Here is a 47,037-nt window from a genome sequence, read left to right as displayed (position 1 = left end):
AGGCATCAATCACTTTTTGGCGTAGGTCAAGCGAGTAGGCTTTCATGATCGGCGATTGTCTGGCAGGCTGGGCTACTCCCTTACTGTATGCCATCCAACTGAGAACCGCTATAGTGTCGTTAAAGAGGCAAAGCTAAACCTGGCTTGCTTTTTCCGCTCAATCTAAATTGGCAATGCTGATGGTCAAATGTAGAGCGTTGAGTAATCTTTCTCTGTAATTCTACAATCGTGAAAGTTTTGCTCAGTGCCACGAAATTGTCTCGAAGTCATTTAATTCGGCACTGTACAATTACCTCTAAAATCTAACAATTACCTCTAATGAAGCTTTATTTGTATTTTTCTTCGACCCTAGCACTCATTGTCCTTGCCTCTTGCAGTTTACCGGGGATTCCACAGAAGCCACAATCTAATATAGGTCAGGTGACTCAACCCCAACTCAGGGTGGTAACGTTGGATGACAATAGTAAGATAGCGATGGGGCAAACTATCTATGTCCCTATCTATTCTCATATTTATTACGAAAACCAGAAGGAAGTTTTATATTTATCAGCCACTCTTAGTATTCGCAATACGGATTTGAGCAATCCCATCATTGTCACTTCAGTGCGCTACTATGATACAGAGGGAAAATTAATCAAGCACTATTTAGATCGCCCTGTGGAACTTGGTTCTCTAGCTTCTACAGATTTTGTTGTAGCGAGAACTGACACCACTGGGGGGTTAGGAGCTAACTTTATTGTTGAGTGGATAGCTAAAAAGAAAGTTTCTGAGCCTGTCGTTGAAGCCGTTATGATTAGTGCTGCATCCAACCAAGGAATTTCTTTTGTCAGTCCTGGTAGAGTTATTAAAAGTCATAACAATAAGTAATTTGTATTATTAGCTTTTTTTGACACAAAAAGATAACACCAAAGTTTTTTAACGATTATTAGTTTACTATCAAATTTCTAGCCACAATATCGATAAAAAGGAAAACACGTTAGCTTTCAGTGAGGATAATATCGAAGTTATCCTTTCCCAAAGCGCTAAGCTGTTCAGCTAAATTCCTCAAAGAGAACAGAAAGTAACATAGTTGTTGAAGGCGATCGCATCTCCAAAAAAAGTCTTAATACATTGCGAGTCTTGCGCTTAATTTAGCTGGGTTCATCGTCATGAAGATGGAATCGACCTAATCACGTCAATCATTAATAAATTTCGGTTTAATAGCTCCTTGCCGCCTGAGTTGAAACCATTCTGGAAACTCAGGACATTTTTGCTCATCAATCACCTTTTCAACGTTGATGTACAGTGCCAAATTAAATGGCGTCGAGACAATTTCGTGGCACTGAGCAAAACTTTCCCGATTGTAGAATTACAGAGAAAGATTACTCAACGCTCTACATTTGACCATCAGCATTGCCAATTTAGATTGAGCGGAAAAAGCAAGCCAGGTTTAGCTTTGCCTCTTTAACGACACTAATCTGCTCTGTCTCCACGTCAAATAAAAAGTCACTATACAGCCTGTAAAAAGGGGGAAGAGAATTCGCATCTATACAGACTAAACCCGACCGAAGCGGGTTTCAAAAGTCTCGCGTTGCACGTACAAAAGGACGTTTGTGTAGCGTTTGTCGCCTTTCTGTAGTATTTTGAAGTATATTGTATTCACCCAAAGGTGATGAGATGTACTGGTATAACGGCAACCTGATTGAGTCGGGAACCCTGGAGTTAGCGATTGACGATCCGGGGTTGCTTTATGGAGCGAAGGTGTTTACAACGCTGCGGGTTTATGAGCAGTCGTTGGAGAGTCCGCTGACTAACTGGAAGGGACATTGCGATCGCCTCTGTTGCAGCGTGCAAACGTTTGACTGGCAGCAGCCAGACTGGGAAAAATTACGACAACAAGCAGAAGCGTTAATCCCCCACTTCCCCGTTCTCAGAATTACCCTATTTCCCGATGGGCGAGAGTGGATTAGCGGGCGGTTTTTCCCGGATGATTTGATAGACAGACAAAAATATGGCGTTAAAAGTTGGTTAGCGGCAGAGCCGTTATTTTGCCGCTCAATTCCCGAACATAAAACGGGGAACTACCTGCCTGCTTGGCTGGCATTGGGAAAAGCTCAGCAGATGGGAGCGACAGAAGCAATTTTGGTCGATGATAAGCGAAATTGGTTAGAAACCAGTACGGGCAATCTTTGGGGATGGCGGGATGGTAAGTGGTGGACGCCGCCTCTAGATGCTGGAATTTTGCCGGGAATCGCGCGATCGCAACTGATCAACTGGCTGGCAAGTCAGAATCTAACCTCTGGGCAAGTACCTTGGGATGCTGACTTTGTGAAAGGATTGTCAGTTCTTGCTTATAGTAATTGCGTGGTGCAAGTCGTTCCGATCCATACCGTTCTTTGCCAAGAAGGTACTTTGACTTTTGACCCGTTACACAGCAGTCTAGAGCAATTGCAGAGCTTATTTCAGCGCTACCAAACCCATCAAGCTTCCCCCTGAGCGTAAAAAGCTCGACGACTGAAGTCGCGACTCCACAAACGAACCCTGTCTTTACAGGCTAGGAGACAAAGCCTGCGTAGGCAGGCTTTGTCTGTGTAGTCCCACCCTTCTAGGGTGGGGGACTATGTTGTGTAGCCCCATTTCTAGGGTGTGGGAGTAGATTGTTCCGGCTAGGATGGTTGTTTTTGTGGCGACGGTTACGATGAAGATAGATGACGTTGTTGAAGGTTTCTATGAACCAACCGTGTCAAGGAATTCTGAGACGGGTTAACATAAGTTAATACAAATAAAAATTCAAAGCGTCCCCATATCCTAGAGCTTAGGAGGAAACTCGGTGAACAAACGGTGGAGAAATGCAGGGCTGTATGCGCTGCTAGCAATAGTTGTAATCGCCTTAGGAACAGCATTTTTAGACAAACAACCCCAAAGTCGGGAAACCTGGAAATACAGCAAGCTGATTCAGGAAGTTCAAGACGGTCGGATTGAAAGAGTTGGTCTTAGTGCCGACCGCACTAAGGCGCTTGTTACAGCACAAGACGGCAGCAAGATTGTCGTTAACCTGCCTAATGACCCAGACCTGATTAGCATTCTGTCCACCAAGGGTGTAGACATTTCAGTTTTGCCCCAGAGCGATGACAGCTTCTGGTTCCGCGCCTTGAGCAGTCTCTTCTTCCCCGTTCTGCTTCTGGTTGGATTATTCTTTTTGCTACGCCGCGCTCAGAGTGGCCCAGGCTCTCAAGCGATGAACTTTGGCAAATCCAAAGCCAGAGTCCAAATGGAGCCACAAACCCAAGTAACTTTTGGGGATGTCGCTGGCATTGACCAAGCCAAGCTAGAGCTGAATGAAGTCGTTGACTTCCTCAAGAACGCCGACCGCTTCACCGCCATTGGAGCAAAAATTCCCAAAGGCGTGCTGCTAGTTGGACCTCCGGGAACGGGTAAAACGCTGCTCGCTCGTGCAGTTGCTGGGGAAGCAGGTGTGCCTTTCTTCTCTATCTCTGGTTCTGAGTTTGTAGAAATGTTCGTCGGTGTCGGTGCATCTCGCGTGCGCGACCTGTTTGAACAAGCCAAGGCAAATGCTCCCTGTATCGTATTTATCGATGAAATTGATGCCGTGGGGCGTCAGCGGGGTGCAGGTTTAGGCGGCGGTAACGATGAGCGGGAACAAACCCTCAACCAGTTGCTGACCGAGATGGACGGTTTCGAGGGCAACACGGGAATTATTATCATCGCTGCTACGAACCGCCCAGATGTACTTGATGCAGCACTGCTGCGTCCGGGTCGCTTTGACCGTCAGGTGGTCGTGGATCGTCCCGATTATGCCGGTCGCTTGGAGATTCTCAACGTTCACGCCCGTGGCAAAACGCTGGCGAAGGATGTGGATCTCGAGAAGATCGCTCGTCGTACTCCTGGTTTCACGGGTGCTGACCTCTCCAATTTGCTGAACGAAGCAGCCATTCTGGCGGCTCGTCGCAACCTGACCGAAATCTCGATGGATGAAATCAATGATGCCATCGACCGGGTGCTAGCTGGCCCAGAGAAGAAAGACCGGGTGATGAGCGAGAAGCGCAAAACCTTGGTGGCTTATCACGAAGCGGGTCACGCTCTCGTCGGTGCCTTGATGCCAGATTATGACCCGGTGCAAAAGATCAGCATCATCCCTCGCGGTCGTGCGGGTGGTTTGACTTGGTTTACACCGAGTGAAGACCGGATGGATTCTGGTCTGTATAGCCGCTCTTATCTGCAAAATCAGATGGCAGTTGCCTTGGGCGGTCGGCTTGCTGAAGAAATCATCTTCGGTGAAGAAGAAGTGACAACGGGTGCCTCAAATGACTTGCAGCAAGTGGCTCGTGTGGCGCGTCAAATGGTGATGCGGTTTGGCATGAGCGATCGCTTGGGACAAGTTGCTTTAGGTCGTCAGCAAGGCAATATGTTCTTGGGACGCGACATTGCCGCCGAGCGGGATTTCTCGGAAGCAACTGCGGCGACGATTGATGATGAAGTCCACAATTTGGTGGATCAAGCTTACCATCGTGCCAAAGCAGTGTTGGTGAATAACCGCCACATTCTGGATCAATTGGCTCAGATGCTCATTGAAAAGGAAACGGTAGACGCTGAGGAACTGCAAGAGGTTCTGGCGAATAACGACGTAAAGATGGCAGCGATCGCATAATTCGCTAATTGCTCATTGAGCGTCAAAAAATTGGGGCAGTTCTAGGATATTTTCTAGAACTGCCCCGATTTTTTTGTTTGCAAAGACGCTTTGGTTGCAAACAAAGATCGGCACCGCTTCACAGTTCCAGCAGCAGCGCGGCATAGATACCTGCACCCAGAGCGAAAGCCCAAAAGCGGCTATCGCGATCTTCCGGGAGTTCTTCCTTCAGCACGTTCAGGACGACTCCTCCGGCGAGGAAGGCAAACAAGACTGCGATCGCTGCCTCGTGAATTTCGGTTCCGCTGCCAATGACCCATCCCACGATAATCGCTGCCGCCAGTATCCAGCGCCCCTTCTTGTGATAGGCATCCTTATGGTGTTCGCGCAAGCCGTTGTCGTTGACCATGAAATGCAAAGCCATTGCGAAGAAAAACAGAAAAAGACTTTGAAAACCCGGTTCCTCCGGGTGGATTAACAGGTAGCCGATCAAAGCATTGTAAACGGCGAATGAAGCGATGTGCGGCCAGAAGACCCCAGCTTCTGTAACATCTCCATTTCCCGCCTTTTGGTTGCGCTGGCGCGACAGTGTAGCAGCTCGCTCCAGTCCATAAAACACGCTGACGCCTATGAGTGCCACCAGGTAAACGTGGTGTTCCAGAAAGGCAAACCCCCCGTCCAACGTCTCCTTAACCGTCTCCTGTGCTTGACTCAGTTCCGGGAGGATATGGACGAAAATGTAGGCGACAGATACGCCACTCCCGATAGAAAGCCAGATACTGCGAGGGGTGGCATCCAGAAAGCGCAGCTTACCGGAGTAGAGATGCACCAGAGCCAGACCGACTGCAAGGATTGCAGACAGCAAGCGTACATCAGGATTGAATACCGAAGACTCTGCAACTGCCAACAGCATCTTAGTTGAGAAGAGGGAATATTTTTTAGAATGAATATCTTGACTAAAAAGACACGCCACTCGTCAATAGCGGCTCTGAAATCAGTGCCCTTGCTCTTTAGCTTGATAGGATTTGGGCACTAAGGCGTCCTCCCCTTAGCCGATTTTTCTGATTCTTCAAGTTTTAAACAGGTTGATTGACTGATAAATTTTCATCTTTAGGCAAGGGATCGGTTCTCTCTCTAGGTGGGCGTATAACCAGAGCCAGTAGAGGTAGTGTTCTGGTGTGGGGTATCAGCTCCTTTTTGCAACATGAGACAGATATGCAAACTCACTCAGACACCCACTCACCTTCCCCAACTAAACAAAAAATCTCCAATATTTTTCGTCTTGTAGGCTGGATTGCCTTCTGGGTCGAATTAGGATTGGCGGTTGCTTCTGGCATCGCTTTATTATTTGCTATCTCTGGTCGTAACTTTGCCAATGAAGCAAATCCTGCCCTAGGAGTCGGTATATTTTGGGCAATTTGTGGACTTTTCGCACTGTTATTCGGTGTCTTCTTAGCTTTCCGCTACACTCGCATCGCTAAAGGTTTAGCAAATCCTAATTCGGCTGTGCATCCCTCCAAAGCCGATACCGTTCAAGTCCTGCGACTAGCGTTAATTACAGGTTTGGTGGGGATTTTGTTATGTCTGTTGGGTGGTGGAGCGAGTATGGGAGTGTTACTAGCAAAATCTGTATCCCAACCTCCAGGTGTGGCAATCACCGACCCCTACAAAATCATTCGAGCGCTTGATGTTTTTGTGGTGTTAGCGAATTTTAATGGGATTGCCGGTCACTTTGTAAATGTTGTCACTGCTCTAGGGCTGCTCAAGTGGGTGCATAATCAGTAAGAATTTCCCCCACCTCTGGGTCTTTGGTTTATTGCTGATGACTAATGACTCATGGCTTACAACTCATTAAAAATTTTTAACGGCGGCGCTTTGGCGATACTGATTGATCTTCGACAGTTGATTTTGGATGGACTCGCTCTTGTAGCGCCCACACGCTTACCAGTGCTGCGGTTAAAGCTCCAATGGTGTCCATAATCAGATCCACGATGGTGTCATCCAGGTCATTGATCACTTGCACCACCCATTCAAATATCTCCCAAAGAGCGCCGATGGCGATTCCGAAGCTAGAGATCGTTAAGATATACAGCAGTCGGTGGTAGCGGAACGGAGTCAGCATTGACTCATACACGAGAAAACTCAGTGCCAGCGTTACGGAAAAGGTTGTAAAGGCATGAGCAATTTCATCGTAGGGTCCCGGTGGGTAAAATAAGCCCCAAACCCAGCCCCCTGCATTGATCAACGCTGCGATTACAAACAGAAAATCGAACAACGTTGGCAGTTGATTTTCGAGGGTCACAAACAGAAACGAAGCAGCCAGGAAGCAGGCGAGTGTAAATGAACCCACCCAGTTCCGGTGATACAATTCAACGGCGATCGCGATCGCGAGTAAAAACTGTCCAACCCAAGCGGCGATTCTATACCCTCGCCAATTGCTACTCAGCATTGCTTTTTCCTCATAAATGGGTCATGGGTAAAGAGAGTTTGCAGTATTGAGTTTTGAGTTAGAAGAAAGTTTTTTAATTCAAGACTTAAAACTTTTCCCCAATTAGTCATTACTAACAAACTATAAACGAAGCAATTAATTCAATTTCATATCATGCTTCTGGTTTCTGGCGGGAAAGCGCCTGAATCTCAGCCCGCAATGCAACGATTTCTTCATGCAACGCGGCGATAGATTTAGCACCTGCTACTTCTGCTTGTTCGTCTTCCGCATCGCGTCCGACAAAGAAGGTGGCGAGGGTTGCCGTTACATAGCCAAACACTGCAAAAGCATATAACGATAGGATCAAGCAGAGTACCCGACCTTCTGGAGTCTGAGGCCAGTATTCCGACCCCATCGTTGTCATAATCATTGCTGTCCACCACAGTGCAGCACCGTAGTCATTCAGTCCGCGCCCATCAGGGGTATTGCTTTCAAAAGCATACATCCCTGCGGCTCCCACCAGCGTCACCACCAGCGTCAGCGCGATGATGTAGCCAAAACCACGACGACTCATGCTGGCTCGGAGCGATCGCATCCCCCGATTTAGAGAACTGATGACACGTACCAGTCGCAGTCCCCGGCTGGCTCTCAGTAAGCGAAACACGCGGGTAATTCGGAAGACGCGCAACGCTGGCAACAGCAAGGAGAGGGCTGTAAGCCAGTTTTGCTTGAGATAGATAAATTTGTAAGGAGCCAGAACCAATCGTAAGGCGAAGTCTAGGATAAAAACGATCCAGATGACGTTGCTGATGATTTCCAGCAGGGGATTTAAGCCCCAAATTAGTTCGACGACCAATAATGCCAGCCACCCGAAGCCGAGCAATAGCATGGGTGTTTCTAGCCAGTCTTCCAACTGTTGCAGAACCTCGCCTTGTTCTTTTTTGAGTTCCCGTTTTTCAGTTGGACTCAGATTGCTCATAAGATTTTTAATGACTCCTACAGCAGTTTTGAAAGCGCTTGCCGTAAAGCTGAGCCAAGGGTACAGCGGTCAGACTGTGGGCAAATATCCAGGTGCATAGAAAACCCCAGCAGAGATTAGTAGAAAAGTAGTGAAATATTCCTCTAGCTAGAGAGCGAACTTCCATACTGTGCGAGATGGTACAAGGGACGCAGACTTAATATAGCCAGCCGCAATGCGCCAACTACTTGTACAGGTTCCCCGTGGGTATGGGAAAACAGTTCTGGATATCGCCCAAACTTGTGACGGAGCGAATCTTTCCCTGTTTGAAGCGACTGGAGCTGATGAATCGTTAGACGTGGTAATCGTCCACGTGCCGAATGGAAAGGTTGAGGAACTCCTCGAACAGTTGCAATCGGTGCCAAAATTGAACGTCACGCTGCTTCCGCGTGGAGTCATCGCCTTGCAGCCACCGCCTTTTAAAGCAGCGCAGCAGGTAACAGATGTGCAGGCACGCAGTCCCATCGAAATTTTCCTCTCAGGGCTGCAAAGCGTTGGCTCGTGGAAAGGGTTTCTGGGATATGCCGCGGCGGCGGGTGTGGTGGTCTGGATCGGCTTGTTCACCAATACTAGCTATCTTCTCGTCGCTGCCATGCTGATTGCACCGTTTGCAGGGCCAGCGATGAATACAGCGATCGCTACGGCACGCGGCGATGGAGAACTTCTCGGACGGAGCCTTTTACGATACTTTTCAGCCCTGGCGGTAACAATCCTAGTCACTGGGGCACTCACCTTGATTCTGCGACAGGAAGTGGTGACATCCTCCATGAACACAACCAGTACGGTTTCGGCAGTAGCCGTGCTGCTGCCACTGGTCGCAGGTGCGGCAGGCGCTCTGAATCTTGTCCAATCGGAAAGAAGTAGCCTCGTCTCTGGGGCGGCGGTCGGAATGCTGGTTGCGGCTTCGCTGGCACCGCCTGCCGGAATGGTGGGGATGGCAAGCGCAATGGGTCGCTGGGATATGGCAGTAAACGGCGTCTTTGTGCTGTTGCTGCAACTGGTTGGGATTAATCTCTCCGCCTCCCTGATGTTCCGCGCCTATGGTCTATCTGCTCAAGGTGCCCGCTATAACCGTGGCAAGCGCTGGATATTTCCATCTGCTTTTACAGCGACTGCTGTAGCGCTCTTGGGCTTGCTGACTTGGCAGTTTTCCAGCTCCCCGGAACTTCAGCGCAGCAGCCGAGAACAGCGTGCCGTTGCCCAAATCCAGAAGGTGGTGAATGATAGCGGTTTGGCGAAACTGGTGGAAGCCAATGTTCGGTTCACCTCCTCGAATATCAAAGGTCAGAACACGTTGTTGGGTACGGTTTATGTTCAGCGTCAGGCGGGTGTTACTGAGTCTTCCGAAGAGATTCGCTCTCGCATGACGCAGACGATTCAAAGGCAATTACTTGACAAAGGGTTTAACGTTACCCCTTTAATTGATGTCAGCGTTCTGGAAGCGCCGCAATCGGAAAGTTAAGTTATTTTCAAGCTAAATTTCAAGCTAAATATGAGCAGCGTCATTTAAAACTCCTTTAGCGCTTTCACCGCTGCCAAATATCGCTCCTCAATATCCTTTCGGTCTAATTCCTCCGATACTTCCTCACAGCTACTGCGCTCGATCATTTGGGCATGACGTAGCAGCGCCGCCCGGTCTTTCTGGTTGCGGGTGTGGGTGGCGATGAGAGCGATCGCTTCCAGCAATCGAATTCTCACTGCTATATCCGGTTTGCTGTACTGTCGAATCTGGTTAAAGGCAGCGTCAACTAATTCTGCAAACGTCACCGGATTAGCGATCGCTCGCAGGTTGTTGTCGTTGTCGTAGCGGTAGGGCGAGGGAAAATCTCTCTCCGCCAGACGGCAAAGTGCAGCGGTCATCTGGTTAATACACTGGATCGCCGTGAACGGATCGTTGATGCCAGGAGAAATAGCACGAGCGGCAATTTCAACTAACTGATTAATGGGGAATTCTATATCCTGTTGTTCGGTGCGTTGCTCGCCAAAAATAAATGCTTGGTTCAGGTGGTGGATGAGTTTTTTATTCACCCGTTCTCCAGGCCAAATCATCACCAGTTCGCTTCCTTCCACAATAAACTTGCCAGGACGATATTTCAGGCGCAGGAGGAGGTCTTTTGAGGTGGCGATCTTCATTAACAGCTCGTCATCAATTGCTTGAAGATAACCGCTTTCTTTCGCCAACATAGGAGCAGCTTCCTTCTCAAACCCGGCGGGGATTTCCGCCACCGACCGTTGCTTTGGTACTGATTTACCCTGCCCGATCTTCTGTGGAAACAAGCGATCGATGGCATTGTCCAACTCCCTGCCAACGTCTCTGATGATATGGGATGCCTGCATCGAGGTTGAGACATGATGGATAAAGTAGATCAGGACGCCAATACTGGCGAGCGCTAGCACCATGCCGATCGTGACGGAGATTTGCGGCACAAATACGTTGTAGTCATCTCCCCGCACGGTTCGCAGTACCAGCAAGCAGTAGATGAACGTACCGATAAACGTGCCCAGGACGACTTGATTGCCCGTATCCTGCATGAAGTTCCGCATCAGTCGCGGCCCGAATTGTGAGGAAGCGAGAGTGAGGGCAACAATTGTAATCGAGAAGGCAGTACCAGCAACGGTAATCATCGAACCAGCAACAGATGAAAGCAGCGTTCTCGCCCCATCTGGCCCGCCGGTGTAGATCCAGCCCAACGACTCTATCGGGCCAGATTTGGCTGCTCGATCAAGGCTTAACATTCCGAATGCCAAGGCGATCGCGCTGAGCGCCATCAGGGTTGGCACAAACCAGTAGCTAGAGTGGAGCGAGTCCCACAGTTTGCCCAGCTTGATGTTTTTCATCAATTATTTTTCATCAATTATCGTCGGCAGTATGAGGGCGATCTGGGTTCTCGTTTCTATGGCTACCATTCCCGTCTCTTTGGGCACGCATTTCAGCCAGCTTCCTGAGCGAACCGCCGATGCTGCGGGGTTTTGGCACTTCTTGATTCCCAGCAGGCCATCCTTCACGCTGACGAGCGCGATCGCCATCTGTCTCTTCAGTTTGGTCGTGGAACAGGATTTGCTGAGTCGGGAAGGGCATATCAATGCCGTTAGCCGTGAGCTTATTCTTAATGGCAGCGAGAACTTGATCCTGCTTATCGAGAATATCTGCACGTCGCGGCGGCTGTACCCACCAACGGGCGCGGATATTCACCGTACTGTCAGCTAGATCCACTACAAGGGCGTCGGGAGCTGGATCTTCCAAAACACCATCGACGCTAGCGATCGCTTCTAGAATCAGTTGTTTCGCCTGGTCAATGTCGTCGCCGTAACCAATACCCACGTCGTACTGAAGGCGGCGATTCTCGAAAGCAGTGTTCACCGTTACCGAGTTTGTGAACAGCTCAGAATTCGGAATCACGATGCGACGACCATCATAGGTTCTAATGGTCGTGGCTCGCGTCTGGATGTTTTCAACCGTTCCCTCGAAGTCTTTAAATACGATTTGGTCATCGATCTGGAACGGCTCGGTCAACAGAATTAAAATACCAGCCAGAAAATTCTGGAGAATATCGCGGAAGGCGAAACCAATTGCGACCCCACTGATACCCAGCAGTTGCACCAAATCTCCTGCCTTGAATGTCGGGATGACGATGGATAATGATACAAATAAACCAACTAAAATAACAATTCCCTGCGACAAACGACCTAGCACCAGCCCCAGATTCCGAGCTTGTCGATGCCTTCTGGTAAGCCGTCTGACCGTCGCCTTAATCGTTCTTGCTGCGAAAAAAAATAGCGCAAAGACGATTAGTGCTAACACAATATTAGGCAGCATGACAATCAGGCCATCGATCATTGCCTGAATTTTCCCCCATGCTGTTGATACCGATGTTTGAAAATTCATTCCTATTTTCCGCTTACAAAATGTTGTTGATTTTAATTAAAAATTCCTAAGTCTGACTCTATCTATGGTCAGTATCTAGATAACACAGCTTCTATTATAAAAATAAATATATTCATAATTTATTTCTAAGGTTATAGCAATTCTCTATTGGATGTAGTACGGTTTAACCTCACCCCTGCCGCACCCCGTTCACAGGGAGGGGTTCAATATTCCTCAATATTCCCCCCTCTCCGTTCACGGAGAGGGGCTGGGGGTGAGGTTCCGAGTCTATACTGCACTCAAGTGAGAACTGCTATAGTTGATTTAGCGCTAAACCATGAATAATGATTTAACTTTTGAATAATTATCTAAATAGAGACAGATAAACTATAAAAAATTCATTTATATCTAGGAAAATATCGATAAAATACTGTTAACAAGTTCCTATAGTGCTAGATTGTAGCGCGATCGCACAAAGGAAGCCAATAAACATCTAATAGCCGCCCCCGCCAACACCCCCGTGAGTTATCGGGCATCTGCGACCGGCACCTGCCAAATTTTGATAGTACTGTCACCACTGCCAGTAGCAATCGTCTGCCCATCCGGGCTAATCACAATACATTTAACCCAGCTAGAATGCCCGGTAAGCGTGCGAATTTCTTCACCCGTTGAAAGATTCCAAATTTTAATTGTTTTGTCCGCACTGCCACTGACTAAAGTTTGTCCATCTGAGCTAATCGCAACCGAATTCACATAGTTAGAATGCCGGGTGAGGGTGTGAATTTGTTTCCCAGTGTTTAAATCCCAAATTTTAATCGTTTTGTCAGCACTAGCACTGGCTAAAATCTGCCCATCCGGGCTAATCGCAACGGAATTAACAGGTTGAGAATGACCCTGAAGTGTGCGGATTGCTTTGCCAGTAGAAATATCCCAGATTTTAATTGTTTTATCGGCACTAGCACTGGCTAAAGTCTCCCCATCTGGGCTAATTGCAACGGAATTAACAGGTTGGGAATGACCCTGAAGCGTGCGGATTGCTTTACCCGTAGAAATATCCCAGATTTTAATTGTTTTATCGGCGCTGCCACTGGCTAGAGTCTGCCAATCAAAGCTAATCGCAACAGAATTAATAGGGTTAGAATGTCCCTTTAATCTACGGATTTCTTGACCAGTAGAAATATTCAAAATTTTGATTGTTTTATCGGCGCTGCCACTTATTAATGTATTTCCATCTGGGCTAATCACTAGAGAATTCACGTAGCTGTCATGCCCTTTTATGACGCGAATTTCTTTGGATGTAGACTTGTCCCAAATTCTAATTTTTTTATCGGCACTGCTACTAGCTAAAATTTGCCCGTCTGGGCTAATCGCCAGAGAATTTACCTGACTTTCATGTCCATGAAGCGTTTTAACTCCCGAAAGATTTTCATAAGCGATAACTTTGGGTGCGTCTTGGTAAGAGAGTTGCCAAATTCCATATCCTCCTAATCCGACCAAGCAAGCAACGGCTCCCCCCACCAACCATTTATTTTTATTTTTCTTACTAACAATGATCGTTGGGGCTAATGAAGGCTTCCAAGGTGGAAGTATCCCAACAATTGCCCCGATACCAATCAGACTAAAATTAGGAGAAGGTTTATGTCTAGATAAAGACTGTGAAATTTTAGCGAGTTCATCTAAAATTTCTTGAGTATTTTTGTGCCGCGCTCCTGCGGTAGGAGCCATCAGTTTATCAATAAAATCTGCCAGTAAGGGTGAAATACCCGGTGCATGATTGCGCCAATTAAATTTATCCGTTAAAGGTTCATAAATTGCGCGATCTGTTGCTAGTTTGCCAGTCAGCAGATAAACAAAAGTTCTGCCCAAGGCATAGAAATCTGACTGGGGTACAGCATGACCTTTTTCTTGCTCTGGAGGTGTATAGCCAGCAGAACTAATCCTCGTGACACTGCCTGCGCCGCCAACTTCCGCAAGGTAAGTATAGGTCATCTCTCTGGCGGTGCCAAAGTCAATTAATACCAGATGCCCTGTGGAGCGCATCATGATATTTGCGGGTTTAATATCACGATGGAAATAATTTTTTTGGTGGACAAGATGTAAAATCTCAGCGAGCTGTTTTAACCAGTCAAGAGCTAGCTGCTGATCGAGAGGGCGATCGCCCTGTTGTTGCATCCACTCTTTTAAGTTGGGACCATCAATTTTCTCCATGATGATGCCATACACTGGCTCTCGGCTGTTTCTGGGATAAAACTGAAAGTATCCATCAGGCTCAACTTTGGGGATGCCGGGATGATTCAGCTGGCTTAATACAATGGCTTCTTGCTGAAATAGCTCGACGACTCTGGCATTCGTGTTGTGATCTTTTTTGAGGATCTTCAGGATTTTGGGGGTTGCGCCCTCGTAGGCTTCATAAATATTGCCGAAGCCACTGTTGTCACTCAGTAGGCGCATGACCTGATAGCGCCCTTGTACCAGCAACTCTGAGCCACAATTGCGGCAAATACGGTTGTTGGCGTTGGCTGGATCGTTAGGTTTGGGGCAGCAGGGATTGATGCAGTAGCTCATAGATAGCTACAGAATTGTCATATCCCTAATATATGTTGAGAATTTTCAATCATCCACCCATTGCTGGAGGATGCAAGCCCAATAGTTGTTATCTATTAAGGCTTTTAGCTGACGACAAAAAAAAGAGGGACTGGTTTTTCTATCCTAAAGATTTAGTTTGAATTTATAGCATTTTCCGTTTGATATGCACCTCTTTGAAAAAATATCCTTGGCGAAGAGAACTTAAGAGGGATGCAAAGGAAGTCGGCTCTTGTCGCTCTCAAGGTATTTAAAAGCCTCAAAATATCATATTGAATGTCAAAGAGGAGTAATTAGTGCAATCCTAGTTCATGAATGAATAAGGATTGCTATCAACTAAACAAACTCGTTGATGCATAGCGGCTGAAATTACGTCTCGTTTAAGTTTACCTGGAACGAGGGAAGCGATCGCAAGCAAGACGCTGTAATGACTAGAGAAGAAAGTCAAGCTGACATTTTAAAAAATATTTCATTGAGGCTTAACCCTACTCTATTACCCAGCCAACTTAAAGGGAATTGAAGCGATTGAAAAAGTATTGCCAGGTGTCCCTCAAGTGGTACTTTTTTATCGGGATATCTGCCCTAGATTCAGAGTGCCGTTGTAAAAGGCAACTAACGCGCTCAATTGGCGTTAGATGTCTATATCCATTCGCTTCTCAGGCACATTGGGGCGATGCTGACCTCACTCGGCAGTTTTGGGTTTAAAACTCGACTCGAAAAAAATGAGCGATCGCCGATAGATGAAGACATTGCTAGCGACGAGTCAGCCATGCGCGTCTTAGTTGTGCAGGCACAAGAAGATTGGGCGATCGCTTACTACAAGTGCGGGCTAGAACCTGTCAAAAACAACCCTTGAAATACGCCAGTAGAGAAATTCAACAACTAAGTCAGGCAATTTAAATTGATAAAACTAACTTATCTCTACCTGTAAGAGCAGTAACGCCGCCTATTCCCATTAAAATCAAAGCAACTATAGCGTTCAATTGCTTGGAAGATACAAAGCCTCTGGGTTAAGCGTGGCATTGAGCGAATTGGGATTATCGCCGCACAACACCGTAGGCGTTGGCGATGCCGAAAACGATAGCGCCTTGCTGAACCTGTGCGAGTGTGGCGTCGCCGTCGTCAACGCCCTGCCCATGCTCAAAGAGATTGCCGATTTTGTCACGAAGGGCGATCGCGGTGCTGGGGTAATTGAATTGATTGACCATCTGGTGGCTTCGGATTTATCCGCACTTCAACCCTAGCGGCAATGACACAACATCCTGCTCGATAGCTGAGAAGCGGTCAACGTTTGTCTACCTGTCGTAGTCGATGGAGTCATTCCGCCTACCTTCTAGCTGCGGGGGCAGAAACTCAGAACGCCGTCTGTGAGATAAGGTTGGCGGAGGGGGCTGGATGGGGTGAATCACTTGTACTGTCCGGGGAGGACGCTGCTGTTGCGACAGCAACGCAAAGGCTGCTGCCAGCACAACCCCACTAATGACAGTGAGAACCATGCCTCCTACTGCCCAGAGGATGCCTGTCAGCATGGGATTTAGGGGCTGTTGCTCTTGAACAGGAGGCAAGGCTTGGGTTGGGTTGACCGGCGGAGGATAGACATTTGCTTTTGCCTGCGTAGTCAGAGCCTCAATCACCATTTGCTGATTCCGCAGCTGGGCTTTCACCTGCTCGGTTTCACTTTGTTGCTGTTCCAGCCGATCTTTTAGCCTTTGAGTTTCGCTCTGCTGCTGTAAGCAATAGGGAGTCGTATCCGGCGAGACACCAGCCGCAGTCGGAGGCGGAGGCGGCAGCTGCTGCATCGTGCCGTAGGGCTGTCCTGGCTGCGGTGGCGAGGGCAGGTAAGTCGGCAGGTTGGCTTGACTGGGATTCCCGCCAGTTCTAAGCAAGACGAAAGCTGCAATTCCGGCGAAGGCAGCCCCGGCCAGAAATGCTGTACTCTTTTCACTCATCGCTCTTGCTTTTCAACGGTAACTGAACCACAAATAGTCGCAACTGATGCACTCCGAGAATCATAACTTAACACCCTACTCAAATCGGGTTAACTTAGCAACTAAATTAGCAACTGAAGTAGATGGGATAGGAAGGGCGTTTGTTACGACCTCGTATATGCTCTTACATTCAAAACCACATCATGTCAGTTGTCCAGCTAAAAAAAAATTGTAGAGATTTAAGAAGCGACGAATTGACATCCGTACTTGATAGCGGTTCTCACTCTGGCGTGCAATACACTTGGAACTTCGCCCTCAACCCCTCGCTATTCACCCGGCGGGGATATGGAACCCCTTTCCGCGGACGGGATAGGGTTAAACCGTAGTGCATCAAAACCAAAATCGCTAGATTTGCCACACCGCAGGGATGAGATGCCTTCGTGTTTCCCTTGGGGTTGGGGAAGGCGTTGGGGAAAGTTAACTATAAGCAAAATTAATCGGTAGCTCTATGATAAAGCCGGTTTGACCCGATCCACTCTCAACCCAGATTTCGCCTCCTAAATGCTCTGTCAGTTTCTTCACCAGTGCCAGTCCCAAGCCAGTTCCGCCTTGCTTCCAGGGATCGGCATTGGGAACTCGGTAAAATTTATCAAAAATGCGGGTTAGCTCGCTCTGAGGAATTTCAGCCCCAGAATTTTTGACACTCAATTGAAGAGTTCCCGATTTCGCTTCGGCGGTAAGGACAATTTTTTCTCCTGGGGGAGTGTATTTACAAGCATTGTTGAGCAACTCTGCGAGGATGCGTTCCAGACTAGATGAATCGGAAACTAAACGAGGTAATTGAGAGGGGATGTCAACCTGCAAGATTTGTTGGCGGTTTTGGGCACGCTCTTGAAAAGGTTTTACAATTTGGGGCAACCAGAGATGAAGTTCGATGACGTCTAAATCCAAGGGTCGCGTCCCTGCCTCTAGGCGTTGTAAATCAAGCAAATCGTTGATTAAATCGGTTTCCCGTTTGCATTCCTTCTGCAATATCTGCAAGTAGAGACTGACTTTGCTGACCTCTGTAGGGGGTTTTGCTATTTTGGCATCCAAGACACCCTCGCGCTTGAGGGTGATTTCCAACATCTGAGCCGCCATTTTCATGTTGGATACAGGCGAACGTAATTCGTGAGAAACGGTGCTGAGGAATTCATCTTTGAGCCGATTGAGTTTTTCTAGTTCCTCTACTTGTGCCAGGGATGCTTGATAAAATCGGGCTTGACGGATTGCGATCGCGCATTGATTCGCTACTTGCTGCACTAGCCGGATCTCTAGTTTTTTGAAGGTATAGTCTGGGCGATGGAATAACCACAAATCCCCCAGCACTCCTTGATCGTCCAATATCGGGCAAGCCAACATCGCCACCTTACTCCGGACAAAGTCGGGACTGATTGAACAAGATTGGAAACATTTACCTTGTCGTAGAGGAGCGTAAATTTCCGGGAAGTCTGCCATTTGCATCACCTGTCCCTGCGAGGAAGGCATTGAGGTGGCGTACTCGTAGCAAATTGTGGCAGTTTCTTGCTCCAGGTTGTAGAGCGAAGCATGACAGCTGCCCATATTAAATGAAAGCGCTAACTCTCGAACGGCTACCTGTAAAATCTGGCTTTCGTCGAGACTATCGCGGACTTTGTCGGTGATGCGTTTTAGCACGGCTTCAAAGCCAAGCGCTTTTTGCAGTTGGGTTGTGCGTTGTTGCACTTGGCGTTCTAGATTGGCGTTCAGCTGCTGCACCTGCTTAAACAGGGTGGATTGCCCAATCGCGATCGCCAGTTGAGCCGCGAAGGCACAAACCAGGTCTACCTCTGAGTCTTGCCAGTAGCGAGGACGACCTTCCATCGATAGTGTTAAGATTCCCCAGAGGTTTCCTTGAAAGTGTATCGGTACCAACAACCAAGCACCCGGATAAGCCTCTGCTAGAGGCTTATTCCCCTCATCCTCGATAGTCTGAGTATCGTGAATGGAAACCACTTGTAACTGCTTGAGTTGCCTTCCCAACAAATTGTCTACATCTGGAAATTCCATACCCAGCCTGCTCGACAAACTGGAACCTTGATAGTAAAGTGCCACATTCAGCCAAACCTGCCGCTGCGGAAGATATTGCAGGATGGAAACGTGGTCGATGTGCAAAAGCTGACCAATTTCCGTTGTGGCTGTGGCAAAAATTACTTCTAATTCTAGAGAGCTACGAATTGCAGAAATAGACCGATTCAGTGCTTGCTCGCGCTGAGCTTGCTGTTGCATTTGGTTGTAGAGTTCGGCTTGCTGAATTGCGATCGCTACCTGGGTTGCCAGTGAACAAAGCAAATCAATTTCCAACTGTTGCCACTGTCGGGGTTGCGAACAATTATGGGCAATTAGCAGTCCCCACAATTCCTCTCCTTGGAGAATCGGGACTATCAAGCTGGCTCTAACTTGAAGCCGATGTAGTAAATCGATGTGACACTGACTCAACTCGGCTGTATAAATATCTTCTATAGTTTTAGTGCGACCCTGTTGGTACTGGACATAGACTTGTTCAAAGCAAGGATCGTGGATTGTTGTTCCCAGGATCGGAGTCCAACCGTTGGCGACAGACTCCACTACCACGACTCCACTCCAGTCCGGCTGAAAGCGGAAAACGATCACTCGATCGGAGGCGAGAAATTGCCGGACTTCAGACACCGTCGTGTTGAGAATCTCGTCTAAATTTAAAGACTGACGGATGCGTTCTAGCATCGCCCTCAGCAGTCGTTCCCGCTCGGTTTGCTGTCTTAGTGACTCTTCCGCGGCTTTGCGATCGCTAATATCGCGCACAATGACTAAAACTTCATCTTCCCCACTGACAACTAGCCGCGCCTCGTAATCGTGCAAATAGCCATTTTTGGGAAGCTGATACTCGAAGATTTGGATTTCGTTCGTAGAAAGTGCTTGCTCCACATGGTATTTGGCTTTCTCAGCGACTTCTATAGGCAAAACCTCGTCTATCTTTTTACCTAAGAATTCCTGAGCAGGTAACAACGTATCAAAATCTCTTGCCGTTTTGACGTCCAAATAAGTGCTATCTTTGCTAATTCGGAAGATTAAATCTGGGATGGCACTTATAAGAGCGCGATTTTTTGCTTCGCTTTTGCTTAGTGCCTCTTCTGCCTGTTTGCGCTCGGTAATGTCAGTCTGAATCCCCACAAAACCAATTAGATTCCCTTGTGGACTCCCGATTGGGGAAAGATAGAGTTCGTTCCAGAAAAGGGTGCCATCTTTGCGATAGTTGCGTAAGGTGACATGGCATTCTTTAGCTTCCCTAATCGCCATTCGTAGCTCATCGAGTGCTGGCTGAGCAGTGTCAGCGCCCTGCAAGAAGCGGCAGTTGTGCCCTATGATTTCCTCAGCAGAGTAGCCTGTTAAACGCTCAAAACTTGGATTGATATAAATAATTGGATTATCTGGTTGATTAGAGTCGGTAAGGACAATGCCATTGCAGCAATCACGAAGAACCTGCTCCAGTAAATGTAGGCGTTCCTGTGCCCGTTTGCGCTCAGTTATGTCATCGCAAACCAGGAGGACAACTCTATCCGTATTCGTTCTTTGTACAATGTTAGCGGTAACATTTACCCAGAAAATGCTGCCGTCTTTGCAACAGGCGCGCAATTCCCAACTAGTAACCAAAGCGTTTGACTCGATCCCTGAACTCAACTCAAATGCTTCTTGAATTGGTTGTTGCAAAAACTGAGCAAACTCAGCTTTTAACTTTTCTCGCTCGTCAGGAGCAAAAGTGCTGAAAATTGTTTTTCCAACCAACTCTTGGACGCTATAACCAAGACGAGCCACTCCAAACTGATTAACCCCAACAACGACTCCTTCTGAATCCAAAGTAAAGTGAATACAGGGAGTCTTGTTGTACAGTGTTCGGTATGCTTCTAGTTCAGCTCTCGTGTTCCGCAGTTCTTCCTCAAGTTGGGGACGTTCTACATCTGCACCTGCAATAGTTTGTTGTAACTCTCCAGAAGCACCTTCACCTTGTAAATAGTCATGCCCAATTGGCTGGTGATTTGCGTCCATTTTGTAATCTCTTACCCCTTTTTTTTCATAGAGATAGAGGGACTAAATTTTTTATCTTTGTTTATCAAAAAACTAATTTAATGGACTAAATAGCAAGTTGTTTGATGGGTTTGAATGCCTCAGTTATGGCTATGTAATGTTAAATGCTATACCAACTCAATCGTTCGCTTTCTAAAAAGGCTATGTCTATCATAGATATTTGAGCCAGCAATTATAATAACTCATTGCAGCTCGATAAAAAACATTACCTCCTGAGAAAACCTAAGTAATGGCTCTTTTACGTTAGAATTTCCTAACTGATTTTAAAATTGGTTTTTGTTTATACTAAACAATATTTACTTTTTATCTCATAAAGAAATATATATTTATGTTTAATTTATTATAGTTGTAGAGCGGTCATAAAAGTAGCGAACCACGCTTTTCTCTACACTTTAACCATTATTTGCGAGAGAAGTGCTAGAAAATAGCCATTAACAATAGACTAGGAACTGGAAATCAACCAAACTCTGCTAACCGTGAATGACTAATATGAGCGCACAAACAGAAGAACCAATTCCCTACGAAGGCGGCTGTCACTGTGGCGCAGTCCGCTTTCGGGTAATCGTTGACGAACATAAGGCAGATGACTGCAACTGTTCCATCTGTAGGAAGAAGGGATTTTTACATCTAATTGTGCCATCCGAACGTTTTACCTTGCTAAGCGGTGCAGACTTATTGATAACATACACCTTCAACACGGGTGTTGCTAAGCACACCTTCTGCCGTATTTGTGGGATTCACCCTTTTTATCGTCCCCGTTCCCATCCCGAATCTATTGATGTCAACGTGCGTTGTCTGGATGGGGATGTGGTGTCTCGCTTTCGCATTGTGCCTTTTGATGGGGTTAATTGGGAACAAAACGTACACCTAATTCGCTCTGAAGCATTGGACACGGATTAATAAATCCTCTCACCCAGCTTATCTATGATTGTAGGGTGGTTTGAGGTCATGTAGACGGAGTCTTTAAGAGAGAGTGACCCAACAAAAACTAAGGGAGGTGTTGGGTTCTGCCTTTGTGCGAAACCCAGCCGGAAACTCTTAAGTGAGTGGCATTCAATTTAAGTAGCTACAACTCTGCGAAAAAAAGCATCTTGCCCTATTGACTACCATTTCTCGCAGTCTTCCCCAAACTATTGGGGAGAAAGCCAGCTTTGCGCTGAAATCAAGAGAATTGAGGAGTGTGAATTTTATCCGCCTGCATGAGGACAAAATAGGTAGGATTATTTTTATAAAATACGCTTATACTTCCAAGGAAATTATTTTTAATTGTTAATTTTGTTTCAATATTGGCTGAATTATTAAATTGAAACTGTAAAAAGCTTAGCCGTCAACAAAGCCAGAAGAGAGTATAGATTAACATCTAATAAAAAATCCGAATTCAGGAGCAGACAAAAATTCTCATTATTCCTAGCAATGCGACCGATTTTAGCTTAAAAATCCTTCTTTTAGAGGAAAAATTAGAAGCAATGAGTCTATTTTTCTACTGTCTACTACCAACTTTGCCGTTTCTCCCCTCGCACGCTCAATTGCTAAAGAATCTGCCAACACCGAAACTAGCGATGAATGTACCTCAAGCGAAAGAACACGCAAAATAACCACTTAAGAAAGTTACCACCAAGACTTAAGTATGGTAAAGAAGGACTAGAGTGACAAAAGACTAAAGGAAAATAACCGATCGATCGAAACGGCAGAGCGATACTCACAGTCAGTTACGAACACTAGAATGCAAATAGGGACAGGAGGCATTTATTTCTAAAAGCCATGCAGGCTTGAAGTGGCAAAAGCAGGCTGTTATCGGACAGCAGGGCTAGGGTAACGCAAGCAAATTTGTACGCTGTAAGTATTCCCATACGTCGTAGCGATCGCTTGTTAAGATCGGTAAGTTTTAACGATTCCAACCTTTTAATTAAGCTTTTTACTTTCTAACCTGACAACGTTCCTGTGATAGATCGGCTTTCAAAGGGGAATTTCCATACAGTGCGATCGCACCTAAGACGCACTGCTGCCTTAATCTTGGGACAACCAGCACTTGTGGTCAGTGTGGTGGTCTCCCTCTTAGTGCTGGGAGTCCGGCAACAAGGTCTGCTGGAGACGCTGGAACTAGGTGCTTATGACCAGATGATGCGGTTACGACCAGCCGAAGAGCCAGATCCCCGGATCTTGGTGGTCGCTGTCACCGAAGCAGACATCCAAACCTACAAGCAATATCCCCTGTCTGACGAACGAATGCATCAGATGCTGGCAAAACTGCTGGCAAACGAGCCGCGTACTGTCGGGCTAGATATTTATCGCGATTTGCCAGTAGAACCAGGTCATGCGGCATTCTCCAAGCTGATGAGTAGCGATCGCCGCATCGTTCCGGTGTGTGCCGTCAAAGAGTCGGAAGGTCCTGGCACTCCACCACCACCCAATATTGCTGATGACCAGGCTGGCTTTGCCGATATCGGGAGGACTGATTCTGATGGCGTTATCCGTCGGGGTTTGTTATTTGTCTCTCCCTCCGCTCACAAGCCTTGTCCTAACCCGAACTCCTTTAGCTTCCAACTGGTTCAACGTTACTTGGAAAAAGAAGGAATCGTTGCTTCAGACACCCCACCTCTCCGTTGGAACAACACTGTCTTCAAACCTCTGGAGCCTAATGATGGAGGATATCAAGGTCTGGATGCACGGGGGTACCAAATCCTCATCAATTACCGCTCTGCCAACCGTCCTTTTAACCAGGTAACGATGAGTCAAGTCCTCAACGGTCAGTTTGACCCTAGCTGGGTAAAAGACCGCATCGTTCTCATCGGGGTTACTGCTTCCAGTATTGATGACGCCTTCTATACTCCCTACAGTGGCGCACAGAAGGGAAATCGGAAAATGCCTGGAGTTGTCACTCATGCCCATCTGGTAAGCCAGATGCTCAGTGCTGTTCTGGATGGGCGTCGTTTATTTTGGTTCTGGTCGGATTGGGGAGAAGCTTTGTGGGTATTGGGTTGGTCTGTAACTGGCGGGTTGATGGCTTTGCGGCTGCGGCATCCAGGGCACTTGTTACTGGGACAGGGAGCCGCGCTGGGTGTCCTGTTTGGGTCGTGTTGGGTGCTGTTTACCCAGGCGGGATGGGTGCCAGTGGTTCCCTCTGCGATCGCGTTGGTGGGTACAGCTGCCGGTGTCGTGGCTTATAGCTCTCACCAAGCCGAACAAAATCAGAAAAAAATCGCGCTTCTGGTTCAGGAACAGCAATTCAACCTGGCGCAGATGCAAGCACTTCTCCAACAGAAGAATCAGGAACCACAGACTGAGGAAGAAGCAGAGGTAGCAACTGCGATCGCGCCATCTCCCCTATCAGTTCTGCCTAATCGCGACGATTATGATGATGATGAGACTCAGCCGTGGCAGCCTAGCTTAGATGTAATTACAGAACCTGAGCGACTGGAGCGCCAGCGATTATTAGATTCCTCTCCCGTAAAGTACGGCGACTCCCTGCGACCGTCTCTATTGATGGGACGCTACAAGATTCTTCGACCTCTGGCTTCGGGCGGGTTTGGTCATACGTATTTAGCCGAAGATACCATGCGACCGGGTAAGCCCCAGTGTGCGGTTAAGCATTTAATGCCTGCGCTTCGGGATGAGAAATTCTTGAAATTGGCAAAACGGCTATTTTTTACAGAAGCCGCCATTCTGGAGAGCTTGGGGCACCATTCTCAGATTCCGCAGTTACTTGCCTATTTTGAAGAAAACGAAGAATTCTATTTAATTGAAGAATTTATTAAAGGTCATCCGCTCACCGATGAACTATTGATAGATAAGCGCCTACCGGAAGCGCAAGTGGTGGAAATCCTGTGCGGGGTTCTGGAAATTCTGGTATTTATCCATGAAAACCAAGTCATCCACCGGGATATTAAGCCGAGTAATATTATTCGCCGAGAAAAAGACGGTCGCTTAGTTTTAATTGACTTTGGTGCCGTGAAACAGATTCAGCCCCAAGAAGAAAGCGAACAGGAAAACCGCACCATTGCTATCGGCACCCGTGGTTATACTCCGGCTGAGCAATACGACGGACACCCTAGGTTCAGCAGTGATATCTACGCCTTGGGCATGATTGGGGTGGAGGCAGTGACGGGGATACCGCCTAGTAAGCTGGAAACTGACCGGAACACCGGCAACATTAATTGGCGCGAATTTGCCTCAGTGCGAGACGAATTTGCCGAGATTTTGGATAAGATGGTGCGCTTCCACTTTGTGACTCGTTACCAGTCAGCTACAGAGGTGCTACAGGAGTTGAAACGGCTTCCTAGCGCTGCCGCGTAAACATCATCCGCTCATCAGGCGGTAGTCAGGATGTGGGTGCTACAGGTGCAGGGGGATTGACATCGTTTGGAAAATGTTTTAGATGAAGATTTGCCTAAAAAATGCGATCGCTTCAGAAAAATTGAACCCATGCCGTTTAGCAAAATTCTGAATTCACTCATCTTCAATGGATTCGGAATTTTCGGTTCGGATGAAGCGAAAAGTGGCACAATGAAAGGCGGTGAATAATAAGATGGGTAACAATTCTGTGAGTCCGACAGCCTCAGCGTCCCCTACGGCACGCCGTGTCGTTTTTCCTTTCACTGCTATCGTGGGTCAGGAAGAGATGAAACTGGCCTTGCTGCTGAATGTGATTGACCCCTACATTGGCGGCGTGATGATTATGGGCGATCGCGGAACGGGCAAATCCACCACGATCCGGGCTTTGGCTGACCTGTTGCCAGAAATCGAAGTCGTTGCCGATGACCCGTTTAATAGTCATCCAAGAGACCCCGATTTGATGAGCGACAGCGTGCGCGATCGCTTGGCGAAACAGGAAGAAATTCCCGTCGCCCACAAAAAAGTGACGATGGTTGACCTGCCGCTCGGTGCGACAGAAGACCGCGTCTGCGGCACTATCGACATTGAAAAAGCTTTATCCCAAGGAGTCAGAGCTTTTGAACCCGGACTCCTCGCGAAAGCCAACCGGGGCATTCTCTATGTAGATGAAGTCAACCTACTTGACGACCACCTAGTCGATGTGCTGCTCGACTCAGCGGCAAGCGGCTGGAACACCGTCGAACGGGAAGGAATTTCCATCCGTCACCCGGCGAGATTTGTTCTAGTCGGTTCCGGCAACCCGGAAGAAGGCGAACTGCGACCTCAACTGCTCGACCGCTTTGGAATGCACGCAGAAATTCGCACGGTGAAGGAACCAGCGCTGCGAGTGGAAATTGTAGAGCAACGGGCTGAGTTTGACCAAAATCCCCCGAAGTTTCTGGAAAAATATCTTCCGCAGCAACAAGCATTGCAACAAAAGCTCGTCAGCGCTCAAGAACGCCTGTCCTCGGTGACGATGGACTATGACTTGCGGGTGAAAATCTCCGAAGTTTGTTCGGAGTTGGATGTAGACGGCTTACGGGGCGATATGGTTACGAACCGAGCCGCTCGCGCGATCGCTGCCCTAGAAGGACGCACGGAAGTCACCGTAGACGATATCCACCGCATTATCACCCTGTGTCTGCGTCACCGGCTCCGCAAAGACCCCTTGGAGTCGATTGATTCCGGCTATAAGGTAGAAAAAGTGTTTGGTCGCGTCTTTGGACTGGAAGCGCCCTCAGCAGAAACCAACGCAGCTACAGCGAATGGAGTTCGTCAGGGTGTTCGGTAATCAGGACTGAGAGTGTGTTGAGTGTTGAGTGATTAGAGAGTTTTTCGATTCAACGCCCATAAATTAAAATTAAAATTTTTAATTTATGAGCGTTGAATTTTGAGTTATAAAAGAGTTCTTTAATTCAAAACTCAAAACTCAAAACTTTTTACCAATCCCCAATCTTTCTATGGCAGAGCCACTCATCGAACTGAAGGGAATTTCTAAATCCTTTGGCAACAATGTCATCTTAGATGGGGTCGATCTGACAATTTATCGGGACGATGCGCTGGCAATTATTGGCCCCTCTGGGACTGGTAAATCGACGATTTTGCGGATTATTGCGGGACTTTTGGCTCCTGATTTTGGTGAAGTTTATATCCTGGGAAAGCGACGTCGCGGCTTAATTGAAGATGCCGAAGATCCCCTTGGAATTGGGATGGTGTTCCAACAAGCGGCTTTATTCGATTCGCTGACGGTGGAAGAAAATGTCGGCTTTCTGCTGTTTCAGCGTTCTAAACTGTCGCGTCGGCGGATACGAGAATTGGTGGAGGAAAAGCTAGAGATGGTTGGGTTGCCAGGGGTTAGCGATCGCTACCCCTCGCAATTATCGGGTGGAATGCGAAAGCGGGTGAGCTTCGCCCGTGCGATTATGTCCAATCCAGACCATCCCCAAGACAACCCAGAAGTTTTACTCTATGATGAGCCTACTGCTGGTCTTGACCCCATTGCTTCCACAGTGATTGAAGATTTAGTTCGTCAGTTGCAGCAAATACCAGACAGTTGTAGCAGTTATGTCATGGTGACGCACCAAGAAAGCACCATTCGCCGCACTGCTGACCGAGTGATATTTCTCTATCAGGGACAGGTACAGTGGGAAGGTGCCGTCAGCGAGATTGATACCACCCAAAATCCTATCGTTCAACAATTTTTTAGTGGAAGTGTAACCGGCCCAATTCACGTCATCGGCTAGAATCAATTAAAAATTAAAAATTAAAAAAGGCAGAATTTTTAATGTAAGCATTTTTAATTCTTAATTGTTAATGGTATGAGGAGAACAGATGCGATCGCGAACGGTTCGAGAAGGCTCCGTCGGTTTGTTAATCCTGCTGTCCCTTTTCTTGTTTGGGGGTCTGATTTTGTGGATACGCGGGCTGAACCCCGGTAGCCGTAGCTACACGGTCGTGGCAGAATTTGTCAATGCTGGCGGGATGCAAGCTGGCGCACCCGTCCGCTATCGCGGCGTCAATGTTGGGAAAATTACCGCCATCAACCCAGGCTCGAATGGCGTCGATGTGGTGATGGAAATTGCACCGGCTGACTTACTGATTCCGCGTGATGTCGTCGTTGAAGCCAATCAATCCGGTCTGCTCAGCGAAACTTCGATTGACATTACTCCCCTGAAGCCCTTCCAGCCAGACGCGAAGGTAGCGAATCCGCTCGATCCGCAATGCCAGTCTAGCCTGATTGTTTGTGACGAGGATCGTCTGCAAGGTCAAATTGGGGTCAGTTTTGATGAACTGCTTCGCAGCACTACCCGCATCGCCAATCTCTACAGCGACCCCGCATTCTTTGCCAACCTCAACTCAGTTGCTAAAAATACCAGCGTCGCCGCCGTTGGGGTATCTCAACTTACCCGCGAACTCACGGGTTTGAGTCGCTCAGTGCAACAAGAAATTAAAAACTTCTCAGTCGCAGCCAATTCAGTGACGAGTGCTGCCAATCAAACCAGCAATCAAGTTGCTTTGGCAGCCAATCAGATTTCTAGGACCGCGAATCAATATAGCGGGACTGCCACCCAGGTAAATCGGCTCGTCGATAATATGAATAGTCTGGTCGTAGGCAACCGCTCGACTCTCGTCAGTACCTTGAACAACTTTAGCCAAGCCAGCGAACAGCTGCGCCTGAGTGCAAGTAACCTAACAGGGCAAGTCAACCAGTTTGGAGGTGGACAACTACGGCGTAACTTAGAACTCGTGTCTGCAAATGCGGCGCAGGCGTCCATCAATGCAGCGCAAGCATCTGCTAACTTTCGCGATCTTTCCACCGCTCTTAACAGTCCAACGAATTTGGTTGTATTGCAACAAACTTTAGACTCAGCGCGGATGACGTTTGAAAATGCTCAGAAAATTACATCTGACCTGGATGATTTGACAGGAGATGAAGCTTTCCGTAACAATTTGCGAAATTTGGTGAATGGACTCAGCAATTTGGTGTCTTCGACAGAAGACCTACAGCAGCAAGTTCAAGTGGCTGAGGTTCTAGAACCCGGATTGCCAGCAGTCAATCCGGGAACCGGGATCGGAACGCAGCAGAATAATTCTTTGCTCCCTCTTGCATCGCCTTCTTTGACACCCATCGCCCAAAAGAAGCAGTTAAAGTCTGTACAGCGCGAACCAATCGGAAAGGCGTTACCTTCCGCTTACTGGGAGGAAGAATCTATTCAGCCACTAGCTGACTCTGAAGATAAGAATTAGCAAGCCTCAGTTCCATGCTCTTTGCTAGAAGAAGAGAAGCTTTCAATGATTCCCCCGTCCTTACAAGGCAATGCATCACCTACACCTGTTGGAATTATGTAGGGCTGAAGCATTCGCGCAAAAACATTTGGGTTTTAAAGATACTGTATCCAAACGAGATTTGCTCTAGCACGCTAATTCCAATCTTCTTCATCTTGCCGCTTGCTGCGACTTTTATAGACAATACTTGTGGCATGAATCTGACGAGTTTTTTCAAAGAGTGCATCTTCTGTCAAGTTCCACTGGCGGAGAATCATATCCAGGTCTTGTTGAATCTCCCGTGCCCCTGGAAAGCCACGATAGCGAATGCGTAGACGGGCGAGTTCCGCCAGATTGAAATCATTCATTTCCCCGGTTAAGAGGCTGTTAACGAGTTGGCGATCGCGTCCTTGGAGGGGATGCTGTTGATCTTTGTTTCCTGTCTCTGCCATATAATCTCTAATTTTTAGTTTTTAAGTGTTTGAATTTCTACTTCGTCTCCCACCTGTAAAATATTACCGGCTTCCGATTCAGGGATGCGCGTGTTTACCGAGAGTCGGTAAAAGTGATTGAATCGGGATGAATCTACCCAACTGGGCAAAGTTTCTTTCCGCGCTTGCACAAATAATTTTTGAAAATTAGGGTAAACCTCGCCCATTAGAGAGTCTCGTGTCGGCACCACACAACGCTGACAGGGATTGACCCCATTTATCTGCACATCTCGCACCAGAAACGGCACCACATCCTCTTCCGCCCCAAACAGCCGATCTTCCCAAAATGCCGGGACGCCCCCAATTTCCAGATTTGCCCGCAGGCGTCGCCGCAATTCATCCCCCGTCAGGGGAGGGAACCAGGAGGCAACTGTCTCCAGCGTGGCGGTACTGATGACTGTTGGCCCGGAAGCATTGGTATCATCTGGAAAGCCAGAGACTAAGTTCTGGCAGAGTTTTACGGGAAAGTCGAAATAGTCGCTCAACCAAGCTTCTAGTTCAGTCCGTTCCCGATCGATGTGAAAAATGTGGGTTTGTTCTGTTCCTTGGACTTCTAAGCAAACACGAGTAATCTTCTCAGTATCCGTATCAATGTCAAAAGAAGTCCGCAGTAAGTGAACTTTCGGATTGCGCTTGGCATTCACGAATTGACCTTGAGCGTCACAGATAGCAAACTCTCGGTCATACTGTAATGCACCACTTTTAAGGATGGTTGCTTTAGTAACGGAAACACCATCTAGAGATTTGATTGGATAAACCAGAATGCGGGCAAGGTAAGACACGGTAATCAATTACAAATTAAAAATGCTTGTTTTAAAAATGGACAACTCTTTTTCAATAGAATTTTTGCTTTCATTAGATATTCCGAAAGCTTACCCTATCTTTCGGCGGGGAACGGGAAGCCGCTTCGCTTCTACATCTGAGTTCATGTGTGTTTGAAAATTAAAAGTTCGGTATTTTTGCAAGAAGCTTATTGTTGATTTTTCAGCTTTCTTGAAATTAGGCAATACTCTAATCAAACGCCCGCTACATACAAAAACGGTAGAGAAACTATTGCTTCTCTACCGTATAACACTAAAAATTAAAAATGAATCATGACAAATTCATTTTTAATTTTTAATCTTTAACTTTCAGCCGCTTGGGGAAGTAATTCTCGCTTCTGACCTTGCAGCACTTTCACTTCCTTCGTGGTTTCATCGACATCCACAATTGCCGTGTCTCCATCTGAGACGCGACCGCTGAGGATTTCTTCCGCCAAGCTATCCTCTAACAGGCGCATGATGGCGCGACGCAGCGGACGGGCACCATAGCTGGGGTTGTATCCTTCTTCCACCAGACGATCCTTGAAGCGTTCCGTGACTTCTAAAATAATTCCCTGTTCGCTCAACCGTCCGATCACCTCTTTGAGCATGATGTCGGCGATTTCCTTCACCTCGTCCTTCGTCAATTGGCGGAAGACGATGATCTCGTCGAGACGGTTCAAGAACTCTGGGCGGAAGTATTGCTTCAGTTCTTCGTTCACCAGCGACCGAATGCGGGTGTATTGTGCCTCTGCTTCGTTCTCTTGGGTATCGAAGAAGCCAAGCCCCGTTCCACCTTTTTCAATCACCTTAGAACCGATGTTGGAGGTAAGAATCAACAGCGTGTTCTTGAAGTCTACCGTGCGTCCCTTGGCATCGGTCAGGCGACCGTCTTCCAAGATTTGCAGCAGCATATTGAATACATCCGGGTGGGCTTTTTCGATTTCGTCGAATAGCACCACGGTGTAAGGACGACGACGCACTGCTTCGGTGAGCTGACCGCCTTCGTTGTAACCGACATACCCTGGAGGCGAACCAATCAGTTTGGAAACCGTGTGGCGCTCCATGTATTCAGACATATCTAAGCGAATCATCGCTTCTTCCGAACCGAAGAAGTAAGTAGCCAAAGACTTTGCGAGTTCCGTCTTACCTACGCCAGTCGGCCCAGAGAAGACAAAGCTGGCAATCGGTCGGTTGGGGTTCTTTAAGCCGACCCGTGCCCGACGAATGGCTCTGGAAACTGCTTTGACGGCTTCTTCTTGACCGATCAACCGATTGTGCAGTGTGTCTTCCATGTGCAGCAGCTTCTCGGATTCGGATTCGGTGAGCTTGTTCACCGGCACTCCAGTCCAAGAGGCGACAATGTGGGCAATGTCTTCCTCGGTAACGACGGGGGAAACATCATCGCGTTTGTCGGATTCGGTCTTTTTGCTTTGAGCGATCGCGCGAATTTCGGCTTTGATTTCCATTTCGCGATCGCGCAGTTCTCCTGCCCGGTCGAAGTCTTGACTCCGGACTGCATCATCCTTATCCTTGAGAACCTGACGCAGTTCTTTATCCAATTCTTTCGCTGCGGGGGGCAACTGAGAGTTGAGCAGGCGCACGCGGCTTCCGGCTTCATCAATCAGGTCAATCGCTTTATCCGGCAAGTAGCGGTCGGAAATGTAACGATCTGAAAGCTTGGCAGCAGCTTCTACGGCTGTATCGGAGATTTTCAGTTTGTGGTGTTGCTCGTAGCGTTCGCGCAACCCGTACAAAATCTCAATCGTTTCGGCAACCGTCGGCTCACCGACCATCACCGGCTGGAATCTACGCTCTAGGGCGGCATCCCGTTCGATGTGCTTGCGGTACTCATCTAGCGTGGTTGCGCCGATGCACTGCAATTCTCCTCTCGCCAAGGCGGGTTTCAGGATATTTGCCGCATCGATGGCACCCTCTGCGGCACCTGCACCAATCAGGGTGTGAACTTCGTCGATTACCAGGATGACATTTCCGGCGCTGCGGATTTCATCCATAATTTTCTTCAGGCGCTCTTCAAATTCACCCCGGTATTTGGTACCTGCTACCAGCAAGCCAATATCCAGCGTGACTACGCGCTTTTCTTCCAGGATGTCGGGTACATCGTTGTTCGCGATGCGACTCGCCAACCCTTCCGCGATCGCGGTCTTACCAACTCCGGGTTCCCCAATCAGCACTGGGTTGTTCTTCGTGCGGCGTCCCAGGATTTGAATGACCCGTTCGATTTCTTTCGCCCGACCGACGACTGGATCGAGTTTGCCTTCTGATGCCATCTGGGTCAGGTTAGAGCCAAACTCATCTAATGTCGGGGTCTTGGTGCGCCCGCTACTTTGCCCCGCAGAGACTTCTGCCGTCTCTCCCAGCATTCTAATCACTTGCGTCCGCACTTTCGTGAGGTCAACCCCTAGGTTTTCCAACACTCTGGCAGCAACCCCTTCTCCTTCTCGGATCAGACCCAGTAGCAGGTGTTCCGTCCCGATGTAGTTATGCCCTAGCTGGCGAGCTTCTTCTAGAGATAACTCCAGAACGCGCTTGGCTCTGGGGGTGAACGGAATTTCTACCGCCACAAAGCCAGAACCGCGACCGATAATTTTTTCCACCTCAATCCGAGCATCCTTGAGGTTGACGCCCATAGATTTCAGGACTTTGGCGGCGACGCCGGTTCCTTCTCCAATTAGACCCAGGAGGATCTGCTCCGTACCGACGAAGTTGTGTCCCAGGCGACGAGCTTCTTCCTGGGCCAGCATGATTACCTTAATGGCTTTTTCTGTGAAGCGTTCAAACATGGCGGATTTAGTTTTCCCCTGCTGCGTGCCTGTAATGGTGATTCTAGCATAGGGTTTTTATCCGGCTGTCACATTGAAGATAGATGAAATCTATCCCGCAAGATTTTTCTGACTTTGTTAGTAGACCCTAGTGATCGCTAGTCTCTCGCTACTATCTAAAGTTAGAAAATTGACGGGGCAAAAAAGTGAGTAAATTGACACATTGGCAAAAAACGCCAGTTGAACCACCATGTCCCCTACAACCTTATAACCGAACCTTATAACCGTCAACCTTCTATCCTTTAACTTCATCGGCTTCCAAGAACTGCCGATGAGAGTAACGGAAGCGATCGCCAATTGAGGAATGCCAGTCGCTTAAGGTTTGCGGAAATTCGGGTGCTTGAAGACCGCTACGCCACAAAATCAAAGCATCTTCGCCCGTATCTTTGTAATAGCGCCGACGCCTACCAACTTCCTGAAACCCAAATTTCTCGTAGAGAGACTGGGCAGGTCGATTCGATGCTCTCACCTCCAGTGTTGCCCACTCCAACCGGCGCTTCCAGGCTTTTTTGAGCAAGGCATAAAGCAGTGCCTGCCCCAAGCCCTGACCCCGATAGTTGGGATGCACTCCCAAAATCGTAATGTGTGCCTCCTCTAAAATTGCCCAGAGACATCCGATGCCCACGAGCGATCGCTCTAGAGGCGGATCTCCTTCCGGACTCAATGCAGTCGGGGCGGCGTTTTCCCCCACGTACTGAGTGGATTGACCGATTACCTCTCGTTCCTTGCCGCTAAATTCTTCTATAACTAGCAAGTCACTATTGGGACTTGCTAACTCTCGCTTGTAACCGTCTAGAGTCCAGAGTTGACCAAAACACAGTTGGTCTAGTTCCACTACCGCCAAGAGCTGCTCTGCTGTCAGCGGCTGAAGTTGCAAAAAATTCACAGTTTTCAATTGTAGACTGAAAAACAAGACGCATTCACGCCTGTTAAGCATCCAAGGACAACTATTAGATCATGTTATCGACTCAACCAGTCGGGGTTCAAAATTCTGGACGGCAATATTTACCGCTTACCCCTACAACCCGTACAGACGCAAATCATCACGTCAGTGTAGATCGTTCACCCAATCAGGAACTTTTGCCCTTGACATCTGGGGTTAACAGCCGCGACTGCCTGGAAATTGGTGGTTGTGACGTCACGAAACTCGTGCAGCAATTTGGTTCGCCCCTTTATATTTTGGACGAAGAAACGCTGCGGACAGCTTGTCGTCAATATCGGGATGGTTTAAGCCGCTATTATGGCGGTGAATCTCAGGTACTGTATGCTTCTAAAGCCTGGAGTTGTCTAGCCGTTTGCGCGATCGCTGCGAGTGAAGGCTTGGGGATCGATGTCGTCTCTGGCGGCGAACTCTACACGGCGCTGCAAGCTGGCGTCAGTCCCGACAAAATTTATTTTCACGGCAATAACAAATCCCGTGAAGAACTGACTCTAGCGGTTGAAACCGGCTGCACGGTTGTAGTGGACAACTGGTTAGAGCTACGCACCCTCGCGGCTTTGGAATCGGGACAAGCGCCTAAGGAATCAGAGGTTAACCCCTCTAATCATCCAAAATCTAAAATCCGGATCATGCTGCGGTTCACCCCTGGCATTGAATGTCACACTCACGAATACATCCGCACCGGACACCTCGATAGCAAATTTGGCTTCGATCCTAACCAATTAGAGGAAGTCTTTGCTTTTATCAGCCAGCAGTCAACTTTAGATTGTATCGGGTTGCACGCCCATATCGGTTCCCAAATCTTTGAGCGCCAACCCCATCACGATCTCGCAGGGGTTTTGGTGGAGTGGTTTAAAAAAGCAGCCACCAATGGATTGCCCGTCAAAGAGTTAAATGTCGGGGGTGGCTTAGGAATTCGTTACACCGAATCAGACGATCCTCCCAGTATTGACGAGTGGGTAAAAACTGTCAGCGATGCCATTACCGCAGCCTGCCAATCCCAACAAATCCCCTTACCTAAATTATTGTGCGAACCAGGGCGATCGCTCATTGGGACTGCCTGCGTCACCGCCTACACCGTAGGCTCATCAAAGGTCGTTCCAGACATCCGCACCTACCTATCCGTTGATGGCGGAATGTCTGACAATCCCCGTCCCATCACCTACCAATCCCTGTATCGAGCCGTTGTTGCCAACCGGATGTCGGCACCCTTGACAGAAACTGTCACCCTTGCCGGTAAACACTGCGAATCTGGAGACATTCTGATCAAAGAAGCATCGCTACCGAAAACTGAGCCGGGAGATATTCTCGTCGTCATGGGCACAGGTGCCTACAATTACAGCATGGCTTCTAATTACAATCGCCTGTCTCGTCCAGCAGCGGTTTTAGTAGGTCGAGGAGAAGCTAATCTGATTTTGCAGAGGGAAACCTACCAGGATGTAATTCGGCAGGATCGTCTCCCTGAGCGATTAGTAGTTAGTTAGATTGGGAATTTTTTGCACCAATGCGGTCAACTAAAATCCCTGCCGCTTAGTCTCTTCTTAATCAAAGGAGGGAGGCTTTTCTCCCCTTTCGTCAAGGAGAGGGCAGGGGAATACATATACATAGCCCTCATGTCAAAGAGCATGAGGGCTGTGTAGGGGCGCACAGCTCACGCAAACGCTCTTACCATGTGTGTTGAACGCAATGGAAAACAGCTATATAGTCGATTGATGCAAGATGTCAGTCATCGGAAAATCCTACGACTCACTACCTAATTCGCTAGTACCCAAGGGGGCGCTTCAGCTAAAATCGAGCTTTAAGGGAAAAAGAAAGTAAAAAATAGAAACAGTAATTAGCTATTAACTGTTTAGCTGGGACGTAACCACAGGTACACTAGATTTAGACTCTAAACTGTTAATTCAAGCCAATAGCTAACTGCTCTCCTTGCTTTTTACATTCTTGCCTTCTGCCTTTAAACTCGCCCGTATCCAGCAAACTTCAGCAAATCTGATAAGGTTCAATGAATTTGGGTCCCGGTCAAGACCCTCCCGGAACTTCGACCTTGTTGCTTCAAAGCATTGATATTGTTTTAGTTCTCATCCTCACGTATCTGGTGCTACTCTTTATCGGGGAGCGTCGCACATTGTGGATGGTACGGGGTTTGATTGTCTTAATGCTAGCCTCAGCCGTGAGTAATCGCCTGGGGCTGGTACTGTTGAGTTTTGTCCTGGAAAAGTTGGTAGTTGGCTCGGCTGTGGCGATGGCTGTCATTTTCCAGTCAGAATTTCGTCGGTTTCTGGAACAATTGGGCAGGGGAGAACTGATGCAGTTGCTGCAACCCTCCCGACGAGCGATTCCCAAGGCAGATAGTGTTATTGATGAAATTGTGGATGCGGTCAAAGAATTGTCCCAAAACCGCACGGGTGCTTTGATCGTACTGGAAACGACCGGGCCAATTGATGAGCGGGATTTTTCCGTTCAAGGCGTCAAATTAAATGCTGAGGTTTCTAAGGAAATCCTACAAACTATCTTTCAAACATCTACGCTCCTGCACGACGGCGCAATATTCATTAGTGGCTCCCGCATTGTTGCCGCTGGGGTGATTTTGCCCCTTTCTGAGCGGACGGCATCGCGGCAACTGGGGACGCGGCACCGGGCAGCAATGGGAATTACGGAGCGGGTCGAAAATTGCCTATGTATCGTTGTATCTGAAGAAACCGGCTCTATTTCTTTAGCGGAGAGGGGGGGACTGAATCGCCCCCTAACCAGCAGTAAACTGAAAGAACTCTTAGAGACGCGATTCTCCACGTCAAGCGAAGAGAGGGCCGTCGCCCCCGGTCTACGCAGTTTGGGACGTCAGATTAGCGATCGGGGAAAGGCACTGGTTTCGCGTTTGCTTCGTCTTCCACCACCGGGTTCTCGTGACAAGAAATGACTTCAAAATCAACTGTCTTACAAAATTTGCCTGCTGACCTCGATCGAGACCGCCTGCCCAAACATGTGGCAGTAATCATGGATGGAAATGGTCGATGGGCCAAACGCCAAGGGCTACCTCGAATTATGGGCCATCGGCGGGGGGTCTATGCGCTGAAGGATTTACTTCGCTGCTGTAAGGATTGGGGAATTCCAGCGCTGACTGCTTATGCGTTTTCTACGGAAAATTGGAAACGACCGCTGGAAGAGGTTGATTTTTTAATGACCTTGTTTGAGGGGGTTTTGCGGCAGGAACTTCGGGAAATGGTGCAGGAGAATGTGCGAATCAACTTTATGGGAAATTTAGCCGATTTACCGCGAAGTCTCCAGGTAGAAATTGAGCGGTCAATGGCTGAAACTCAGCACAATGCCAGCATTCAGTTTACTGTGGCAACTAATTATGGGGGACGCCAGGAAATTCTGCAAGCTTGTCGAGCGATCGCGACTCAGGTGCAGGAAGGTGTTTTACAGCCTAATGAAATTGATGAAGCTTTGTTTTCACGCCACCTCTATACTGCCAAAGTTGGCGATCCCGACCTGCTGATTCGCACCAGCGGGGAAATGCGCCTCTCGAACTTCCTGCTGTGGCAATTAGCTTATGCGGAACTCTATATCACAGAGACGCTGTGGCCTGATTTTGACCGGGCGGAGTTTCACCAGGCTTTGTGTGCCTATCAACAGCGCGATCGCCGTTTCGGCAAAGTCTGAAGATTGGCAAAGTTGAATAAATTTGTAGAGACGCGATATATCGCGTCTCTATTTTCAGTGATTTCTTGACTTCAAAACTCAAAACTCAAAACTTTTTCTAAGGACCTGCAAAAACAGCGTCTTCTACATCTTGGCGAGTCAGAGAATATTTGAAGGAGCGCAGGATATCTCGTCCGCCTTCACCCGCTTCTAGATAGCGCACGGTTAGCTCCTCCACATCTAGAGACAGCTCTGCTTTCCAAAAAGGTCTAGCAATGTGCCAACAGTGCAGCTGAGTTCGGTCTTGTTGACATCCCATCTTTTTGAGCCACTGTTCAATATCAGGTAAGGGATGGTTATAGAGGGGCGTATCAGCAGTGGGAAGAGTCATAAGTCGTTTTAAGTTGGCTAGGGGCGGATTTTCCCAAATTATCTGTCATCCGGCAAGTAGATTGAATCAACTCGCTTGTTTTGAGGGATGAGTGGGGCAAGGCGCGACCCAGATGCCACAGGTTTAGATAGATGATGAGGATGAACAGGAAGATGAGGAGTCGCCTGCTGCTCGACTGGTTGCAGGGTTTCTAGCCTGGAAACTTGGAAGGCGGCTTCTCCTCGCGTTAAGCCAATGGCGATCGCTAACAATAGGCAACCCACAAAGGTTAAACCCATAATGAATAGGACAAAAATCTCTCCTGGAGAGAGGGGGCGATCGGTTGGATCTAAATAGGCTGAGGAAGAATATGCCTTTTTTGCTTGGGAAACCGAAGAATTCAAGTTTGGCGGTGCTTGAATTACGCTAATGCGGGAATAGCCAATTTTTAGGTCATAAGCCAGTCGCCGTTGTGGATTGCTGAGAGTGGAATAGGCTTCGTTTAGCTGCTGGAACTTAGCCGTTGCTATGTTAGCAGGCAATTCTGTGGTATCAGGATGGTAGGATTTGCTTAATTCTCGATATGCCCGCCGGATTTCGATTGGCGACGCCGAAGGATGCAGCCCTAGCAAAGCGTAATGACTGGTCGCTAAGGTTGTTTGATACGGCATCCTGCGACCTTGACTATTCAGATTTTCCCTGTTTTGAGTCACCGCAGCTTCACTCTGCTTGGTTAAGAGTGGTTTTCAATTATTCTAAGCGATCGCATAGGACGCCCCACATTATCTCGTCACATCAAATACTTGCCGTTGCGGGGTATACAAGGAGATTGGGAAAGAATGCGATCGCCCTTCTCCTGTGCTGCGGTAGGTGCTAATCAGTGTTTAACTAATCAGTGTTTAAATGGTTGCTATTTATCCGATGAAGGACGCGCAGGGCATCCACAAGATGGTCGCCCCAATGAACAATAAAATGGAACTTCCAATGCCAGATTGCATAGTTAACGTGACCTCGCTCGAAGGCAACAAAACCTTCTTTGAGATATCGATATATATCCCTTAAATCGTCCCTTAAATCGCCTACAATAACCTCATTTTACTCTAATATATTAAAAACTTCCCAATAACAATTGTATTGACCCAGCTTGCTTTGAATTCATTGATAAATTTTAGTTACACCTTCGGTAATTTTAAAACTATCTATCATTTCTTGTTCCTCAGTAATAATATTAACCAACTTCATAACTGCTGTGTAATTTTTTGCAAGTGTTTTAGATATTTGCCTAATAAACCGATGTGTCTCTATAGCTTCTTGTTGCTCAATCAAGGTGCAAATTTCTGTTCCAATTTCGACAAAGTTAATAATTATTTCTTGCCTGGTAATATAGTTATAATTCACAATCGTGATTCCTCTATAAAATTAGTAGCGATCGCTCTCTTTTGATAAACTGCTCCGCAAATGGCTGCTAATAGCAACCATCCCAAGGTATTCACCCGTAAATCAAATATACTTACATCTACTACATTAAATAATGTACAGGCACCAAAAGCGACTAAATAACTGAAAAGAATTAACCTATTTTGTGGAGACGAGATTAGTCCCATCTCTGCCAATAGTAGGGCAGCTTGAATCATCACCCAGCCAACTAAACCGCAGAAGAAAATGGTTGCGGGGATGCCAGTTTCAGCCGTTAGCATTAACAGCAAGCTGTGAGGATGTCCCAGCCAGACTTTCATCTGTGCCTCGTAAAGTGGCGTAAAATTCCTTAAACCCCAGCCAGTCCAGGGACGTTGCTGAGTCATCGACCAAGCAAACTGCCACTGAGTTGTCCGTAACAACGCCACGGGTCGATCTGGATACATTTGGTCGGTGAGTCGCGCCCAAAAGTAATAGGGGACAATCGTGCGAAGCCATTCGCGCACAGGTGAAGGGCCAAAAGCTGCCCAGAGGATGCTAGTAGCGATCGCCCCCACTCCGGCGATTAGCCAACGCCAACCTTGGTAGAAGGCAAAGGCAAGGCAGCTAAGAACGACAATCGCCCAAGCATTGCGGGAATTCGTCAAAATCAGTGCAGCAGCATTTCCAATTACCGCTACACTCAGAAACCCAATTCGCCAGGTAAACGGAAAGGGAAAAATATATTTTGTTTTAGCTTTTGCTTCCGCCCTTTGTTCTAGCGTGGCGGTGCGTAAGCGGCAAGATTGGGGCGATCGCTTTTTGCTTTCTTCAATCCACAATCCCAGTGCCAAAATAAACACAATTTGCAGATAGGCTGCCAAAATATTGGCGTACATAAATACCGAAGCCATCCGCCCGATGGGATTGCCTTTGGGTTGTAGCGCCCACCCTACGATACCTTGCAATAGCGCTGGGCTAGCCCAACCCAAGAATATCTGTCCGAAGCCGAGAATGACCACGGGTACGGAAGGTAGCACCAACATCCAAGCTAACCGTCGCAGTTGTGCTGGTGTCTGAATAAGTTCGCTATAGGCAGCAAAAAAGATGAAAAAGGGGAAGAAATTAAACAACCCCAGTAAGGCTTCTAAAGGAAAAGGGGCGAAGCTAGCTGAAATAATTACCCAGGTGCAAAAAATAGCAAATCCGCGATTGAGAGGGCGTCGGATAATTGTGGGATATTTTTTTCTCCAGGTGCCGACTAATCCGATAAATATTCCAATAGCACCCAGAATAGGAATCAAGGGAAAAAACAGAAACCCCAGTTGAGCATAGTGCCAAGATGCTTGCAAGCTGGGGTCGGGATGCCGACTTAAAAATGGGAAATTAAAAATTAAAAACGGGGATTTCTTCATTTTTAATTTTTAACTTTTGACTTTTAACTCCTAAGCAGGTTCCCAGCATTCGGCACGAGTTAGGCGAATTTGCGCTAAGGCAACGATGATAGGGATAATCCGACCGTAATTAGTCGCGATCGCTCTCCAGCCCAGATCGGCAAAAAACCACGCCCACATCGCGGGTCCCACTAATGCAAATACACTGCGGATGGCACCATAACGGGCGGCACTCATTGCCATCCCACGCTTCGCTGTTTGTAGCACCATATAATTTTGGAACTGTGCAGCAGCCGCAGCACTGCCTTGGATGACAGTTTCTTTGGCGACTTGATAGCTAGCAAAATGAATTGCAAACTGACGGGCAAGTTGTTGTAGTAACAGCGGCTGGACAATGGAACTAACGGCAAGGGCACTACCCCCCTTAACGAGTAAAGCCATCGGGTCGTGCTGTAACTGCACTGGCAGGGGTTCGGAGAGTTGAGACTTCGCTAGCGATCGCTGTACTCTGGCGGTTAACGCTTTCTGTTCGTGTCGTGGCATTTGTTTCCATGCCCGACCCATCAGGTTGAGAAATACTTCTGCTTCTAAATCAGTCGTTGAAAGTTTTGCAGAATAGGGAATTTTCAGATATCGACAAACTTGGATCAAAATTTGTCGATAAGTGACTTCACCCGTGCGTCCTCGCAAAACTGTCACTCCATCCGCCGCTAAAAAGCGAAATCTCTGCTCGATCGCATCCAACCAATCTTCGTGATCTTGGCTTTGAATGTCGATCGGGTCAGGTGTCTGAACGTAATCTAAGGGGTTAAATTTGCGGCGAAATAGAATATCTGTCAGTTGCTGTAACTCTTCTTCTGTGGCTAATTCCAGCGCGGCTCTCAGCTCGTCCAACTTCAATTCCTCCCAGACCCCAGATTCGGTGCTGTCCCTTATTCTACTTCTATATACTTGAAGACTGAGGGTTATCCGTAGTGTTTGATGTCGCCGTAATTGGTGCGGGTATCGCGGGACTGACCGTTGCTCAACAATTGCACCAAGCTGGATATAAAGTGGTCGTCGTTGACAAATCTCGTGGCGTTGGGGGAAGGGTGGCAACGCGCCGATTGCAGGGCACTTGTGCCGATCATGGCTTGCGTTATTTAGAACCCCAAGGGCAGTTAACTGAGAAGTTTATTGATGTTTTGCGGGTGAAGCAAAGCGATTTTGAAGGAAATTGGGGGATTGTTCAAGCCTGGACGAATCCTGTTTGCGGGGAACCCACAAAGCCGAATTCATCCTCGATCCGTCCCCGTTATGTGGCACCAATGGGGATGAATGCGATCGCTAAATTCCTTGCCACAGGTTTAGAAATGCGTCTGAATCAACGGGTTCAAGAAATTACCCCAACTGATGAGAAAACTTGGCATTTCACTTTTGAGCCGAAAGCCGACCCATTAATTGCTAAAGCTGTTGTCGTGGCAATTCCAGCGCCTCAAGCTTTGATGCTACTGGAACCCTTAGCCAAAACCATACCAACTCAATTTCTAGATAGTTTACGCGCTGTGGAGTTTGACCCCTGTCTCAGTGTAATGGCGGGTTATCCAGCTTCTCGACAGCAAGATTTAAGTAATGCAGAGACGGTAAATTTCCCGTTACACCTAGATGTTACACACGACTCTGACTTAGCGTGGATTGGTTTAGACAGCAGCAAACGCCCCAATCCCCAGATACCAGTCTTTGTTTTGCACAGCACCGCTGAATTTGCCAAACATTACCTAGACGCCGAAGATTTAAACCCAGTTGCACGCCAGATGTTATCCCGTGCTGCACAGTTACTTGTTCCGTGGCTAGATTCTCCCGAATGGTTTCAAATCCATCGCTGGCGCTATGCTTTTCCCAGTCGTCCTTTGCATCAAGATTGCCTGGACGCTGGGACACCGTTGCCCCTAATTTGTTGTGGCGATTGGTGTGAGGGAAACTTGGTAGAAGGGGCGATGAATTCTGGATTAGCTGCTGCTATCAAGATTAATCAACAGATGGAAATGCGAAGCTTGCCGGGAGAAAGTTTTTTAGAAACCCTCCAGCAAATATCCGGTAGGAGCGATCGCTAAGGAGTTAATTTAAACCGATGGAAGATTTTATCCAAGTAGTTGATTACGATAGCAATTGGCCTATCCAATTTGAGCAGGAAAAACTCCAGATTCTCCACGCCCTCGGTAATGCCGTCTTGGACATCCACCATATTGGCAGTACCTCAGTGCCAGGATTAGCAGCTAAACCAATTATTGATATTCTCGTAGGCTTAGAGGAGTTACCACCTAGCGTCACTCAGATTACATCTCTCGAAACACTCGGCTATCTCTACCAAGGTGAGTTGGGTGTTCCAGGACGGCACTTTTTTCGTAAAGGGATGCCCCGCACTCACCATCTCCATCTGGTGAAACGAGGGAATCAGGTTTGGGAAAACCAGCTAATCTTCCGCGATTTTCTCAGGGCGCACCCAGAGAAGGCGAAGCAATATGATGCTTTGAAGCGCGAGTTAGCGGTACAATTCCGGCTAGATCGAGAGGGCTACGTCCAGGCAAAGGCTCCTTTGATTGAGCAGCTACTCTCAAATGCTAGGGCATGGCGGCAAATTATCTAAGATAAGCAGCGATCGCTACCCGGAGAAAGTTTTTTAGCAGCGATTTCTTAGCATTGCCCGATTTAACGTTACATAGCCAAATACAACTCTGTTGCGGCAAAAGAGCAAATTGCCCAAAGTTGCGATCGCTGCTTGTCTGCCATTAGCTGCTAGTGATTTTCAAGGCGAGAGCGTTCATCAAACACCAGTATTTACAAACCGTTTCATAACATTTGGGGGATGGAAATTGCCATCAACCCTAGACCCTGTATGAATAAATTTGATTCTTGGCAGCCTTAGATGGTGTGACCTCTGTCTCCCCCAATGTAAAGAAAACTTTACATTCTGTAATGTTTTGTTATATGTTTTAAGACAGGAGACAAAGATTCGTAACCCAGAAATTTCTGGATTAATAGTTTTAACGAATCTAAATAATGCATCCATGACTTCATCCACGACTTATACGATTGAGTCCGCACAGGGCATTTTCCCTGGAACTCAGATTGCTAATGCGGTTCCAGCTACCACGGAAGCTTTCGATAAGCTCAGCGTTGACGATCAACTGGCATTACTCTGGTTTGCCTACACCGAAATGGGTGTTTCAATTACTCGCGCCGCCACAGGAGCCGCCCGCATGATACTAGCGGAAGGTTTACTAGCCCAAATTAAGCAGATGCCAGCTGCCGCCCAAACGAAAGTGATGGAGGATCTTGCTAACCGTGCTGACACTCCCATCAGCCGTTCCTATTCTTCTTTCAGCGTCAATACCAAGTTGGGTTTTTGGTATGAGTTAGGAGAGTTGATGGCACAGGGTATTGTCGCTCCCATCCCAACGGGATATCAAATGACCCCGGAAGCCGCAGCAGTGCTGGAAACCATCAAGAAACTCGATCCGGGTCAGCAAATCACAGTTTTGCGGAATACCGTCATCAACATGGGATTTGATCCGGCTCTCAACGATTACGCAAAACCCGAAGATCCCTATATAGCACCCACCGCCCTAGCTTCCCGTCCGAAGATCAGTATTGATGGCATCAGTGAGCCTACAGTGCTGAACTATATTCAAAACATGAACGCATTTGACTTTGAGGCGGCTGTGTCTCTATTTGCGGAAAAGGGAGCATTGCAACCGCCCTTCCAGAAGCCAATTGTCGGTCGTGCAGCGATTTCTGCATATATGCGCGAAGAATGCCAGGGACTCAAGATGATGCCACAGAAAGGCGTCTCTGAGCGCATAGAAGATGGCTATACCCAGCATAAAGTCACAGGGAAAGTAGAAACTCCTTGGTTCGGTGCCAGCGTTGGCATGAACATTGCGTGGCGGTTCTTACTAGATCCCCAAGGCAAAATTTTCTTTGTGGCGGTTGACTTACTGGCATCCCCGAAAGAACTCCTAAACCTAACTCGTCAGTAGGACGTTAGGTACAGTTGCTGAGATAAGATAAGGCACAAATAATCGCCTTAGCAACAAGAAATGTAGGGTGCTGATCCTAGCACCCTACATTTTTGCTTGAGTCTGCAAGACATCAATTTTTCACCAAACTACTCATAACGCCCAAATAATTCTCAAAAAGTATTGTAAAAGTTTTACGGCTCTTCCAGTAGTTGCGAAACTAATTTTATGGCTTCTGCGGGGGTAGAGATTTTACCTTCAGCGCGTGCGATTCCAATCGCGGTGAGAAATTTACCAACTTGTGGCCCAGATGGGAGATTGAAAGTTTGGATCAAATCTTTGCCGCTGACGAGGGGCGCGGGATGAGCAACCGGGTCGTCAGGAGTCAGATAGCGGTTGATGAGGGGTGTCAATTCTGCGACAGATATCCCAGTAGCTACAGCCAGAACGACGATGGCGGGAAAAACCTGTCCAGCCTCCCGAAAGAACAAATACTGCTCTCCTAAAGACATCTGAGATGATTGCAACTGCGGCAACAATTTGAGTGCAGTGGTAATGGCGCGAATTTCAGCGCGACTGTATTTTAAATTCAATAATTGGGTTTCAGCAGCTTCTGGCACGGGTGATAACAATGTCGCCAGTTTTGCAATTCCCAACCAAGAAGTTTTTAAAGTATCGCTTACCAAGCTAGATAAAAAGATTGCTAACTCATGCCATGTTTCTCCCAGCAATACCGCTGAACGTTCAACTGCTGGCAAGATTGTAGAGACATTTTCGGAACCTCTCCCCCAAACCCCCTCCCCGTTGACGGGGAGGGGGCTAAGAGGTGGAGTTATTAACCTCTCGATTGTTGCCTCCGGTTGCAGGGGAGGGTTCGGGAGAGGTTGAGGGCTTGAGGCGCTAGGAAACCAAGTTTGAAGTAAACCATCCTCAACGGCAGTAATTATCCAAGGAGTGCCTTCAGAAGTGTTAAGGAGATAGGCAAACTCTGCTTGCACTCGTTCTGCCGATACTTGCCCCAGCAAAGGCGCAAGTTGTCGAATTGCTGCTTGGGTATCCGTCTCAAGGGTAAAACTGAGTTGGGCGGCTTGGCGGTACGCTCTTAATAGCCGTAAAGGGTCATCTTGCAGATTTTTGGGGGAAACCATCCGAATGATGCCCTGTTGCAAATCTGCATAGCCACTAAGAGGGTCGATGAGTTCGCCAGTGTAGGGATTGTATGCGATCGCATTCATTGTATAGTCGCGCCGCTGCAAATCGATTTCTAAATTTGACCCTTCGGCTTGTGCAATATCAACGGTTGCTTGCTCAAATACGACTCTGGCAATCTGTCGCTGGGCATCTAACAACACAAACCCCGCTTTGTAGCGACTGGCAATCTTCCGCGCTGTTTTTACCGCATCCGCCAGTAAGACAAAATCTAGATCCCGGTACTCGCGGCGGCGTCCCAGCAAAGCATCTCGCACAGCACCCCCCACCATATAAGCGGGTTCCGGGAGCAATTCCAGGCTAAAAGGCCAAGTTTTTGGCGATAGGGTAGAGGTGTCTGTGTTTAAGTGCATCTGTATACTTACCCCATTTAGATAATTTTCCGAGTCCACGCACAGGAACAAGCGTTTGTGTGTCTGTGAATTTATTCGCCTCAAAGACACATTGCAATAAAAATCAACCCAATAGGTAATTAATAGACGTGTTGACTGAGCTAGATTAACAGAAAAGCCTCTGGAGGCTGTCCTATGTGTATTTGTGTTAACTGCCAATACGTAGACCGCTGCACCACCTATCATGCGGTAGAAATGCAGCATCAGGTGCCTCATCTAACTGAAGACCCCGATTTTGAAGCCACTGAACCCACCATCAATGTCAATATCCGCACCGAGGGGGAAATGATTGAGATGGAATGGGATGTTGTGGGTTGTCTCAGCTTTAAGCGGGAAACCGGCAAATGGGCGCGGTTGCGTCCCGGCGAGTTAGTGCCAACCTGAAAATATCTAAGTCAGATTGCGTTAAGCTACGCTGTTTTACAAACTTTAACGCGACGGCTACTGCTTGCCTCAGTAGCCGTTTTGTTGCATTTAGGCAATTCAGGCGACTGCATAGAGTCGAACTTACTCAGAAAAATCGTTGACTTGTCAATAATTGCTCAGATACAGACGACCCGCGTAACAATTGGCTAAGAATCTGAGCTGTTTTAGAGTTATTGCAGTAATTAATAAACTAATGCTTTTTTAGCTTCTTGCAGCAATGATCCCTTAGCAAGTAGGCAAAAATGAAGAGAACTGGTGAGAAACGGGTGGAGATGGTAGTAGGGATTAGGTAAGCGATCGCTCTAAACCACATTTCTTAATAATTAGCATATTAATCTGAATTAATTTATGAAATATTAGCCATGATAATTAGGAATCTTTAATAGTTCTTATGCCTTTTTAGTTTTGCAAAGATACATATCATCTTACCTAT

39 protein-coding genes are annotated in these 47,037 nt (G+C 47.6%); 21 read left to right on the top strand and 18 right to left on the bottom strand.

The window, feature by feature from the left end; translation table 11 throughout:
• The first annotated feature begins 318 nt into the window (after positions 1–318).
• From NC994_RS17630 to ftsH3, 3 genes are all read left to right on the top strand, one after another.
• The gene (locus tag NC994_RS17630; RefSeq protein WP_190438867.1) at positions 319–867 is read left to right on the top strand and encodes a DUF3124 domain-containing protein; all 549 of its coding nucleotides are present in this window, start codon (positions 319–321) and stop codon (positions 865–867) included.
• 789 nt (positions 868–1,656) lie between these two features.
• Positions 1,657–2,475 carry an aminotransferase class IV gene (locus NC994_RS17625; protein WP_190438864.1) on the top strand — a complete coding sequence of 273 codons (819 nt, stop codon included), beginning with the start codon at positions 1,657–1,659 and terminating at the stop codon, positions 2,473–2,475.
• A gap of 334 nt (positions 2,476–2,809) precedes the next feature.
• Entirely contained in the window at positions 2,810–4,648 is a 1,839-nt protein-coding gene (ftsH3, locus tag NC994_RS17620; protein WP_190412024.1) for an ATP-dependent zinc metalloprotease FtsH3, read from the top strand.
• Between the two features lie 118 nt (positions 4,649–4,766).
• On the opposite strand, the gene NC994_RS17615 is transcribed toward ftsH3, so the two are convergent.
• A complete protein-coding gene (locus NC994_RS17615) occupies positions 4,767–5,540 on the bottom strand; it encodes a hypothetical protein (protein ID WP_190429029.1) in 774 nt (257 codons plus the stop codon).
• A gap of 302 nt (positions 5,541–5,842) precedes the next feature.
• On the opposite strand from NC994_RS17615, the gene NC994_RS17610 reads away from it, so the two are divergent.
• On the top strand, positions 5,843–6,412 hold the full coding sequence (locus NC994_RS17610; protein WP_190412026.1) for a DUF3611 family protein: 570 nt from the start codon (positions 5,843–5,845) through the stop codon (positions 6,410–6,412).
• A 76-nt stretch (positions 6,413–6,488) separates the two neighbouring features.
• Here NC994_RS17610 and NC994_RS17605 read toward each other — a convergent pair whose 3' ends face one another.
• Positions 6,489–7,076, bottom strand: coding sequence for a hypothetical protein (locus tag NC994_RS17605; protein WP_190429030.1), 588 nt, complete (start codon positions 7,074–7,076; stop codon positions 6,489–6,491).
• Positions 7,077–7,227: 151 nt separating this feature from the next.
• Positions 7,228–8,034 carry an ion transporter gene (locus NC994_RS17600; RefSeq protein ID WP_190438862.1) on the bottom strand — a complete coding sequence of 269 codons (807 nt, stop codon included), beginning with the start codon at positions 8,032–8,034 and terminating at the stop codon, positions 7,228–7,230.
• A 214-nt stretch (positions 8,035–8,248) separates the two neighbouring features.
• Between NC994_RS17600 and NC994_RS17595 the strand changes: the two genes are divergently transcribed.
• Entirely contained in the window at positions 8,249–9,535 is a 1,287-nt protein-coding gene (locus NC994_RS17595; RefSeq protein ID WP_190438860.1) for a DUF389 domain-containing protein, read from the top strand.
• A gap of 44 nt (positions 9,536–9,579) precedes the next feature.
• Here NC994_RS17595 and NC994_RS17590 read toward each other — a convergent pair whose 3' ends face one another.
• The 3 genes from NC994_RS17590 to NC994_RS17580 form a co-directional block, all read right to left on the bottom strand.
• Positions 9,580–10,911 (bottom strand): DUF2254 domain-containing protein, encoded by a 1,332-nt coding sequence (locus tag NC994_RS17590; RefSeq protein ID WP_190438857.1) that lies wholly within the window; start codon positions 10,909–10,911, stop codon positions 9,580–9,582.
• Positions 10,912–10,924: 13 nt separating this feature from the next.
• A complete protein-coding gene (locus NC994_RS17585) occupies positions 10,925–11,959 on the bottom strand; it encodes a mechanosensitive ion channel family protein (RefSeq protein ID WP_190438855.1) in 1,035 nt (344 codons plus the stop codon).
• A gap of 504 nt (positions 11,960–12,463) precedes the next feature.
• Positions 12,464–14,503, bottom strand: a complete 2,040-nt coding sequence (locus tag NC994_RS17580) for a serine/threonine-protein kinase (protein ID WP_190438854.1) — start codon at positions 14,501–14,503, stop codon at positions 12,464–12,466.
• Positions 14,504–15,194: 691 nt separating this feature from the next.
• On the opposite strand from NC994_RS17580, the gene NC994_RS17575 reads away from it, so the two are divergent.
• Positions 15,195–15,377, top strand: coding sequence for a hypothetical protein (locus NC994_RS17575; RefSeq protein WP_190438852.1), 183 nt, complete (start codon positions 15,195–15,197; stop codon positions 15,375–15,377).
• A 127-nt stretch (positions 15,378–15,504) separates the two neighbouring features.
• Positions 15,505–15,765, top strand: a complete 261-nt coding sequence (locus tag NC994_RS17570) for an HAD hydrolase family protein (protein ID WP_190438850.1) — start codon at positions 15,505–15,507, stop codon at positions 15,763–15,765.
• Positions 15,766–15,816: 51 nt separating this feature from the next.
• Here NC994_RS17570 and NC994_RS17565 read toward each other — a convergent pair whose 3' ends face one another.
• Together NC994_RS17565 and NC994_RS17560 are read right to left on the bottom strand one after the other, a co-directional pair.
• On the bottom strand, positions 15,817–16,470 hold the full coding sequence (locus NC994_RS17565; protein WP_190412034.1) for a heterocyst differentiation related protein: 654 nt from the start codon (positions 16,468–16,470) through the stop codon (positions 15,817–15,819).
• Positions 16,471–16,926: 456 nt separating this feature from the next.
• Positions 16,927–20,529: a GAF domain-containing protein gene (locus NC994_RS17560; RefSeq protein ID WP_190438848.1), complete on the bottom strand. Its 3,603-nt coding sequence runs from the start codon at positions 20,527–20,529 to the stop codon at positions 16,927–16,929.
• Between the two features lie 528 nt (positions 20,530–21,057).
• Here NC994_RS17560 and NC994_RS17555 point away from each other — a divergent pair.
• From NC994_RS17555 to NC994_RS17530, 6 genes are all read left to right on the top strand, one after another.
• On the top strand, positions 21,058–21,468 hold the full coding sequence (locus tag NC994_RS17555; RefSeq protein ID WP_190438886.1) for a GFA family protein: 411 nt from the start codon (positions 21,058–21,060) through the stop codon (positions 21,466–21,468).
• Positions 21,469–22,509: 1,041 nt separating this feature from the next.
• Entirely contained in the window at positions 22,510–24,861 is a 2,352-nt protein-coding gene (locus tag NC994_RS17550) for a CHASE2 domain-containing serine/threonine-protein kinase (protein WP_199299739.1), read from the top strand.
• Between the two features lie 66 nt (positions 24,862–24,927).
• A complete protein-coding gene (locus tag NC994_RS17545) occupies positions 24,928–25,089 on the top strand; it encodes a hypothetical protein (protein WP_190438846.1) in 162 nt (53 codons plus the stop codon).
• A gap of 19 nt (positions 25,090–25,108) precedes the next feature.
• On the top strand, positions 25,109–26,230 hold the full coding sequence (bchI, locus tag NC994_RS17540) for a magnesium chelatase ATPase subunit I (RefSeq protein WP_190438880.1): 1,122 nt from the start codon (positions 25,109–25,111) through the stop codon (positions 26,228–26,230).
• A gap of 169 nt (positions 26,231–26,399) precedes the next feature.
• Entirely contained in the window at positions 26,400–27,182 is a 783-nt protein-coding gene (locus tag NC994_RS17535) for an ABC transporter ATP-binding protein (RefSeq protein ID WP_190438844.1), read from the top strand.
• An 88-nt stretch (positions 27,183–27,270) separates the two neighbouring features.
• Entirely contained in the window at positions 27,271–28,686 is a 1,416-nt protein-coding gene (locus tag NC994_RS17530) for an MlaD family protein (protein WP_190438836.1), read from the top strand.
• Positions 28,687–28,859: 173 nt separating this feature from the next.
• On the opposite strand, the gene NC994_RS17525 is transcribed toward NC994_RS17530, so the two are convergent.
• The 4 genes from NC994_RS17525 to rimI form a co-directional block, all read right to left on the bottom strand.
• Positions 28,860–29,156 (bottom strand): DUF3288 family protein, encoded by a 297-nt coding sequence (locus tag NC994_RS17525; RefSeq protein WP_190412039.1) that lies wholly within the window; start codon positions 29,154–29,156, stop codon positions 28,860–28,862.
• Between the two features lie 14 nt (positions 29,157–29,170).
• Positions 29,171–29,977 (bottom strand): MOSC N-terminal beta barrel domain-containing protein, encoded by an 807-nt coding sequence (locus NC994_RS17520; protein ID WP_190438833.1) that lies wholly within the window; start codon positions 29,975–29,977, stop codon positions 29,171–29,173.
• Positions 29,978–30,318: 341 nt separating this feature from the next.
• Positions 30,319–32,799 (bottom strand): ATP-dependent Clp protease ATP-binding subunit, encoded by a 2,481-nt coding sequence (locus NC994_RS17515; RefSeq protein ID WP_190438830.1) that lies wholly within the window; start codon positions 32,797–32,799, stop codon positions 30,319–30,321.
• Between the two features lie 274 nt (positions 32,800–33,073).
• Positions 33,074–33,724: a ribosomal protein S18-alanine N-acetyltransferase gene (gene rimI, locus NC994_RS17510; protein WP_190426405.1), complete on the bottom strand. Its 651-nt coding sequence runs from the start codon at positions 33,722–33,724 to the stop codon at positions 33,074–33,076.
• Positions 33,725–33,795: 71 nt separating this feature from the next.
• Between rimI and lysA the strand changes: the two genes are divergently transcribed.
• The 3 genes from lysA (at position 33,796) to NC994_RS17495 (ending at position 37,441) form a co-directional block, all read left to right on the top strand.
• Positions 33,796–35,262, top strand: a complete 1,467-nt coding sequence (lysA, locus tag NC994_RS17505; protein ID WP_190438827.1) for a diaminopimelate decarboxylase — start codon at positions 33,796–33,798, stop codon at positions 35,260–35,262.
• Positions 35,263–35,780: 518 nt separating this feature from the next.
• Positions 35,781–36,695 (top strand): diadenylate cyclase CdaA, encoded by a 915-nt coding sequence (gene cdaA, locus NC994_RS17500; RefSeq protein ID WP_190412044.1) that lies wholly within the window; start codon positions 35,781–35,783, stop codon positions 36,693–36,695.
• Positions 36,692–37,441 carry an isoprenyl transferase gene (locus NC994_RS17495; RefSeq protein WP_190438824.1) on the top strand — a complete coding sequence of 250 codons (750 nt, stop codon included), beginning with the start codon at positions 36,692–36,694 and terminating at the stop codon, positions 37,439–37,441. Before cdaA ends, NC994_RS17495 begins: the two co-directional genes overlap by 4 nt.
• 97 nt (positions 37,442–37,538) lie before the next feature.
• On the opposite strand, the gene NC994_RS17490 is transcribed toward NC994_RS17495, so the two are convergent.
• Both NC994_RS17490 and NC994_RS17485 read right to left on the bottom strand, forming a co-directional pair.
• Entirely contained in the window at positions 37,539–37,811 is a 273-nt protein-coding gene (locus NC994_RS17490) for a DUF3143 domain-containing protein (protein ID WP_190412046.1), read from the bottom strand.
• A gap of 38 nt (positions 37,812–37,849) precedes the next feature.
• On the bottom strand, positions 37,850–38,461 hold the full coding sequence (locus NC994_RS17485) for a J domain-containing protein (protein WP_190438821.1): 612 nt from the start codon (positions 38,459–38,461) through the stop codon (positions 37,850–37,852).
• Between the two features lie 168 nt (positions 38,462–38,629).
• Between NC994_RS17485 and NC994_RS17480 the strand changes: the two genes are divergently transcribed.
• Positions 38,630–38,761: a hypothetical protein gene (locus NC994_RS17480; protein ID WP_277879603.1), complete on the top strand. Its 132-nt coding sequence runs from the start codon at positions 38,630–38,632 to the stop codon at positions 38,759–38,761.
• Positions 38,762–38,945: 184 nt separating this feature from the next.
• Here the strand turns inward: NC994_RS17480 and NC994_RS17475 are convergent, their stop codons facing one another.
• The 3 genes from NC994_RS17475 to NC994_RS17465 are packed head-to-tail and all read right to left on the bottom strand — an operon-like array spanning position 38,946 to position 41,473.
• Positions 38,946–39,188, bottom strand: a complete 243-nt coding sequence (locus NC994_RS17475) for a hypothetical protein (protein ID WP_190438818.1) — start codon at positions 39,186–39,188, stop codon at positions 38,946–38,948.
• Positions 39,185–40,600: an O-antigen ligase family protein gene (locus NC994_RS17470; protein ID WP_190438815.1), complete on the bottom strand. Its 1,416-nt coding sequence runs from the start codon at positions 40,598–40,600 to the stop codon at positions 39,185–39,187. Before NC994_RS17470 ends, NC994_RS17475 begins: the two co-directional genes overlap by 4 nt.
• 30 nt (positions 40,601–40,630) lie before the next feature.
• Entirely contained in the window at positions 40,631–41,473 is an 843-nt protein-coding gene (locus tag NC994_RS17465) for a YaaW family protein (RefSeq protein WP_190424968.1), read from the bottom strand.
• Between the two features lie 80 nt (positions 41,474–41,553).
• On the opposite strand from NC994_RS17465, the gene NC994_RS17460 reads away from it, so the two are divergent.
• From NC994_RS17460 to NC994_RS17450, 3 genes are all read left to right on the top strand, one after another.
• Positions 41,554–42,672: an FAD-dependent oxidoreductase gene (locus NC994_RS17460; RefSeq protein WP_190438812.1), complete on the top strand. Its 1,119-nt coding sequence runs from the start codon at positions 41,554–41,556 to the stop codon at positions 42,670–42,672.
• Positions 42,673–42,689: 17 nt separating this feature from the next.
• Complete coding sequence (locus NC994_RS17455) at positions 42,690–43,205, top strand: GrpB family protein (protein ID WP_190438809.1); 516 nt, start codon at positions 42,690–42,692, stop codon at positions 43,203–43,205.
• Between the two features lie 421 nt (positions 43,206–43,626).
• Positions 43,627–44,598, top strand: a complete 972-nt coding sequence (locus tag NC994_RS17450) for an orange carotenoid protein N-terminal domain-containing protein (RefSeq protein WP_190438806.1) — start codon at positions 43,627–43,629, stop codon at positions 44,596–44,598.
• 173 nt (positions 44,599–44,771) lie between these two features.
• On the opposite strand, the gene NC994_RS17445 is transcribed toward NC994_RS17450, so the two are convergent.
• Positions 44,772–46,139, bottom strand: coding sequence for a CCA tRNA nucleotidyltransferase (locus tag NC994_RS17445; RefSeq protein WP_190438804.1), 1,368 nt, complete (start codon positions 46,137–46,139; stop codon positions 44,772–44,774).
• Between the two features lie 174 nt (positions 46,140–46,313).
• On the opposite strand from NC994_RS17445, the gene NC994_RS17440 reads away from it, so the two are divergent.
• A complete protein-coding gene (locus NC994_RS17440) occupies positions 46,314–46,562 on the top strand; it encodes a Ycf34 family protein (RefSeq protein ID WP_190438801.1) in 249 nt (82 codons plus the stop codon).
• Positions 46,563–47,037: the final 475 nt, after the last annotated feature.

The sequence above is a fragment of the Trichocoleus sp. AS-A1 genome, from assembly GCF_039962015.1.
Classification (GTDB): Bacteria; Cyanobacteriota; Cyanobacteriia; order Cyanobacteriales; family FACHB-T130; genus FACHB-T130.
Note: the sequence above shows the minus strand (reverse complement) of the source record. Positions and strands in the feature narration are given on the sequence as shown.

What these genes read in the sequence shown, in the direction of transcription:
- NC994_RS17630 (WP_190438867.1), top strand. Translation starts at nt 319, where the DNA reads ATGAAGCTTTATTTGTATTTTTCTTCGACCCTAGCACTCATTGTCCTT.
- NC994_RS17625 (WP_190438864.1), top strand. Translation starts at nt 1,657, where the DNA reads ATGTACTGGTATAACGGCAACCTGATTGAGTCGGGAACCCTGGAGTTA.
- NC994_RS17615 (WP_190429029.1), bottom strand. Translation starts at nt 5,540, where the DNA reads ATGCTGTTGGCAGTTGCAGAGTCTTCGGTATTCAATCCTGATGTACGC.
- NC994_RS17610 (WP_190412026.1), top strand. Translation starts at nt 5,843, where the DNA reads ATGCAAACTCACTCAGACACCCACTCACCTTCCCCAACTAAACAAAAA.
- NC994_RS17605 (WP_190429030.1), bottom strand. Translation starts at nt 7,076, where the DNA reads ATGCTGAGTAGCAATTGGCGAGGGTATAGAATCGCCGCTTGGGTTGGA.
- NC994_RS17600 (WP_190438862.1), bottom strand. Translation starts at nt 8,034, where the DNA reads ATGAGCAATCTGAGTCCAACTGAAAAACGGGAACTCAAAAAAGAACAA.
- NC994_RS17595 (WP_190438860.1), top strand. Translation starts at nt 8,249, where the DNA reads ATGCGCCAACTACTTGTACAGGTTCCCCGTGGGTATGGGAAAACAGTT.
- NC994_RS17590 (WP_190438857.1), bottom strand. Translation starts at nt 10,911, where the DNA reads ATGAAAAACATCAAGCTGGGCAAACTGTGGGACTCGCTCCACTCTAGC.
- NC994_RS17585 (WP_190438855.1), bottom strand. Translation starts at nt 11,959, where the DNA reads ATGAATTTTCAAACATCGGTATCAACAGCATGGGGGAAAATTCAGGCA.
- NC994_RS17580 (WP_190438854.1), bottom strand. Translation starts at nt 14,503, where the DNA reads ATGAGCTACTGCATCAATCCCTGCTGCCCCAAACCTAACGATCCAGCC.
- NC994_RS17575 (WP_190438852.1), top strand. Translation starts at nt 15,195, where the DNA reads ATGCTGACCTCACTCGGCAGTTTTGGGTTTAAAACTCGACTCGAAAAA.
- NC994_RS17565 (WP_190412034.1), bottom strand. Translation starts at nt 16,470, where the DNA reads ATGAGTGAAAAGAGTACAGCATTTCTGGCCGGGGCTGCCTTCGCCGGA.
- NC994_RS17560 (WP_190438848.1), bottom strand. Translation starts at nt 20,529, where the DNA reads ATGGACGCAAATCACCAGCCAATTGGGCATGACTATTTACAAGGTGAA.
- NC994_RS17555 (WP_190438886.1), top strand. Translation starts at nt 21,058, where the DNA reads ATGAGCGCACAAACAGAAGAACCAATTCCCTACGAAGGCGGCTGTCAC.
- NC994_RS17535 (WP_190438844.1), top strand. Translation starts at nt 26,400, where the DNA reads ATGGCAGAGCCACTCATCGAACTGAAGGGAATTTCTAAATCCTTTGGC.
- NC994_RS17530 (WP_190438836.1), top strand. Translation starts at nt 27,271, where the DNA reads ATGCGATCGCGAACGGTTCGAGAAGGCTCCGTCGGTTTGTTAATCCTG.
- NC994_RS17525 (WP_190412039.1), bottom strand. Translation starts at nt 29,156, where the DNA reads ATGGCAGAGACAGGAAACAAAGATCAACAGCATCCCCTCCAAGGACGC.
- NC994_RS17515 (WP_190438830.1), bottom strand. Translation starts at nt 32,799, where the DNA reads ATGTTTGAACGCTTCACAGAAAAAGCCATTAAGGTAATCATGCTGGCC.
- lysA (WP_190438827.1), top strand. Translation starts at nt 33,796, where the DNA reads ATGTTATCGACTCAACCAGTCGGGGTTCAAAATTCTGGACGGCAATAT.
- cdaA (WP_190412044.1), top strand. Translation starts at nt 35,781, where the DNA reads ATGAATTTGGGTCCCGGTCAAGACCCTCCCGGAACTTCGACCTTGTTG.
- NC994_RS17495 (WP_190438824.1), top strand. Translation starts at nt 36,692, where the DNA reads ATGACTTCAAAATCAACTGTCTTACAAAATTTGCCTGCTGACCTCGAT.
- NC994_RS17490 (WP_190412046.1), bottom strand. Translation starts at nt 37,811, where the DNA reads ATGACTCTTCCCACTGCTGATACGCCCCTCTATAACCATCCCTTACCT.
- NC994_RS17485 (WP_190438821.1), bottom strand. Translation starts at nt 38,461, where the DNA reads ATGCCGTATCAAACAACCTTAGCGACCAGTCATTACGCTTTGCTAGGG.
- NC994_RS17480 (WP_277879603.1), top strand. Translation starts at nt 38,630, where the DNA reads ATGCGATCGCCCTTCTCCTGTGCTGCGGTAGGTGCTAATCAGTGTTTA.
- NC994_RS17470 (WP_190438815.1), bottom strand. Translation starts at nt 40,600, where the DNA reads ATGAAGAAATCCCCGTTTTTAATTTTTAATTTCCCATTTTTAAGTCGG.
- NC994_RS17455 (WP_190438809.1), top strand. Translation starts at nt 42,690, where the DNA reads ATGGAAGATTTTATCCAAGTAGTTGATTACGATAGCAATTGGCCTATC.
- NC994_RS17450 (WP_190438806.1), top strand. Translation starts at nt 43,627, where the DNA reads ATGACTTCATCCACGACTTATACGATTGAGTCCGCACAGGGCATTTTC.
- NC994_RS17445 (WP_190438804.1), bottom strand. Translation starts at nt 46,139, where the DNA reads ATGCACTTAAACACAGACACCTCTACCCTATCGCCAAAAACTTGGCCT.
- NC994_RS17440 (WP_190438801.1), top strand. Translation starts at nt 46,314, where the DNA reads ATGTGTATTTGTGTTAACTGCCAATACGTAGACCGCTGCACCACCTAT.